This window comes from Geobacillus sp. LEMMY01, from assembly GCF_002042905.1.
GTDB classification, from domain to species: domain Bacteria; phylum Bacillota; class Bacilli; order Bacillales; family Anoxybacillaceae; genus Geobacillus; species Geobacillus proteiniphilus.
Map to the genome: position 1 here is coordinate 1 of NZ_MVKA01000014.1, position 56,463 is coordinate 56,463.

Consider the following 56,463-nt stretch of genomic DNA (forward strand, 5'->3'; position numbering starts at 1 on the left):
ATCTAGGTGTCAGCAAATCGTAAAATTTCATCCTTCGCATCTAAAAGCGCAAGCAAGAAKCGCTGCTCTTCCTGCGCAAGAAAGAAGTGCCGTTTGACAATACCCAAGCCGAACGCGATTTACGGATGGTGAAAGTCAAACAAAAAATCTCTGGAACGTTTCGTCAGGAAGACGATGCCGAGGCTTTCTGTGTCATCCGCAGCGTCGTTTCCACCCTGCAAAAACACGGAAAGCCGGTGTGGGAATCGTTGCAAAGACTTCTAAGCGGAGAGCCTCTTCAAACGATTCTCCATTCCTCCTAGGGCATTTTCGATACTGGGAATGCCCTATTGGTGCTGGATTCTGAAAATCTCGCTAGTACTGGGCTGAATAGATACAATATAGCACCTCGTCCTAAAGGCTTATACCAATAGATAGATATTTTCGTTTCGGCCGACCTGGATTTATGGCCGCAAGCGTGGAAACGGTGTCTCATACCCAAGTCCTATGACCGACAGATGAATGTCGTAAGCTGTCGAACAAATAGGAACGGTGGAGGGAGGCAGCGCGAAGAATGGCCGTCTTATAATGAAAGCAAAGCGTCGAAGAATCGATGACGGTGATGGATGATGTCGAATCAACTTGAATATATCTTGTATATCTTGGGCCTTTTTTTGACGGTCGGCGGTGTCTATGTATACGGCCATTGGATGGCAAAACGGCATTGGGGAGGCATCCCATGGCTGGCGGCGCCGAGACTGACTGTTGTGTTTGCCACCGTTTCCCTGCTTTTTTTGGGGGCAGGGATGATCTATATCAATTATGCTGAAAAACAAGAACATCGTGAATATGAGGAAGCCGCAAAGCAAATCGCCGGCATGATCGCCGGCGATTTGGTCGCCATGGGGCACGAACGGCTCGATGAAAGGGCGGAACATCTGCCTGCGTATCACGTGGTGATGGCGGTGCTGGAGCGTTGGCAACATTACGGCCGCGTGTTGAGCGTGTATACGTTAAAAAAGAATGAGCGCGGTGAGCTATATTTCGTTGCAGCGCCAGCGACTGACTACAATCGGAACGGCCGCATCGACGGCCAAAAGGAACAAGCTGTTCCGCCTGGGACGGTTTACCGCCGCCATTTTCCAGAGATCGAAGAGGCGTTCCGCGGCCGGTTTGCGATGGAACAGCACCCGACAACAGACGAATGGGGAAGAAGCATCAGCGCGTTTATGCCGATCCGTCAACCGGACGGGACGGTGGATGCGGTTGTTGGCATCGATTTTGATGCCAAAACGTATGAGCAACATTTGCAGCGAGGGCGGCAACAGGCGATGTGGACGATGATGGCCATGTTTTTGGCGTCAGCGGTTGCCTATTTGCTCGCTTTGCATCAACAAATGGAACGGAAGGCGTTGGCTGTCTATAAAAAAACGCTCGCATCCAACGAGCATCGGCTGCGGCGGCTGGCGGAAATGACGATGGAAGGGCTGATCGTCTATGCGCACGGGAAAGTCGTTGAGGTCAATGAAGCGGCGTGCCGCCTGCTCGGCTATTCGGAAAGCGAGCTGATTCATTTGCCGATCGGGGATTTAGTCGTTGACGGGTCAATGAAACTGAATCGTCCGCATGAGGAACCGGAGCGCTTTGAAATCGAGCTGCGCCGAAAAGACGGCACCGCATTTCCGGCGGAAATCGTCCGGCGCCGCTACGATTATGAAGGGGAAAAAGTGACGGTGGCCGCTGTCCGCGATTTGACAGAACAAAAACAAAACGAAGAGCGGATTCGTTATATCGCCAACCATGACGAACTGACCGGGCTGCCGAACAAGGAGGCGATGTATAAAGCGGTGGAGCGTTGCCTTGCTGAGGCGAAACAGCATCGTCATGAAATGGCAGTCATATTTTTAGAAGTGAGTGGGATTAAAACGATCAACGATTTTTATGGCTACGCTGTCGGGGACGAAGTGCTCCTCCATTTGGCGCAAGAATGGAAAGAAAAGCAAGGAATGGCCATCGGGCGCTGGAGCGGGAATGAGTTCATCGCAGTAGTGTCAAACAGCACACATCAAAAGGCTGAAGAAATGGCGAAACAGCTCATTGAGGTGGCCGACGAACCGATTGTCGTCAATGGGATGGAATTGTATGTGACCGTGAACATCGGCATCAGCGTCTACCCAAAAGATGGGGAGGATGCAAAAACGTTGATTCGCAAGGCGGATATTGCTCGCTACGAGGTGCGAAAAAAAGCGGCGAGCGATTTTCTCTTTTTCACTGAGCCGATGGCGATTCGTCTCCATGAAAAGATGGCGATGGAACGCGACTTGCGGCGTGCGCTTGAAAATGAGGAATTTGAATTATACTATCAGCCGCAAATTCGGCTTCACGACCAGCAAGTGATCGGCATGGAGGCGTTGATTCGCTGGCGCCATCCGGAAAAAGGGATGGTTTCGCCGTCATTGTTTATCCCTGTTGCCGAACAGACCGGCATGATCATCCCGATCAACGAATGGGTCATCCGCACGGCTTGTGAACAGACGAAGCAACTGCTTGATCGTTTTCCTGACTTGTCCGTTTCCATCAACTTATCGCCATATGAATTTGAAAGCCGCCGATTTGTGGATAAACTCGCCCGCCTGCTCGCCGACGCCGGGCTGCCGCCGCACCATTTAGATCTGGAAATTACGGAGCGGATGACCATGGATACAGAACGTGCGCTTGATATTCTCTCGAAACTGAAGGGGCTTGGTGTGACGATCAGCATGGATGATTTCGGCACCGGCTACAGTTCGCTCAGCTACTTGACGGATTTGCCGATCGATCGGCTGAAGATCGACCGTTCGTTCGTTCAGCATATTCAAGGAAAAAAAGATGTCATCTTGCCGGCGATCATCCGCCTCGGGCATAATATAGGTGTAAAGGTGCTGGCTGAAGGGGTCGAAACGGAGACCGAAGCGGCTTATTTGCAAGGAAAACGGTGCGACGAGGCGCAAGGCTATTATTTTTCCCCGCCGCTTCCGTATGACGAGCTCGTCCGGTTTTTAAACGAGCAGCGCGTGAGGCGGCAGGCACAGGAGCTGACGTAACATGGACGGATTTTGGCGCATCGCCGAGGAGAAAATTCGCGAGGCGATGAAAAACGGCGAGTTCGACAACTTGCCCGGCTTCGGCAAACCGCTTGAGATTGAAGACCTTTCCCGCATTCCGGAGGAGCTGCGACTCGGGTATTTGCTGCTGAAAAACGCCGGCTATGTGAGGGAAGAAGCGGAGCTGCGCAAAGAGCTTTTGACGCTCGAGGACTTGCTTCGTTGCTGCGAGGATGATGAGGAAAAACGGGAGCTGGAGAAAAAGCGGACGGAAAAGCAGCTTCGGTTTGCGGAACTGATGAAGAAACGGGGGCAGACAAACTCGAAGGCATTGCGCGACTACGGGCGGCGCATTGAAGAGAAATTTCGCTAGACGATTCCTTAATATCCTGAGGAAACACGATTTTTTTGCGGGTTTCCTCATTTTTTATGCAAAGATGTCCAAAAAACGGGGAAAATAAGGAAGGAGTAAATGATCGGAAAGGAGGCAGCGCAAAGGAGGGAAAATAAAGAATGATTGATCCCAGCTGTCTAGTCGTTGATGGATCGTGAATGAAATGAAAAAAGGAGTGCACATGATGAGAAAATTATGGGTTGCCTTTTTTGCTTCGCTCGTTCTGGCGATGCCGTCATGGGTGTCTGCTCGAAGCCATGCAGGCGGGGGGGGGGGCGATGTGCATTTGCCGGTCGGCCATATGTGGAAGCATGAGGGACTTGACGAGCAAAAGTGGATGGAGATGGTCCAAAAATATACGCCTGAGCAGGAAGAAGAATGGAAAAAAGTGCTGGATGAGCGGAACGCGTTGCGTCAGCAGTTGAACGATGAAAATGTGAAACAGGCCATCAAAGAAAAGTGCAAAAAGATGAAAAAAGAGCGCGAAGCAGCGCTTGACCGGCTCATCGATCAGCTAGTCGATAAAAAAATCACAAAAGAACAGTTTAAGAAAGAATGGAAACAGTTACATAAAAAGAAACAGTGGATGACGAAAGAAGAAAAACAGCAGCTTCATCTGCTTCATGAACAAACGAGACAGGCTATGGAGAACAATGATCAGGAGGCCATGAAAAAACTGCTCCCGCAATGGCTCGATCATATGAAAAAGAAAAATGAACGGTTGGCGAAATGGCTTCAGGAAGTGAAACAAGGATGATATAATGAAGAAAAAGGCCGTGTTCGATGCACGGCTTCTTTTTTTCTTCATCTTGCTTTTCAGCGAATGTTGCGGCGGACAATGGCTTCGTCAACAGTTCACAGCTCGAGTGCAAGCGATCAAGGAAAAGAGCCGTGTTCGTTGGTCGAGAGGATCGGGCCCAAAACCGGCCAAAGGAGCGTCTGTATTGCGGGAGGAGAAAGCGATGGGATATCCAGTGATTCTTCAGCTTCGCGGCCGCCGGGCGGTCGTTGTCGGCGGCGGGAAGGTGGCGGCAAGGAAAATTCATGGATTGTTAGAGGCAGGGGCGGAAATCGTGATGATTGCGCCTGAAGCGGAGCCGGAGCTTCAAGCGTTGGCCGCGGGGGGGATGATCGTTTGGAAGAAAAAGCGGTTTGACCGAGACGATTTGGCGGGGGCCTTTTTGGTGATTGCCGCGACGAACGATCGCAAGGTGAATGAAGCGGTGACGCAAGCAGCAGCACCCGGTCAACTCGTAAATGTCGTGGATGATCCGGAGCGGTGTGATTTTCACGTTCCCGCTGTTGTCCGCCGCGGTCCGCTCACAATTGCCGTGTCGACCGGGGGGGCAAGTCCGGCGGTTGCTCGCCGCATTCGCCGCGAGCTTGAGGAGAAGTATGGCGAAGAGTACAGGCCGTATCTTGAGTTTTTGCAACGGGCCCGCGGCATCGTATTGCGCGAAGTGGAGGACGCCGAGGGACGGAAGCGGCTGTTTCAGGCGCTCGCTGCTGATTCCTTCCGGCAGCGCGGCCGATGGGATGAAGAGTTGGCTCAGCTATTGGCGAACGAAAAAAAACGAAACGGGGAAAGAGGGGAAGAGCAATGAACATTCCGATGTATATTGTCGATGCGTTCACCGACCGGCCGTTTGCCGGCAACCCGGCAGCCGTCTGCTTGTTGCCGCAGCCGGTTGGGGATGAGTGGATGCAGCGTGTTGCCGCAGAAATGAATTTGTCTGAGACGGCCTTTTTAGTTCCACATGAGGGCGGCTATCGTCTGCGCTGGTTTACCCCTAAAGCAGAGGTTGATTTGTGCGGCCATGCAACTTTGGCGAGTGCCCATGTGCTGTGGGAGCGCGGGGAACACCGCCGAGATGAAGCGATTGCCTTTTTCACGAACAGCGGAGTATTGACGGCTATAAACAACGATGGTTGGATTCGGCTCGATTTTCCGAACGAAACGCCAGTGCGGGTTGAGTCGCCTCCTGCTGCGCTTGTTGGTGCCTTGCCAGCTGAACCGCTGTTTATCGGGCGCAACCGGTTCGATTATTTGGTGGAAATCGGCTCAGAACAGGAGGTACGCAGACTGACCCCGGATTTCCGCCTGCTTCAAGAAGTAGATGCGCGCGGCATCATTGTGACAAGCCGTTCAACGGCAGAAGAAATGGATTTTGTATCGCGGGCCTTTTTTCCAGCTCTCGGTGTGCCGGAAGACCCGGTTACCGGCTCCGCTCACTGTTGCCTCGGGCCGTATTGGGCGGACAAGCTTGGGAAAACGACGTTAGTCGGCTACCAAGCTTCAGCCCGAGGCGGCATTGTGCGGGTGATGGTGGCAGGCGAGAGGGTTCAGCTCGAAGGAAAAGCCGTCACCGTGCTGAAAGGGGATCTGGCCGCCGAGGCCGCTTTCGGATTGCAACCCATCTGAAACATTCCAGCGGAAACAATGCCTGTTCCGGATTCGGTTGGGCGGGCTGGTGTTTTCTTCACTGCCTATGCCAACGAAAAAGGCGCCCAAGCCTCACGTGAAAGGCGGGCTTCCTTTTTTCGGCGGCGGGCCGGCCGTGCCGGTTCAGCCAGCTTGGAGGTGCGGCCGGCGCCTGTATACGTTTAGTCATCCCACCGATACGTCCAAAACCGTTCCGTTTTGAGCCAAGCAAGCGCATCGCCGCGTTTGGATGCCGCCTGCATCAGTCCTTCGGTTTGCGAACGGTGGGCGCGAATGGCGGCCAGCTTCGTATCGATCACCGAGCTGACATCGCGCACGACATCCGGCTGGCCAAGGTCTTGTTCGCAGTTTTTCGCAAACGCAACGCAATGGACGGTTGGCCGTTCTTCTTTCGGCCAGCGCTTTAAGGCGCGGATGACAGCGGCTCCACACGCATCATGGTCGGGGTGGACGCTGTAGCCGGGGTAAAACGTAATGACAAGCGATGGATTCGTTTCCGCCACGATGGCGGCGATCCGGTCAGCCAGCTCTTCTTCATCCTCAAACTCGACCGTCTTGTCGCGATAGCCGAGCAGGCGCAAATCATGAATGCCGAGAATGCGGCATGCTTCCTCCAGTTCTTGCTTGCGGATGTGTGGAAGCGTTTCGCGGTTGGCAAACGGAGGCACGCCCATATTGCGCCCCATTTCTCCGAGCGTCAAGCAAGCGTACGTCACCGGCGTGCCGTTTTGCGCATGCTCGGCAATCGTTCCCGACACGCCGAACGCTTCATCGTCTGGGTGGGGAAAAACAACGAGCACATGTCGTTCGTTCAACGGAACTCCCTCCTTACACAAACGGTTCGTCGCTTAGTTCGAGGGCGACGGCCAATTTCCCTTGATCATCATGGCCTGCCAACAGTAATTGTCCTTTTTCTGTCCATTCCCAATGGGTCAGCCCTTCTGCGTACACCCAGCCAAGATCAAGCTTCAGTCCGACGCGGTATGGCCCGGGGCCGGTGATCTTGCCGCGGGTGAAGCGGATGCAGGCGTTGCGGATGTAGGCGCCGACGGAATAAAAGCCTTCGTTATGATGGGAGGCGTATGCTCCGTTCGTCGTTTCCAAATGAATATACACGTCACGATTGGCAAAACGATTCAGCGCCTCTTGCACGGCGGCCGTGTCGATCGGTTGCAAGCGGCTCCCTCCTTGCTGTTTGTTTTTCTATTATTGTACATGACCGAGGCGTGTGAGCGGAAATATTTCGACTTCTATTGTATAATCAAAATAGAGACACATCTTGGACTCATCCGCACCTACAAAGCGTTGAATGCTGATTCAACGAAAGAAAGGTGATGATCGATGGGGTTTCAAGGCAATGGTGTCACGATGCTTAATTTTGACGGCGTGTACCGGCCGCAAAAGCGGCTGTTTCAGTTTCCGCACGAATGGGTCGATCTCACTGATGTACCGGAGACGAATTTGTATTGCAGCGAAGTGGCGCTTGCTGAAATTGAGCGGCGGCTTGAGCGGCGGCGGAAGCGCGGGGCGGTGCTGATCGGCAGCGGAAACTACCATTATGTCACATATTTATTGCTTAAAGAGATCAACGAACCGTTTACGCTCGTTCTTTTTGACCGCCATACGGATGCTGAAGAAGGAGATGATGTCATTTCGTGCGGCTCATGGGTCTCCTATGCACTTAAGCATCCGCGGCTGCAAAAAGTCGTTATCGTTGGCCCAACTGCTTCTTCGCATCAACTCCGTTTATCTCCGAACATGACTGTTCTTCCATTTGATGATCATGATGAATGGCCAAAAGCGCTCATCGAGACCATCCCGACCGGAAGCATCTATATCAGCATCGATAAAGACGCTCTTCGCCGCGAAGACGCGGTCACGAACTGGGATCAAGGAGTGATTCCGCTATCCCGGCTGCTCGCCTGCCTCCGATTGCTCTTATTCCATAAAAAAGTGCTCGGCGTAGACATATGCGGCGAGTACCCGCCATCCGCTGTCGACGTGTTCGACCCGCTTTGTCGCGAAGCGCGGCGAAAAAATGAACAGGCGAACATGGCCATTTTGGAAACATGTTTCCATTATGCAGCGCCGCATTTGCGGCCGGCGTAATCGAGCGGCGAGAAGAGCGGGAAAGGCAGCACCGTTTTTGGTTTGGCGGTCAGAAAAGCAAGGGAGACGCTGTCCCTTCGGATTTTGGCGAGCGGGCCGGCGCTTCTGTCGGCTCGATGGCTGAAAAAGCCGGGAAGGCCGCTGCTTGAGGGGATGAGCCTAGTTGTCAAAAGCCGCTCCCGTACATAATGCGAAATTGTTTTTCATCGGGGCGGACATCGTGCGGCTCGATGTGCATGCGGGCGACTTTGGCAAACATCGTTCCGGCTTCAATGGTGTTCAAAAAGAGTTGAAGGGCGCTTTCATTCCCCTGAACTTCCATTTCCACTGTTCCGTCATCATTGTTTTTCACCCAACCGGTCAGCTGGCGCTTCAATGCTTCGTGTTGGACGAAGTATCGAAACCCGACGCCTTGCACGCGCCCTTCCACGATGACATGAACTCTTTTCACGCCGATGAGTCCTCCTTTATCACGGTTGTTCTGCTTCTATCATATAATAGATGAGGTCGAAAGTACATGAAAAAAGGAGCTTGATGGTTCAAGCTCCTTTTTTTACGGATGATAGCGATGATACTTGTTGTTGAATGTGCAGCACAAGCCGCGGGTGATAGCCTAGGTAAGAGCATAAACGCCACTGCTTGTCGGAAACAGAGAACCCTTGCAACTTCCGTTCGATCGTTTTCATTAAGACGCCGGTAAACAATAAGTACGGGACGACAAACACACGCCGATACGCCGATGCATGGGCTCGTTCGAGCCCTTCATCAAGCGTCGGGCGGATGGCAGCGAGAAAACAAACGTCCACGTGCGGCACGTTTGTTTTTTCTTTTAAAAGTGCGGCGATGGCGGACATGTCGCGTTTCGTGTCGGGATCGCTGCTGCCGCGGCCGACAAGAAGGATCATCGATTCGCCGTCAAGCGGTGCGGACTGTTCGCTGATGCGGTCGATAATGATGTCGATCATTGTTTCATGGACGCCGAACGGAGCGCCGCAGAGGATATCAACGGACGGATGGCGCCGTCTCGCGATGTCCAATGCCGCTGGAATATCGTGTTTGGCATGCCCTGCGGAAAGAAGGAGAAGCGGAACGACGATGACGCGTGTCGCCCCTTGGGCGACACAACGGTCAACGCCGGTGACAATGTCCGGTTCCGCGAGCTCGACAAAGCATAGCTCTTGAATCGGAATATCGATGGTCCTCCGGCACTGTTCGACGAAACGCGCCGCTTCATGGCGCGCAGCGGCAATGCGGCTGCCGTGGCTGACGTACAAAACAGCTTCCATCGCCATCGCCTCACGATGTTGCGCCAGCGGCTGCGGATGACGCGAGCAACTGCTCAAACCATTGAATGTTGGCCCGCAGCCGGACGACGTCTCCGATAATGATCATGCTCGGATTTTGGATGTTTTCTTTGGCGACGACGGCCGCGATCGTCGCGAGCGTGCCGGTGACGGTGCGCTGAGCAGTTGTCGTTCCCCATTCGATGACCGCCGCCGGCGTCTCCGGCGCTTTTCCATATTTCATCAGCTGGCCGCAAATGTATGGCAAGTGATGAACCCCCATGTAAATGGAGATCGTATCGATGCCTTTGGCGAGGCTTTCCCATTTGATCTCGTCACGACTTCCGTCGCGCCGATGCCCGGTGACAAAGGCGACGCTTGAGCTGAACGCGCGATGGGTGACAGGGATGCCGGCATAAGCCGCCGCCGCGATGGCGGAGGTGATGCCGGGAACGATCTCAAATTCGATCCCATGTTTGGCCAGCGCCTCGGCCTCTTCGCCGCCGCGCCCGAACACGAACGGATCGCCGCCCTTTAAGCGGACGACCGTTTTTCCTTTTTTGGCATGCCAGACGAGCGCATGGTTGATCGTTTCCTGCTGCATGGCATGGAAGCCGGGCAGCTTGCCGCAAAAGATGAGTTCGGCGTCCGGCTTGGCATATGAAAGCAACTCTTCATTGATGAGACGGTCGTACAAAATGACATCCGCCTGCTGGATGCATTTTAATCCTTTGACGGTAATGAGTTCCGGGTCGCCGGGGCCGGCGCCGACAAGATACACTTTGCCCATCGTTGTTTCAGCCCCTTCGTGCATGATTCAGCCAGCCGCCGGAAAGCGGCATGGATGCTCGGCTGCTTTTATTGTAAATGGTCTGCCTTGGGATGAAAACGACCTTGTCAAATGACCTCCCGTTCTTTTTTGGCAGGGGATGAGGGAATTAGTCTGTTTTCGCGGCCGGGATCATTCCTCGCTTGCGCAGGTAGGCGAGCACTTGCTCGGCACATTCGTCAACCGAATAACGGTGTGTTTCGATCGTCAGCTCCGGTGCTTCCGGCGCTTCGTACGGCGAGTCGATGCCCGTAAATTCACGGATTTCCCCGCGGCGGGCTTTTTGATACAGCCCTTTCGGGTCGCGTTTTTCGCATTCTTCAAGCGGGCAGTTGACGTAAATTTCGATGAACTCGTCTTCTTCGACTAAGCGGCGGACGAGCGCCCGGTCTTCGGCAAACGGCGAGATGAACGCCGTCAGCACAAACTGGCCGCTGTCGACAAACAGCTTCGCCACTTCGCCGATGCGGCGGATGTTTTCCGTCCGGTCGGCGGCGGAAAAGCCGAGATCTTTATTGAGCCCGTGCCGGATGTTGTCGCCGTCTAAGACGTAATTCTGAATGCCGAGCTCAAACAGTCGTCTGGAGACGGCGTTGGCCACCGTCGATTTGCCGGAGCCGGACAGCCCGGTGAACCAAAGGATGGCGCTATGATGGCCGTTGCGCTTGCGCCGGTCTTCTTTTGTGACCGATGTGTGATGCCAAACGATGTTCGTGCTCATCGCGATCCTCCTTTAGCGCGCTGACGGGGCGACCGTTTCGCGTTCTTGCAGCCCTTTGATCAAGACGGCGGCCACTTCCGGACGGCTGAACGTGCTCGGCGGCACTTGGCCGTTGCGCAGCATTTCACGAACTTTCGTGCCGGAAAGGACGACATGGTATTTCGCGTCATGCGGACACGTTTTTGTCGATGCCATCCCTTCGCATTTCGTGCAGTAAAAGCTATGTTCGAAAAAGAGCGGCGTAATGCCAAGCTCTTCAGCCGTAAAGTTCAAGAAGATTTTTTGCGCATCATACGTACCGTAATAATTGCCGACACCAGCGTGGTCGCGGCCGACGATGAAGTGCGTGCAGCCGAAATTTTTGCGCACCATCGCGTGGAAAATGGCTTCACGCGGACCGGCATAGCGCATCGCAGCTTGGAAGACGCCGAGGAAAACGCGGTCTTTCGGGTAATAGTTTTCCAGCAGCACTTGATAGCTTTCCATCCGGATGTCAGCCGGAATATCGTCCGCTTTCGTTTCGCCAACGAGTGGGTTTAAAAACAGGCCATCAACGATCTCGAGCGCGCATTTTTGAATGTATTCATGGGCGCGGTGAACCGGATTGCGCGTTTGGAAGCCGACAACGGTGTTCCAGCCAAACTCAGCAAACTTTTTCCGCGTTTCCGCTGGATCAAAATAAAACGCGGCGAATTGGCCTTTGTCGGTCCGTTTGACAAGCGTAATCTCCCCGCCGACATACACATCCGGCTTTTCAAACAGTTTGCGCACGCCTGGGTGAGCAAGTTCATCCGTTTTATAAACGAGCTTCGCTTCTTTCGTTTTGTCCGGGAGGTAAATGTCAGCAATCTCAATGACGCCGTAGACGTCGCCGCCATAAACAAGTTTCGCTTTGTCGCCTACCGAAAGCTCTTTCGCTTTCTCTTCCGTCACTGCAAGCGTGATCGGAATGCTCCAGACGGTGCCGTCAGAAAGACGCATTGTTTCAACAACCGCGTCGTAATCCGTTTTCGTTAAAAAACCAGTGAGGGGGCTGTAGGCGCCCGTTCCGATTAGCTCCAAGTCGCTCAGTTCGGCTTTGGAGAGCTCGATCGTTTTGGTCGCCTCATCAAGCGGATAGTCCGGATTCCAACGATTGATTAATGTACCGCCATGCGGGGTGCTTAAGCTCATGTTCATAACCTCCTAGATTGATAGATGTTAATTAAATGCCGCCGCCATGTTCGTGAAGCGAACGTTCTTCTTCGGCGACCGTTTTTTTAAGCTGATGACGCCAAGCGTCGCCAAGCAGACGCTCAAGATGGCGATGACCGTATAGACGTCGCTGTCAAACAGCAGCTTGACGAATCGGAATGGCGTCCGATTCATCAGCGACGCCCATCGAGGCCGCCGCGCCGCTCGCCTCGATGTTCATGGCGAAGAAAAAGGATGCGATCAAAGCAATGGCAAGGAGCATATCGTTTTTCTCTCCTTAAGCGAGATGAAGACCGCATTCCGTCTTCCCTTGGCCGGCCCAGCGCCCGGAGCGCAAGTCGTTCGGATCTGTAGCCGGCGTCGTGCACGGGGCGCAGCCGATGCTCGGGTAGCCGTGGTCATGAAGTACATTGTACGGAAGGTTGTGTTGATACACGTAATTCCATACATCCTTCCACGTCCAGTGAATGAGCGGACAAACTTTAATAGAACGGAATTTGTCGTCTTTGTTGATGTACTCGACATGCCGCCGCGTCGGCGATTGTTCGCGGCGCAAGCCGGAAATCCACGCCGTCACCCCGGTCAGCACCTCGCGCAGCGGAATGACTTTGCGCAGCTCACAGCATTTGTTCGGGTCGCGTTTCCAAAGCTCGTCGCCAAATTGCGCCTTTTGTTCTTCTAACGTTAGGCGCGGCTGTTTCATCACGATGCGAAGCGCCGGATATTTCTCTTTCACTTTTGCGATCGTATCATACGTCTCCCGGAAATGCAGACCAGTGTCCAAAAATACGATTTCCGCATCCGGCTTGACTTGGGAGATGAGATCAATAAGCACGATCCCCTCAACACCGAAGCTGCACGCGTATACGATCTCATCGCCGTATTCGCGATACGCCCAAGCGAGGACGTCAAGAGCCCCTTTTGTTTCATTATCGAACGGAAAAGACGGTTTTTCCGCCGTTTCCCACTGATCATACGTGAGCATCGGTTTCTCCTCCTCATAAAATCAAAGAAAATCCACATAATTAGTCGGATATATAGCGGCCAAACGGCAATTCGGCGGCAAAAATCCTTCCTTGCATTAACCAGAAAGAGCGGGAGAAAGGGCGCCCCTTATTTTACTAAAGATCTTCTTTAGCTGGAATTGGCACTTTGCTATAGGTGGCAGGTTGTCGGAGTTCATTGAGCCAATTCCTCCCTCACTCCCGAGCAACGTATGCAACGCATGTCATTTAATTGATTAAAATTTTAGCACAATTGACGATAATGTCAATCATAGTTTTTCGATAGGAATTGTTTTTATGCGAAACAGCTGCATTGCCTGCCTAGCAGCAGATGGGAACGTTATTTTTTGCGCAGGCTTCCGAGCTCTTCGACAATCGCCTGCATTTCGCTTGGGCTGAACGTCTCGCGTTTCATCACCATCTCGTAAATGTCTCTCAATTCATCGTACCATTCCTCGGAAAAATGGGACGGCTTGATGGCATCCAAGTTCAGCACTTTCAACTTTTGCTTCAGCTGTTCGATCATGTAGGCGACGTTTTCCGCCGACCGTTTTGATAAATCCATTGGTTTGCTCCTTTCATGGCAAGTTACTATGTATTGTACCATAGGTGCAGGAAGAATGGGGAGAGATTGCATGGCTTGCTTTTCTGATGAAAAACGGATGATGTGGTAAAATGTAGGTGCACATGCATAGTGCCAGTGTAGAAGGTTGGTGAAACACCGCGTTTTCTTCAAAATGGTTGTCGTGAACGCGCGGAAGAGTTGTTGATCCATTCGCGAAAGCTCCCCCCTGGAGTGTTTTTTCGTTACATCACCGACCTTCCTTCTAGGGCCAAAAAGGGGCTAGATGAAAAGGAAAGAAGGAAAACTAACGGTGGAAAGCACCGTGGACATAGCGAGAGGGGTGGCTGTTTGGATGATTAAAGTGCTGTTTGTTTGTCTTGGAAACATTTGCCGATCGCCGATGGCGGAAGCGGTCTTCCGCCATTTGGTGAAAGAGCGGGGGCTTGACGGGCTGATTGTCGTTGATTCGGCGGGAACAGGCAGCTGGCATGTCGGTGAGCCGCCGCATGTGGGGACAAGAAGGGTTTTGACTGAAAACAAGATCGACTACTCCGGCATCCGCGCCCGGCAAGTGAACCACCGTGACTTGGAAGAATTTGATTACATCATCGCCATGGACGCAGCCAACTTGAACGATTTGCGCCGATTGGCTGGCTCCCGTTCGAAAGCGGTGCTCGCCCGGTTGCTTGACTTTGTTCCCGACCGGGAAAAAGACGATGTGCCTGATCCGTATTATACCGGGAATTTTGCCGAAGTGTATCGCCTCGTCCGCTCGGGGTGCGAGTATTTGCTTGAGAGGATCATCCGCGACCATCGGCTTGGTGCGGAGGAAACAAAATGACTTTGAGGGCGGTGCACCTGTCTTGGGAAAAACGGGGAAGGAGGGCGGCCGATGGTCGTAAATTTGGCGTTCATCCGTGAGTTGGCCCGCCGTTTTACGGAAGATGAAATCCCGCGCTTGTCGGCGGAATTGGCGTATTACTTTCTTCTGTCGCTCTTTCCGTTTTTGCTGTTTTTAATGACGCTATTAGCGTATTTGCCGATTCCGCACGAAGATGTTCTCGAAGTTGTGCGACAATATGCGCCGAAAGAGGCGCTTCACCTGATTGAGGCGAACGTTCGCCGCCTCATGGACGAGCAAAACGGGGAGTTGCTGTCGTTAAGCATCATCGGCGCCATCTGGTCGGCCTCCAACGGCATGAGCGCCATTATGCGGGCGTTCAACCGTGCCTATGATGTGGAGGAAGACCGCCCATTTTGGGTGGCCCGCAGCTTGTCGGTCGTGTTGACGCTCGGCATGATCGTCGTTATTGTTGTCGCCCTCGTGCTTCCGGTCTTCGGGCGGATGATCGGACTGTTTTTGTTCTCTGCTCTCGGGTTGTCGCAACAGTTTTTGGATGTTTGGAATGCGTTCCGCTGGGTGACGAGCTCGCTGTTACTGTTTGCCGTCTTTACTGCCCTTTATTATTTCGCGCCGAACAAACAGCTTCGCTGCGTCAACGTCGTGCGCGGCGCGCTGTTTGCCACTGCCGGCTGGATTGCGACGTCGCTGGCGTTCGCGTATTATGTCAACAACTTTGCCAACTACACGGCGATGTATGGCAGCCTTGGCGGGATGATCGTGTTGATGGTTTGGTTTTATTTGTCCGGCATGATTCTTGTCTTAGGGGGGGAACTCAACGCCATGTTTGACTGTGAGCGCGAAGGGAAAAGATGGCAGCGTTAGCATGCATAAACGGTGCCGAGACGGGATATCGTAACAATGCAGGGGATCTTGGCATAGGGGGGATCAAGGTGACGAAACATACGAAAAAAGACGGGGGCACGAAGCAAAAAGGAAAAAACAGACCAAAGCATAAGACGAGTGGCAGCGCCAACGGCCAAAACGGCTATCATTGAAAGAAACTGTCTCAAAAGGTGGTTCTTCGTTCAACATAGCACAACATATCGTGTTCCGGCAGTTGTTTTAATGCGTATATACGGCAATCAAAAAAGGTGTCCCTCCCCTTTGGGGACACCTTCTTTCATGCAAACGCAGGCACATCGAGCCGCCGCCGCTTTATTCAACGATTTCTTCGTGATGGTGGTAATAGCGCTCATAAATGTATTCAATTTCTGCATCGGTCATATAGGCGAGTTCCTCGCGCGACAATCCCCGCACTTTTTCGATAAACTCAATCATATTTTTCCGTTCCGTTCTGCTCATGATCGCCACTCCTTTATACTGTTTTAAAACAGAAACTTGATATCTTGATCTTATTATATAACAGAAAGAACAAAATGGTCAACGATTTTTTTGAAAAAAATAAAAAATAAAAAACAAGAAAACGGTCAAGCTGCTGTTTCCTGTTCCCGGCGGCTGACGAGGCAAATGGCCGGAACGAGGAGGACAGCGCTGACCGCAAGGAAAAAGGCGCGAGCAGAGAGATCAACCACGCTGCCGGAAAGCGGCGGGCCTGTCATGCTGCCGAGACTGTATAGCATCCCGCACAACAGATTGCCGGCGGGAAGCAGCTCTTTCGGCAACAGGTCGGTCATATAGGCGATGCCGAGCGAGAAGAGCGAGCCGGTAAACATGCCAGCGGTGAACAAACAGGCAGCCAACCCAACCGTGGACGCACCGACAGTGAGGGCAATCAAAAAACAACCGGCGCCGGCCAAGAGTGCACCGGTGATGATCTCGCGCCGCCCGAACCGATCGCTGAGCGCTCCGAGCGGAAGCTGAAAGATGATGCCGCCGAATGAGAAACAAGGCAAAATGAAGGCGATTTGTTCTGCGCTCATCCCCTCGCGCAAGGCGTACAACGGAAAGATGGAATGAACGGCCGCTTCCAAAAAACCGTAGGTAAACGGCAACAAAAGCGCTGGCCACGCCTGTTTCCAAGCGCCAATAAACCGACCGGCCGTCGACGAAGAACGTTCAAGCGGCTTTGGTTTTTCGTTCGGCAGCCAAAAGACGCCGATCCAACCGGCGAAACTAAGGAGAGCGGCTAAATAAAACGGAAGCGCCTTCTCGACCGAAGCGAGTGAAGCCAACAGCGGGCCGATGGTGAAGCCGAGGCCGAACGCCCATCCATACAGCGACAATCGCCGTCCGCGCTCAGCCGGCGGCGAAAAGTCAGTAATCCACGTTTGTGTCGCAAAATGAAGCATATGATCGCCGATGCCGATGGCAAAGCGAAGAACAAGCCAAAAGAAAAGTGAAGGAAAAAGTGGAAAAAGAATAAGCGAACATATTACAATGAAACCACCAAGGAGAATGAGGAGCCGATAGCCATAGCGTCTCAGCGGCCGTTCCAAAAATGGCGAAATGGCCAAGACGCCGATATACAGGGCGGCGGCGTGCGCCCCGTTAACGGACGAAGAGACGCCGTTTTCATCAAGAAGCATCGCCAAAAGCGGCAGCAACATCCCTTGCGACAGACCAGAGACGGCGACAATCCCGGTTAAGATGGCAAAACGCATCGTGCATCCCCATTTCAGTTGAAATCGCCGGCCGATCAAACAAGCGAGGCCGGATGTTTCCCAGGGCGAATGAATGCCCTTATCCATCGTACATAGAAACGGCGGTCAATGCAACGAAAACAATCAAGAGGAAAGGTGGAAGAGAAATGAACAAGGTGTTTGCTTGGATGACATGGATCGGCGTGCCGGTGTCGGTCATCGGCGGGTTTCTTCATTGGCCGACTGTCTTGATGTTTGTGCTGTACTGTTTGACGATCATTGCGCTCGCCAGCTATATGGGGCGAGCGACGGAAAGCTTGGCGATCGTCGCCGGACCGCGCATTGGCGGGCTGTTGAACGCGACGTTTGGCAACGCGGTCGAGCTGATCATTTCCATTTTTGCCTTGCAGGCTGGACTCGTTGACGTCGTGCTCGCTTCCTTAACCGGTTCGGTGCTCGGGAACTTGCTTTTGGTGGCTGGGCTATCGTTTTTTGTCGGCGGACTAAAATATAAGCGGCAAGAATTCAACATTTATGATGCTCGTCATAATGCCGGGCTGCTGACTTTTGCCATCTTCATCGCCTTTGTCATTCCGGAAGTGTTTACCATGCATATGAATCACAGCGAACAAGTTGCGTTGAGCGTTGGCATTTCGATCATCATGATCTTGCTTTACGCCGCCGCCCTTTATTTCCGGCTTGTCACCCATCGCGGCGTATATCAGCATAAATCAGAAGAAGTGGAAGAAGATGAAGAGCCCGAATGGGGCAAAGGGAAAGCGACCGCCATTTTGGCGCTGGCGACGGTTGCGGTCGCCTATTTATCGGAACGGCTCGTTCACACGTTTGAAACGGTCGCCGAGTCATTCGGCTGGAGCGAGCTGTTTATCGGGATCATCATCGTGGCCATCGTCGGCAATGCGGCGGAGCACGCTTCCGCGGTTATTATGGCGTACAAAAACAAAATGAATGTCGCGGTGGAAATTGCCGTCGGCTCGACATTGCAAATCGCCATGTTCGTTGCGCCGGTGCTTGTGCTCGTTTCGCTTTTGTTTCCGGAAAAAATGCCGCTTGTCTTTTCACTTCCTGAGCTGGTGGCGATGGCTGCTTCCGTGCTTTTGATGATCGTGCTGTCAAATGATGGTGATACGAACTGGTTTGAAGGGGCGACGTTGCTCGCTGCCTATACGATCATGGGCATCGGTTTTTACTTGCTGTAAGTGACTGCATCCGGGCGTTCGCCGTCCGGGTGTTTTTTTTTGCGGGCGCGGGAAATGGAGCGCCAAACGGGGAAAATTTTCGCCGCCGCGGATAAACGGCGCATTTTGAAAGAAACTAACAGTGAATAACGTGGGAAGAAAGGAGTGAAGACGATGAAAAAGTGGGCTGTTTCGCTGTTCGTGAGCGTGCTTCTTCTTTATGCGGCGGCGTTTTCGGCGCTGGCGGCTGCCGGCAAACCGGCGCCCGGTGCGGTGATTGATATATCGAAAGAAAATACGTATCCGAACCCGACGCAAGATTTGCCGCATTTGGAACCGAGCTCGTTTACAAAACAGCTGTTAAGATCGGCGAATGTGAAAATTGAGAATCCCGAATTGATCCATCTCTTTAATGAATCTTCGGCGACCGACACGCCATGGGCCGTTGGCTTCAGGGCGACGATTTATTTAGGCCAATGGCCGCTCAATTATCAGTCGATCGAAACGTCGACGAACTGGGAATATCAAAAGGTCAACACGAATTTCCTTGATAACCGCGGCGGCGATACGGCGCAAAAGTTGTACTATAAACAAGAAATGCAAAAATACGTCCGCGGCGGGTTGACGGTGAAAGTGCCGAATGAAGACGCGGTTAAGCGGATGATGTTAAACAAAGCGATGGAAAAGACGAACTTGCCGCTCTCTTTCAGCACGGTCGTCGGCCTTGGCACGAAAAAAGACCAACCGTACAACGTACCGGCGAAAAAAATAGGTTATTTGTACGCGTACGCTCCGGCGGTGAATGAAAAAGGGAAAGTAACATACGGGGAAGTGTACGTCGTGCTCAAAGGAAACAAAAAGAAAATTGTCGTCAAAAACGTGACGACAAGAGGGGTTGGGGCGTGGATTCCGGTGCAGGATCGCCTGTACATGTCGTATGTGGTGAGTGAACAGCCAAGATAAAACGTCAAGGAAAAGCTCCTTGACGTTTTTTATCGGCCAATGCGCGCGGACCGCTTCGTAAAATCGACGCCGCGGTAATACGTCTGCTTCACAAGGACGTTCGGTCCGAGGCAGCGTGCCGACGGGCAGTGGCAAAGAAGCTCCCTAGCAAGCTTTGAGCGCCGCCATTTGTCATACACGTCTGGCAGCGAATCGTGAATGATGTTGCCAAGCGGCGGTTCATCACCGAAATCGGTGACGATGACATCGCCGGTGAAAATATTGACATTGAGCCGTGAACGTCCGTCCGGATCGTTGCGCACGGTGACGTTTTTGCTTTCATACAGCCGCTTCAATAGGCGCACATCTTCTTCGTTGTCGCTGCACGGGTAAAACGGCAGCGTGCCAAACAGCATCCAGACGTTTTCGTCGCGAATGTCAAGCAAATGGTGAATCGCTTCGCGCAATTCGTCCAAGCTCAATGTCTCTAAAGCGCTGGCAAAATCGCTCGGATACATCGGATGGATTTCATGGCGCCGGCAGCCCATTTCCTCGACAACTTGGCGGTGGATCGCTTCCAAGTGGCGGACGGTCCGTTTGTTTAACATCGTTTCCGCGGATACCATCACGCCGGCATTTGCCAGCGCTTTTGCATTGTCAAGCATGCGCTGGAAGTATTTCTCGCGTTGGGTGCGCGTCGGCTTCCGCTCCATCATGGCAAAACCACCTTCGACAAAGTCGTCGACCGTCCCCCAGTTGTGCGAGATATGGAGCACATCCAAATACGGAATGACTGGTTCATAGCGAGACAAATCCAACGTCAAGTTCGAATTAAGCTGCGTCCGCACCCCGCGCTCGTGCGCGTAGCGGAGAAGGGGAACGACGTATTGTTCGACGGATTTTAATGACAGCATCGGCTCGCCGCCGGTGATGCTTAATGACCGCAAATGCGGAATTTCCTCGAGCCGGCGGAGCAACATGTCAAGCGGCAGCGCCTCGGGATCTTTCATTGTCAACGTATAGCCAACAGCACAATGCTCGCAGCGCATATTGCAAAGCGTCGTTGTGGTAAACTCAATATTCGTTAGTTGTAGTTTTCCATATTCTTCAATATCGACGTACGCTTCCCAAGGGTCATACGCCGGCGTAATGGCTGGCATGGTGGATGAACGCATCGCTTTCTCCTCTCTCCATGACAAAGTCCTATGGTTCATTATTAGCCGCCTTAGCAACGCTTGTCAATCGTTTTAGCTGCTTTGCATCTACCCTATTCGTATGATGAGAATAAAACCATGATGAGGTCAAAAAGAAAGATTTTTTACACAACGCTGGAAAACGGAGTATAATAGAAAAAGATGGGACAACCGCATCTGGACGATAAACAGGGGAAGGGGCGTTTGCACAAATGGAAAAATTCCAGCAAAGCATGTATGACTTGATTGTGGAAACATCTACGAAGCTGCCAAAGGATGTCCGTCGAGCGATCGCTCGGGCGAAAGTGCGCGAAAACGCTGGCACGCGGGCGGCCATGGCGCTCAATACGATCGTCGAGAACATTCAGATGGCGGATGAAAACGTGTCTCCAATTTGCCAAGACACCGGCTTGCCGACGTTTAAAATCAAAGTGCCGGTCGGCGTCAACCAAATCGAAATGAAAAAAGCGATTCGGGCCGCCATTGCCGAAGCGACGAAAAACGGCAAACTGCGCCCGAACTCGGTCGATTCGCTCACCGGCAAAAACAGCGGCGACAACTTGGGAGAAGGTGTGCCGGTCATCAAATTTGAACAATGGGAAAACGATTACATTGACGTTCGCCTCATTTTAAAAGGCGGCGGCTGTGAAAACAAAAACATTCAGTACAGCCTGCCGTGCGAACTCGAAGGGCTCGGCCGCGCCGGCCGCGATTTGGACGGCATCCGCAAATGCATTTTGCACGCGGTGTACCAAGCGCAAGGGCAAGGGTGCAGCGCCGGCTTTATCGGCGTCGGCATCGGCGGCGACCGCTCGTCTGGCTATGAGCTGGCGAAAGAGCAGCTGTTCCGTCCGGTCGATGATGTCAATCCGATTGAAGAATTGCGCCAACTCGAAGAATACATTATGGAAAACGCCAACAAGCTTGGCATCGGCACGATGGGGTTTGGCGGCGAATCGACGCTGCTTGGCTGTAAAATCGGCGTTATGCACCGCATCCCGGCGAGCTTCTTCGTTTCGGTCGCCTACAACTGCTGGGCGTTCCGGCGCATGGGCGTGAAAATCGATCCGGCGACTGGTGAGATCATCGAATGGCTGTACCAAGACGGCGAAGACGTCGATTTTGCAAAAGAGTTGGAAAAAGCGGAAGCAGCCGCGGCGCTTGAACAAGGCGACACACGCGTCATCGACCTTGTTCCGCCGCTGTCGGAAGAACAAGTGCGCCAGCTTCGCGTCGGCGACGTCGTCCGCATCAGCGGCGTCATTTACACCGGCCGCGATGCCATTCATAAATATTTGATGGACCATGACGCGCCGGTCGACTTGAACGGGCAAATCATTTATCATTGCGGTCCGGTCATGTTAAAAGATGAAGAAGGCCGCTGGCACGCCAAAGCAGCCGGCCCGACGACAAGCATCCGTGAAGAGCCGTACCAAGGCGACATCATGAAAAAATTCGGCGTCCGTGCTGTCATCGGCAAAGGCGGCATGGGCGCGAAGACGCTGCAAGCGTTAAAAGAACACGGCGGCGTGTACCTAAACGCCATCGGCGGCGCAGCGCAATATTACGCCGATTGCATCAAATCCGTGGAAGGCGTTGATTTGCTGGAGTTTGGCATCCCCGAAGCGATGTGGCATTTGCGCGTCGAAAACTTCACTGCTGTTGTCACGATGGATTCGCACGGCAACAGCTTGCATGAAGATGTGGAAAAATCGTCGCTTGAAAAGCTGGCCCAGTTCAAAGAGCCGGTGTTCAAGTAAGAGGGAGAGCTGAATTTCAAGCACATGGCTATTGGTATTCACAAGCTGATCCCGTTTTCTTCTCTGTCCCCAAAGCGCTCGCTTTTGGGGCTTTTTTTTGCAAAAAATGGCGCGCGTAAAGCGGTCAGGGGTGAAAACAATAAGAAAGAGGAAAAGATGGCGGCTAAGGAGGAACTAGGCATGAGATGGCTCATTTCTCTCGTTTTAGCGCTCGCGCTTTTTCCCGCCCCTGCTTTTGCCATAAGCAATGCGCCGATCCATTGGGGATTTAAGCGAAGCGAAAATCACGAACCCCCATCGGCGGGAAAAAAGCTCGATGAGCTGCTCGCCAAATATGACGCCTTTTATTTAGGCGACACGAGTAAAAAAACGATCTATTTAACATTTGACAACGGGTATGAAAACGGCTATACGGCGCAAATTTTGGACGTGTTAAAGGAAAAACATGTGCCAGCCGCCTTTTTTGTCACTGGTCATTATTTGCAAACGGCCCCCGATTTAGTCAAGCGGATGGCAGCGGAAGGGCACATCATCGGCAACCATTCATGGCACCATCCCGATTTGACGGTGGTGAGCGATGAACGGCTGCGGGAAGAGCTGGAAAAGGTAAGGGAAAAGACAAAAGAGCTGACTGGACAAAAAGGAATGATGTACCTTCGCCCGCCGCGCGGCATTTTCAGCGAACGGACGTTATCTCTCGCCCGCGACCTTGGCTATTATCACGTCTTTTGGTCGCTTGCGTTCGTCGACTGGCAAACCGACCGCCAGCGCGGCTGGCAATATGCTTACGACCAAATCATGAAACAAATCCATCCGGGGGCGATTTTGCTGTTGCATTCCGTGTCCAAAGACAATGCCGAAGCGCTGCCGAAAGTGATCGACGATTTACGCAAACAAGGGTACACGTTCGCCAGCCTTGATGACCTTATGGCTAAAAAGACCGGCCTTCATCCGTGGCTGTTTCGCCCATAAGCCGCTTTCATCACTTGAGCACAAAAGCGGTACGAAACGTTGTGTGTTGGACCATTCGAAAACCCGCCTCGTTCTGTCAACCGAACCATATGCCGCTGCCTCGTCCTGCCAACAAGTTGGTTCGACGGGGCGTTTTTCGTTATAATAGGGGCACGGACAAATGAGAAAGGTGAGAACGATGTGGAAACGAACGATCACCGTGCCGGCGCCGTATGATTTCGCCCACGCGCTTGAACGGCTTGCGCTGGATCCGCTCCTGTCAGTTGATTTGAAGCAGCGGCGCATCACCGTGCCGCTTCATCTCGATGGTTTAAAGGTGCCGGTCGTGATTGAAAGCATCGGCACAAAAGATGATCCTCGCTTTGTCGTCTCCGCACCGCATCCGGAGCGGCAGGAAGACATCATCGAGCGCGTCTCTCATTTATTTCAATGGCGGACGCCGCTCGCTCCGGTGTATGATCATTTTCGCGCGACCGAGCTGGCGCCGCTGTTTGCCGAGTATGAGGGGCTGCCGCTTGTGCTCGATTTTGACTTGTATTTTTGCCTAATGAAATGTTTGATCCACCAGCAGCTGCATTTAAAAGTCGGCTATCGGCTGACGGAACGGTTTGTGAAAACGTTCGGTGAGGAGCGGGACGGCGTTTGGTTTTACCCGCGCCCGGAAGAGGTGGCCGCCCGTTCGTACGATGACTTGCGCGCCTTGCAGCTGAGCGGGCGGAAAGCCGAATATATCGTCGATGTGTCGCGCCTCATTGCCGAGGGGGAGCTGCGGCTTGACGAACTCGGGCAGATGGAAGATGGCGAGGTGATGGAGAGGCTGACCGCCGTGCGCGGCATTGGTCCGTGGACGGTGCAAAATTTCCTCCTCTTCGGCCTCGGCCGCCCAAACGTCTTCCCGCCGGCGGATATCGGCTTGCAGCGGGCGGTCGAAAAATGGTTCGGGCTGCAAAAGCGGCCGACTGTCAAAGAGATGGCGGCGCTTGGCGAACGATGGAAGCCGTACGCCAGCTATGCGGCGCTTTATTTATGGCGAAGCATTGAATGAGAGGGACCGATATGGCAAAGCAACAAACAAACATCAAAATCAAAAAAGGCGAGCAATTTCCCCTGACCATTCAGAGGATCGGCATTAACGGCGAAGGGGTCGGCTATTTTCAAAAACAAGTCGTCTTCGTCCCCGGCGCGTTGCCGGGCGAGGAAGTTGTCGTCGAAGCGACGGACATCCACCCAACCTACGCCGAGGCGAAAATCAAACGGATCCGCAAGCGCTCGCCAAACCGCATCAAGCCGCCATGCCCGCTCTATGACCAGTGCGGCGGCTGCCAGTTGCAGCACTTGGCGTACGAGGCGCAGCTCGAGGCGAAGCGCGACATTGTCATCCAGGCGCTCCGCCGCCATGCTCGGCGCCTCGATGTCGACAAGCTTGACATCCGCCCGACGATCGGCATGGACAACCCGTGGCATTACCGAAACAAAAGCCAGTTTCAAGTTGGAATGAAGGAAGGGAAGGTGCTCGCCGGGCTGTACGGCATCAACTCCCACCGGCTCATCGATCTATCGGAATGCCGCATCCAGCATCCGCAAACGACGCGCGTCACGAACATCGTGAAAACGATTTTGCAAGACTTGCGCATCCCGATTTACAACGAGCGGACAAGAACGGGCGTCGTGCGGACGATCGTCGTCCGCGCCGGCTTCCATACGGGCGACATTCAGCTTGTGCTTGTGACGGCGACAAAAGACATTCCGCGCAAAGAGCTGTTGATCGAGGAAATCCGCCGCCGTCTTCCAGAAGTGAAATCGATCGTGCAAAACATCAATGGCGAAAAAACATCGCTCATTTTCGGCGACGAGACAGAAGTGCTCGCCGGCGACGAATACATTCAAGAAACGCTCGGCGATTTGTCGTTTGAACTGTCGGCGCGCGCCTTTTTCCAGCTCAACCCGTTGCAGACGGTGAAATTGTACGACGAAGTGAAAAAAGCGGCCGCCCTCACCGGAACGGAGCGGATCGTTGACGCTTACTGCGGCGTCGGCACGATCGGTTTGTGGCTTGCTCGCGATGCCAAAGAAGTGCGCGGCATGGACACGATTCCGGAAGCGATCGAAGACGCACAAAACAACGCCAAAAAGCATGGTTTCACCAACACGCACTATGTCGTCGGCAAAGCCGAATATTGGCTGCCAAAATGGGTGAAAGAAGGCTGGAAGCCGGACGTCATCATCGTCGACCCGCCCCGCGTCGGCTGCGACCGGGCGCTGCTTGAAACGATTCTCCGCGTCCGCCCGAAAACGGTCGTCTACGTCTCATGCAACCCGTCCAGCCTCGCCCGCGATCTCGATGCCTTGGCCGCACAATACCGCGTCGATTACATCCAACCGGTGGACATGTTTCCGCACACGGCGCATGTGGAAGCGGTGGCGAAGTTGTGGCTGAGTGTGTAAACCCAAAATAAACTCGTTCCACTCAGAAAATACTCGTTCATGAAGAAAAATAAAGTTGAACTTTGGATGATTTTTACTGGAAAAAAACATCGGCCATCCCCCGCTCCTTATGGGAAAAGAAGTGGGAGAGAAAAAGCAGTGAAATCATTGAAATATCAAGGAAAATCGAATAGGAATGGGGAACAAATAAAAGGGAAGAAGCGGGAGAAATCATCCGTTCTTCCTTTTTTCAGGAATCGAAATAAAGTTGGGGTTGTTGAGAGAGGACGATCGTACTCATCAAGTGAAACGTTTGCCTAGCCCATTACTAAATAAGAATCCCTTCTAACAGGGGCTCGCCGTTAGAAGGGATTTTTTATTGAAAAAATAGAACGCTGGTCGCTTCTGATTTAGCACAAGGGAAGCTGGGTCATGATATCTTGGTCAAAAATACGCCTCCAGTCGTAGACAAAATATATCTACAGAACATGAAGGAAAGCAGGTTGTCTGCGGTACGATGGAAGACGAAAGGAGGCAAAAAGGATGGGAAAAAAAATCGGGATGCTGCTCGCCGGAGCCATTGCTGCGCTTGTTTTGCTGTTTCATCTTGGACCGCTTGTCGGGCTAGCGATCACGCTGGCGGTATTGTACTATGCGTTCAAGAAATACTTGAAAGCCCCATCGACGTTCGGGAAAATCGTGTGGGCATTGATTGGCTGTGCAGCGTTAGTTGTCAGCGCTTCGAATGTGCCGGCGCTCATCGCGCTTGTCGCGGCGTATGTGTTGTATGTCGTGTATAAAAAATGGAATGGGGTGAAAGACGAGCGCGCCGTTCCAGAAGCAGACGACCCGTTTGTCAACTTTGAAAAACAGTGGGCTGAGCTGCAAAAGCATTATTCATGAAATCAATGGAAAAGGAGCGAATCGATGATGAGTGTGTTCTCTCAACGGATTGGTACAAGCGCTATGCATTGAGAGTGTGCTATGTCGAACGCGATTCATTTTTTGATAGGGAGTAGGTGTTCTGTGAACACCAAAACCGCTCCGTTTCATCAAGATGAACATGGAAGATGAAACGGAAGCGGTTTTTGACGTGCGGTGGACAGGGAAAATGGCTGGCTAACTGAGAGGGGTTACGCTTGCTTGGTCAGTTGGCGAAGTTTTCGGTCGTGGTGGAGCACTTTTGTTGTCAACACTTCGACCGAGGCTTGAGTGTCTGCTAGTTCTTCTTCAAGGTGATCGATTCGTTCGTTCAGTTGTCTGTTCATCTGTTGCATTTCCTCACGAAGGGAGTCGATTTTGGCCTCAAGCCGGGTCTCAACAGCGCGGATTTCTGCCCGGAGCTGTTGCCCCATTTCTTGCATCTCGCTGCGGAGTTGTTGTCCCATTTCTTGCATCTCGTTGCGGAGCTGTTGTCCCATCTCTTGCATTTCATGGTGCAGTCGTTGCTCCATTTCCTGCATTTTCGAGCTAATTTTGTCAGAATGCTGTTCGAGCGCTTGAAGCACCGCTTGAATGATTGTTTTCTCTTCCACTTTTTCTCACCTCCTCACAAGTATTATACAAAGAAACGGGGCGAGAAAGAAAGAGAAAATATGGTGGTTTTCGTCGAACGTTGACGGTTCGTTTTTGGTTTAGGATCGCGCGTTTTCGGTTTATCATGTCGCCCGCTTTGCTGTACAATAAACTCATATAAAAAGGCTGTTTTGGCCGCAAAGGAGATGACGATATTGGATGCAGGATGGAAGTTCGACAACAGTTATGCAAGGCTGCCGGAGCGCTTTTTCAGCGAAGTCCTCCCCACGCCGGTGCGCGCGCCGAAGCTTGCGGTGTTCAATCGTTCGTTGGCTGTCAAGCTTGGGTTGAATGAGGAAGCGTTGCGAAGTGAAGATGGGGTGGCTGTGTTCGCTGGAAACCAAATTCCAGACGGAGCTGAGCCGCTGGCGCAGGCGTATGCAGGGCATCAGTTCGGTTATTTTACGATGCTTGGCGACGGACGGGCGGTGTTGCTTGGCGAGCACGTCACCCCAAGCGGCGAGCGGGTGGACATCCAGCTGAAAGGATCGGGCCGGACGCCGTATTCGCGCGGCGGCGATGGGCGGGCGGCGCTTGGGCCGATGCTGAGGGAGTACATTGTGAGCGAGGCGATGCACGCGCTTGGCATCCCGACAACGCGAAGTCTTGCGGTCGTCACAACGGGAGAGACCATTATGCGCGAAACCGAGCTGCCTGGGGCGATTTTAACCCGCGTCGCCTCGAGCCATCTGCGCGTCGGGACGTTTCAATACGCGGCGCAATGGGGGACGATAGAGGAGTTGCGCGCTCTGGCCGATTATGCGCTCTGGCGCCATTTTCCTGGCTTTGAGGAGGCCGAAAACCGCTATTTGTTTTTGCTTGAACAAGTGATCGAACGCCAAGCGGAATTGATCGCGAAATGGCAGCTTGTCGGCTTTGTCCACGGGGTGATGAACACCGACAATATGACGATCAGCGGGGAAACGATCGACTATGGGCCGTGCGCGTTTATGGACACGTATAGCCTGGCGACGGTGTTCAGTTCGATTGATACGGAAGGGCGGTATGCGTACGGAAACCAGCCGTACATCGGGGGCTGGAATTTGGCAAGGTTTGCGGAAAGCTTGTTGCCGCTGCTTGATGAGAATGAAGAAAAAGCGATCGCGCTTGCCCAAGGGGCGCTTGACCAATATCCGAAGCGGTACCACCGCCATTGGCTTGACGGGATGAGAGCGAAACTTGGCTTTGCCGAAGAGCAGGAGGGGGATCAGGAGCTTATTGCGGATTTATTGCGGCTGATGGAGGTGCACCGCGCTGACTATACGAACACGTTCCGGGCGTTGACGTTAGGTGAGTATACGGGGATGGCGCTGTTTGATTCCTCTGAGTTCCGCGAGTGGCACGAGCGCTGGCAAACAAGGCTCAGCCACGAACCGGTGTCAAAGAAAGAAGCGTATGAGCGGATGCGCCGCCATAATCCGGCTGTGATCCCACGCAATCATCGGGTCGAAGAGGCGCTTGCTGCTGCGGTCAACTGCGGCGATTACAGCGTGATGGAGCGTTTCCTTGAAGCGTTGGCCGACCCGTACGCCTACTCGCCGGAGCAAGAGAAATACGCCGAGCTGCCGCCACCGTCTGACCGCCCGTACCGGACGTTTTGCGGGACGTGATGAAGAGGGGGGATTTGCGGCTCCTTTTTTACTGGGGCGCTTTGGTTTAGCGGCAAAGGTGAAACGAATCCTCCTTTGCATCGCCTAATTTCCATAGAGGTGTTGCCAATGAAGCGAAATGTTCTGCTTTTCGCCGCGGCGGGGATGCTGTTTGTGTGTGCCGCCATCCTGCATCTCAAGCCGTTTGAGCCAGACAAAACGAGAGAGCCAAAGGCATCCACATCGTTTCACCAGTACATCATCATCCGCAATTCGGCCGATGAGCCGCTTTTGCCTAGTGTGAAACAAGCAGGGGCGATGGAAACAAACAGAGAGCCGCAACCGTTGCCTAACGTCGATTTGGGCGATCCGGTCGTAATCACGAAAATGCCACATGTCGACGCAATGAAGGTGCCTTGATTGGCGTGCATGGTTTTCCACAACCGAAAATCGATCATGCGGCAGGGGAAAAGGGGCTGGGCAGGAGCCCCTTTTTTCTTTTTCCTCTTTACTTTCGCGTTGCGTCAAGGTGTATCGTCATGAATAGGGAGGTGAGGAACATGGAATATACGGTGCATGAGCTGGCGAAACTGGCGAGGATAACGAGCCGGACGCTCCGGTATTATGATGAGATTGGTTTGTTGAAACCGGCGCGGTTGAGCGAAGCCGGGTATCGGCTGTACGGGCCGCGGTGAAGTCGATCTTTTGCAGCAAATCCTCTTTTACTGCGAGCTCGGGGTTGATTTTGCAGGGTGAAAAACAGCTAATCGATCGGCTGCTTGCCTTGTTCGAAGGCAGGCTGAGTGTTTTTGTATGCCTGCCCTTGATAATATTGCCTCTTCCTCAAGATTGCACCATCGAATCCTTTCTGTGCGGCATCTCGTCAACGGTTAGAAAGCCGTGTTTTCAATACAGAAACGCTTCATGCAACACAATTGGGACGATGACGTAATCCAGCGATATGCCATTGCAATTGTTATACGTTGTCATTACAATTGAGGGCATAAAGATGCAAAATAGAATGAGGTGAATGTTATGTTTCCTTTCTCTGGAGAGTTGAAAGATCTAGAGTCAAAATTGTTACATACATTAAGAGAATTCGAGTCAATTCAAAAAGCGTTGGATGAATCAACGATTGTTGCGATTACCGACCACACGGGAAAAATTACATATGTGAATGAGGCTTTCTGCCGCATCTCTCAATATAGCCGTGAGGAACTGATTGGAAACACTCATCGCATTGTCAATTCAGGATACCATAGCCGAGAATTTTTTAAACATATGTGGAAAACCATTGGGAAAGGGAAGGTATGGAGGGGAGAGATCAAAAATAAAGCGAAAGACGGGAGTTACTACTGGGTTCAGTCTACTATTGTCCCCTTTTTGGATGAACGAGGAAAGCCGTATCAATACGTGTCGATTCGAACGGATATTACTCGCCTGAAGCAGTACGAAGAACAAATCAAACATATGGTCAACCATGATGATTTGACAGGTCTCCCCAATCGCCGTTTTTTAAGAGAGCAGTTTCCTAAGTTGCTGAAAGAGACGAAAGAGGAGGAACGACTGCTGGCCGTTTATTTTATTGATTTAGCGCGGTTTAAAAACATTAATGATTCATTGGGGCATTCTGTGGGAGACGAAGTGTTGAGACAAATGGCTGCTCGTTTTCGAACAGCATTAGATCAAAAGCTGTTTTTGACTCGCGTGGGCGGTGATGAGTTTGTCGCTGTGGCGCCGCGAGTGAATTATCAGTCTATCCTTGCATATTTGCGGACAATTCAACAAACGTTAGCTCGGCCTTTGATGATTGAAGGAAGAGAGTTCGTTCTTTCCGCCAATATCGGAATCAGCGTCTTTCCTTTTGACGGGCAAGATTTGAATACGTTGCTCGGCAATGCGGACATGGCCATGTATCATGCGAAAGAGAAAGGTAAATTTTATCAATTTTATCATCAGACGATCAATCAGCGACTAGTTAGGGAAACGGTGTTAGAAAGCCATTTGCATCGGGCCATCGAAAGAGACGAACTAATGCTCTATTATCAGCCGCAGTACGATCTGTCTACTGGGAAACTGATCCGCCTAGAAGCGCTGATTCGTTGGTATAATTCAGAACTTGGATGGGTTCGTCCTGATCAGTTTATTCCTTTAGCTGAAAAAATAGGATTGATGCCAAAACTCGATGAGTGGGTGCTGTCTACGGCATGCCGGCATAGGAAAATGTGGAAACAAAGAGGGGGATTCGAAGTGGATTTATCCATCAACCTGTCTGCTTCCCATTTCCAAATACCAGGCATGGCTAAACGGCTCCTTTCCATTATTGAAAGCAATGGAGATGATCCATGTCGATGGGAATTTGAAGTGACGGAACATATTATGATGCAGGATAGTGCAGTCGTGTACGAAAACGTAAGCCAGTTAAAAGAGGCGGGCGTTAAACTGGCGATTGATGATTTTGGCGTAGGGTATAGTTCATTAGGATATATAAAGAAGTTAAAAGTGGACCGTTTAAAAATCGATCGTTCGTTTATCAAAAACTTACCGCAATCCGCTGATGACCAAGCCATTGTGGCTGCTGTGATCACGATGGCTCATCAATTGTCGATGGATGTCGTTGCAGAAGGAATTGAAAATGAGAAACAAATTCAAATATTAAAGGAAATGGGGTGCAACGGAGGGCAAGGGTATTTTTGGAGGCAGCCTGTGTCAGAAGCGGAGATTGGATCGTTGTTGCAATGCAATGAGTGAACAGTTCAAAATGGCAATATAGAGGTTGTCTCGCCATACTCGGGCATGTTGAGGCAACAAATGAAGAGGGAAAGGAGCTGGTTTCATGGAAACGCTCAGACAACGGCTGCGATCCATGGACCAAAAAAGCTATAAGGCATATAAAGCGCTCGAAGGCACGTATCGGTTCCCAACGTTTACGCTCGCAATTGACCATGTGCAAGGCGATCCGTTCGCCGAACCGTCCAAGGTGCGGGTGATCGTGCCGCGGGTGAAAACGGCGCTGGCGGCGGAGTGGACCGATACGAAACCGCGCCGCATTCGCTGTGAGGATTTGCTTTTGCGCCGCGTCCACCGTGAATTGCGGCAATGGCCGCTGCGGGCGCGCGGGTCGGGAAAAAGCGGACTCGTCTTGATTGATGCCCCGGGGCAAAAAGTGTTCGAACGGACGGCGGTGCAAGTGGCTGACGAGACGATTACGGTTTGTTTGTCGGTCGGGTTGCCGGCGAATGGGCGGCGCATTTTGGCGAAAGAAGCCGAGACCATCTTTTTCGAGCAAATTCCATCCGTCATCGAGCGGGCGGTGTACGGCCTTCGGGAAGAGGACATTCGTGCGGCGGTCGAGCTTGCCGATCAGCAGCACGCCATTCGCCGCTATTTGCGTGAGCATGGTTTGGTGGCGTTTGTCAAAAACGGCGCGATTTTGCCGCGCGAAAGCGGAGTGAGTGACAAGCCGATGCAACGCGGGGCGGTGCCGTTTCAAAGCCCGCCGGAGCTGGAGATCGCGATCCCTGTCCCGCACCGCGCCGAGCCAGTGAAAGGCATGGGCATCCGAAAAGGCGTTACGCTTATTGTCGGTGGCGGGTATCACGGCAAATCGACCTTGCTTCAGGCGTTAGAGCACGGCGTGTATGACCATATCGCCGGCGACGGACGGGAGTTTGTCATCACCGATAGCGGGGCGGTGAAAATTCGCGCCGAAGACGGCCGGAGCGTCGCCAGTGTTGACATTTCGCCGCTCATTGGCACGCTGCCGTACGGCAAAGAGACAACGCAGTTTTCAACGGAAAACGCGAGCGGCAGCACCTCACAGGCCGCGAGCATGATCGAAATGATTGAAGCGGGGGCATCGGCGTTTTTGATTGACGAAGATACAAGCGCGACGAATTTGCTCATCCGCGATGGACGCATGCAGGCGCTCGTGGCGAAAGAAGCCGAACCAATCACGCCGTATATCGACAAGGCGCGTCAACTATTTCGCGATTACGGCATTTCGACGGTTCTTGTCGTCGGCGGGTTGGGGGATTACTTGGATATCGCTGATTGCGTGATCAAAATGGAGCAGTACGTCCCGTTTGATGTGACGGGGGAGGCGAAGCGGATCGCTGCAGAGATGCCGTCGGGACGGAAAGCGGAAGGCGGAGAGTCGTTCGGCCGCATTCGCGAGCGCATTCCCCTGCCCGAAAGTTTGAACAGCCAAAAAGGAAAAAAAGCAAAAGCCGTCGCGCGCGGACGGCACGTCATTCAGTACGGACAAACCGATCTATTGCTTTATGCGCTTGAGCAGCTGGTCGATGACAGCCAAACGAGGGCGATTGCCGCGGCGCTGTTGTATATGGAACGAAAAGGATGGCTCGACGGGAAGAAAACCATCCGCCAACTACTCGATGCGATCGAAGAACAATGGGACCGGCAAGGGTTAGGCTCGGTTTCGTTCCGAAAAGGGCATCCGGGTGAGCTTGCTCGCCCGCGCCGCTTCGAGCTGGCGGCGGCGCTGAACCGGCTGCGGACGCTCCGGTGTACCCAGCAGTAGCCATCTTGGAAAGGAGAAAGCCGGTTTGCTTGTTCTTGGCGACGTTTCCGCGCAGGTTGGATTACGGTGTTATTTGGGAGGAGAAATGGCTTGGTTTTTCCCAACCGCAACAAAAAATAGGGGCGCAGGATGTGCGGCAAGGACGTTTGTTTTCCCTGCTAGCCAACGGAACAACGGACGCTCTTGTTTCAACAGGGGCGGCCGCATGCCGGTGTCGGCTTAGGCGCGACCGGTGCGGGGCCGCTGCTCTTGTTCCTATAGACGATGCCTCATGCCCCGGCAAAACACGAATGAAACCGTTTTCTGTCGACGCCTTGCCGATTTTGCTCTAGCGCCATCCATCGATTATGGCTATAATAATGTTTATCAGTGCAACGTGGCGGATGGCGGCGGGAAGCCGCGGGTTGGTTAGGGGGATCAGGGCATGAACAAGTCAAAAGGTTGGATGGAATCGGAAATCAGCAAAGCATTAACGAAATGGGAAAAAGATTTTCTCGGCCGCGGCTCGGTGTCAGTGAAAACCGATATTTTGCGCGATATGATTATCGTTTCCCTGCACGGCATCCTGACACCTGCTGAGTACGCTCTTTGTGAATCGAAGGAAGGGATGCTGGCGGTGAAACGGTCGCGGACGAGTTTGGTGGAATCGGGTGTTGATGACTTGAAAGAGATGATTTTCGAGATTACAGGCGAGCAGGTGAAAAGCTTCCATACCGATTTAAGCACGCGAACGGGTGAGCGGATTATCGTCTTTAAGCTGTTCAACGATTTGGAGAAACAGTTGCCAAAATAAATTTTTTCCATGACAAATCAACAAAGTTGTTGTATAATTGAAACAACTTTTGTATAGTAAGTATAGAATAAAATAGTGGACGATGCTGTCGGGAGCCCTTCAAAAAACCTACGCGTGCTTAGGTTCGTTGAAGGGAAACTGACCGTCGTCTGCCGCACGACAACGAACGGGAGATCTTCAAACAATCGAGCGACGATTGGTTGGAGATAAACCGGCTATGGGCAATCGATAGGCAATGGAACGGCCTTTTTCGGCCGTCTTGCCTGATTGACATAGCCGGTTTTTTCTTTTCTCTCGAACGATGTGCAAGCAGATGAGGGGAGGAGATAGCAATGGGGAACGAATGGTTCGCATGGGGATGGCTGGCGGCGGTTGCGGTCGTTTTCCTAAGCGCGATCGTGTGGCTGTCTCCGCGCGTGTCGGAACGATATGTGCATGTGCACGTTTGGCTGCTGTTGTTGCCGGGGGCGGTGGCGCTATTCGGATGGATCAGCGCCGGCGCGGTCGACATCGGCCTGTGGCGGTTTGATGCGACGAGCTGGCTGTCCGCCGTTTATATTTCGCTTCTAAGCTGGGCGATTCAACGGTTTGCGGTTCGCTATTTGCACGGCGACCGCCGCTATCGGCTGTATTTTTCGCTCTTGACATGGACGTCATTTGCCGCTTCGCTCACGTGGGCGACCGGCGACTTGCGGTTGATCGCAGTGTGCTGGGGGTTGCCGCTCGCGGGGCTTGTGGCGTTGACCGCGTTGAAAAAAGAATGGGAGCCGGCTCAGTTCGTCGCCCGGCAGATGGGCATGCTGTTTTTGGCAAGTTGGATCGCTGCGGCCCTCACCGCTGTTTGGCTTGGGGCGAGAGTCGGTGAATGGACGCTCGTCTCGGCGTTGTCGGCGGAACGTTTGGCTCGTCTCGCTCTATGGGAAAGGACGGTGATGAGCGGATTGCTCATGTTGGCTGCCGTCATTCCAGCTGGGCAATGGCCGTTTCATCGCTGGCTGATGGAATCAGCCGTGACGCCGACGCCGGTGTCAGCGGTGATGCATGCCGGTCTTGTCAACGCTGGGGGGCTCTTGCTTTGGCGCTTTTCTCCGCTCTTTAACGAAACGTGGGCGCATGTGGCGCTGTTTCTGATCGCTTTTGCCTCGATTTTGATTGGCACGGGCGTTAGCTTTGTTCATGTTGACTACAAGCGCCAGCTCGTCGGTTCGACGATGGCGCAAATGGGCGTCATGCTTGTGCAATGCGCCCTGGGCGCTTACGGGGCCGCAGTAGTGCATTTAGTGCTGCACGGGTTGTTTAAAGCGACGCTCTTTTTGCAGTCCGGGTCCGTCGTGCCGCGAGTCGGTCGGGTAGGATTGCGAAAAACAGGAAGTTCATGGCCGGGCGGCATCATCCTCGGCGTGCTGCTTGGGTGGGCCTTTTGGCAGGCGGCTCCGCACGAACCGGCCCGGCTGTTGAGCGCGCTTTTGCTTGCGGCCTCGGCAACGGTTGCCTGGGGACGGCTTACGGATTTTCGCGAAGGCCGTTGGCTGGGCTTTGCGGTTGTCGTTGCTTTGGCGTTGGTGTCCGAAACGGTGCGCCATCAATTTATGGCGCTGCTTCATAACGGGATGCCGTCCGTGTTTCTGCCGCCCGCTTCGTTCGAATGGCTTGTCTGCGCTCTGTTTGTTGCCGCGGCGCTGGTTGCTGTATGGATCGCGAACCGGCGCAGCTCCATGCTTGCCATTCATCTGTACATGTGGCTTGTTCACCTTGGTGAACCGCGTCCGGCGGCGACCGAAGCACACCCGCGTTATTTGGCGTCCTATCTAAAGGAGGGGATGGTTCATGAGTAGAAGCGTCATATCACTTGAACGGTCAACGGAGGCAAAAAAAGCAGCCGCTTGTCCGCTCGAGGCGATCGTCAGCGAAGCGGCGAAGGTGATCGTTCCGCTTTGGCCGATTTCCGCGTTTATCGCCCGCCATCCGTGGATGGGGATGGAAGACAAGTCGTTTGTCGACGCGGCTGACCGACTGCAAGAAGCTTACGGCATCGACTTGTATCCGCCAATGGCCGTTTTTCATGCGGCGCTATCCAAAGGGGAGATTGACGTTTCCTTCATCGAGCGGCGTCTGCAACGATGGTTGGATGACGAGCCGCTTCCTGCGCCGCGCCATGAAGCGGAACGGCTATGCCGCGCCCTCCTTTGGAACGATGCGGTGCCCGAAGAAGCGCTTCAGGTGCCGGAACTGATCGAGTTGGCCGCCGCTATGCCGCTGCGCTCTGTTTCCATCCGCACGCGGTCTGTGCGCCTTGGTTTGGAAAAGCGGTTGGATCAACAAATGATCAAATGGTGCAAGCTGTTTTACGATCCGGGGGAGGCGGCGTGGGCGCTGCCGCACCGCGAGCGCGGCTTTTACGGGGCATGGCGCCGGTTGGCGCCTCTTGATCCGTCCTTGTCCAAGGAGGAGCGGAAACGGCTTTTCGATTGGCCTCACCATCCAGAGGAGGCGCTGCAACGGGCGCTTGAACAGCTCGGAGTGCAGGATGAGGAAGCCGTGGTCTATTTAGAAGCGCATTTATTAGCTCTGCCCGGCTGGGCGGGGATGATGGTCTGGCAATCGCGCCAGGCAGGTGACGAAATGGGCGGATTGATTGATTACTTGGCGGTTCGTTTGTCGCTGGAGTGGGTGTTCACAGCGCCGCATCTGCCGCTGAAGGAGGAAGAAAACGAAGACGATCGTGCGGTTGGGCCGCTGTTGGCCGCCTGGATCCACTGGGGCGGCATGACGTTGGACGACTGGCGGCGCCTGTCGCTAAAAGACCGTCAAGCTCGTCTGGTGTTCGCTGATCGGTTCTGGCGGATTGGCCGCCGCCATCTTTGGCTTGAGGCGTGGGAAGATACGTATGAAGCGAAGCTGAAAGAAGCGGTTCTCACCCGTCAACCTGAGGAGCCAAAAGAGCAGGCGGCAGCGCAGCTATTGTTTTGCATTGATGTGCGCTCCGAGCCGTTCCGCCGTCATGTAGAGGCGGCCGGCCCGTTTGAAACGTACGGCTGCGCTGGCTTTTTCGGCTTGCCGATTCAAACGCGCGTGCTTGACGGCGATGACGCCCATCCGTCTTGCCCGGCGATCGTCGCGCCGCAGCACGAAATCAACGAAACCGCTTCTCCCGAAACGGCGGCGCCGTACCGCCGGCGGCGCGATCTGTTCCGCTTTGTCGGCCGGACGTTTAAAAAAATCAAGCAGCATCTGCTGGCTGGTTTGCTGCTTCCGGAAATGAGCGGGCCGTGGCTCGGTTTGCATACGATCGCCCGCAGCGCGGCGCCGGCTTGGGCCGGGCAAGCCATTCATCAGGCGGAAATGTCGGCGCAACAAAAACCGAAGACGACGCTGTCGCTCGATCGCCAAGGGCATGACGAAACGACTGGGCTGCCGATCGGGTTGACAAAAGAAGAGCAAGTGCAATACGTAAAACAACTCCTCGTCAACATTGGCTTGACGTCCTCATTTGCCCCGCTTGTCGTCGTCTGCGGCCATGAGAGCGAGACGACAAACAACCCGTATGCCTCGGCGCTCGATTGCGGGGCGTGCGGCGGCGCGGCCGGGGCGTTCAACGCCCGCGTATTCGCCGCGTTGGCCAACTTGCCGCACGTGCGGGATAGGTTGGCGAAAGAGGGAATCGTCATACCGGATGAGACAGTGTTCGTCGCTGCTGAACATATCACAACCGTTGACGAGCTGCGTTGGGTGGAAGTGCCGCCGTTATCCGAAGCAGCGAAACAGTCGTTTGAGCAGCTGAAACAGGCGCTTGCCGGCGTCAGCCGCCAAGCCAATGCTGAGCGGATGGCGAAGCTGCCGCATGTCGGCGTCATGCCGCGCGATCCGGTCGTCGAAGCCCGACGCCGCGCCGTTGACTGGAGTGAAATTCGTCCGGAATGGGGGTTGGCGGGGAACGCCGCTTTCCTGATTGGCCGGCGGGCGTTGACAAAGGGCGTTCATTTAGACGGCCGGGTGTTTTTGCACAGCTACGATTGGCGCGAAGATCCGACCGGTGAGGCGCTGGCCGGCATCATCGCTGGGCCGGCCACGGTTGGGCAGTGGATCAACTTGCAATATTATGCTTCGACAGTGGCGCCGCATCATTACGGAAGCGGCGACAAAACGATCCAGACGGTGACCGGCGGCATCGGCGTCATGCAAGGGAACGGAAGCGACTTGCTAGCCGGCTTGCCGTGGCAGTCCGTCGCCGCGTCTGACCGTGAGTGGTTCCACTCTCCGCTTCGGTTGCTTGTTATTATTGAAGCGCCATCTTCCTATATCGAGCGACTGCTCAATGAAAACAGCGAATTTCGGCGCAAAGTCCAAAACGGCTGGCTCCGTCTCGCCTCGATTGACCCAGACAGCGGGGCGTGGGTGAGCTGGGAGGCAGGACGCCTTGCGTCGGTACAGCAACGCTAAAAAGAAACGATATGCCGCTTGCCGGGTTTGTTTGGCAGGCGGCTTTTTTTCGCTGACCGCCAAACGAGGCAGGGAAAATGGATGCACGCCGCGAAATAAGATAGCAGCTGGTGTAACAGCAGCAGGAAAGACGAGGAAAGAGGGAAAGCGGATGAAAACGCAGTTTATCGCTGGTCATGCGCGGCTTCCGGCCGGAATGGCGGCGAAAAGCCTTTACGATACGCTGACGATTACGGCGGAAATTGATAAAAAATACGGGGTGATCGTAGAGGCGTCGTGCACGCTCGCCACCGAACATGGGCGCGATTACGTGGCCCGCCTGCTTCGCGGCCATTCGCTGCGCGATGGCATCGACGGTCTGCTCGCCGAGCTTGACGAAGGGTATTTAGGGAAAGCCCATTCTGCTCTGTGCGCGGCGCTAAAAGATTTGTACAAACAATATTGCAAAATGGAGGAGAAAGAGTCATAAGCAGCTGCCCCACATCGGTTGATGGGGGGCAGCTGCGTTTTTGTGCGGGTCAGCGGTTTGGCCGCCCATGATTTCGTCGGTGCTTCAGTTTTCAGCCGGCCGCCATGCCGGCAGCGTTTTGCGCAGCGGTTTGTCTTGGCGGTAGCCGAGCACATATTCGGCCTGCATGATCGTATGAATTTCCCGCGTTCCTTCGTAAATGACCGGCGCTTTCGAGTTGCGCAAGTAGCGCTCGACCGGATATTCGTTCGAATAGCCGTAGGCGCCATGGATTTGCACGGCATCGTCGGCCGCCTGGTTCGCGTAGTCGCAGGCGATCCATTTGGCAAGCGATGTTTCTCTCGTGCAACGCCGGCCTTCGTTTTTGAGAAAGCCGACTTTGTAAACGAGCAGGCGGCTGATTTGCAAACCAGCTTCCATGCGGGCGATCATTTGCTGGACGAGCTGATGGCGTCCGATTTCTTTGCCGAATGTTTTTCGCTCGTGGCAGTATTTGACGCTCGCCTCAAGACATGCCATAATGAGGCCGACCGCGCCGGCGGCGACAGTGAAGCGGCCGTTGTCAAGCGCCGACATGGCGATTTTGAATCCTTCCCCTTCTTCGCCGAGCAAGTTTTCTTTCGGAACGCGGACGTTGTCAAAAAACAGCTCCCCTGTGTTGCCGGAGCGGATGCCAAGCTTCCCTTTAATCGGGCGCGACGAAAAGCCGGGCATCGTCCGTTCGACGATAAAGGCGGAAATGCCGCGATGCTTTTTCGATTTGTCCGTATAGGCGAATACAAGAAAATGGTCGGCGATGTCAGCGAGGGAAATCCATGTTTTTTGCCCGTTTAAAATGTAGTCATCTCCGTCGCGGACGGCTGTCGTTTGGATGGAAGCGACGTCCGAGCCGGCATTCGGTTCGGTCAGGCCGAACGCGCCGATTTTTTCCCCGCGTGCTTGCGGGACAAGGTATTTTTGTTTTTGCTCTTCCGTCCCCCATTGCAACAGCGTCAAACTGTTCAGCCCGGTGTGAACCGATACGGCGGTGCGAAACGCCGTATCGCCGCGTTCGAGCTCTTCGCAGACGATGGCAAGCGAGTTGTAATCCATGCCCATGCCGCCATATTCTTCGGGAATGCAGACGCCCATTAAATTGAGCTCAGCGAGCCGCTTGAAAATGTTGCGGTCAAATTCGCCGCACTCATCCCATTCTTTGATATAAGGCATAATTTCTTTATCGACGAATTTGCGCACCGTTTGCCGCAGCATTTCTTGTTCGGGTGTAAAATCGAAGTTCATCATCGTTTCCATCCCCCTATGCAACTGTTTGTTTTTAATGGTTTTCGTGTCAACGTTCGTTTCCCTTGTTTCAGCGGGCGCTGAAGCGGTTGAGGAGAACAACGGTTTATTCATTGGCTTTTGTCGTGCGGACCGTTTTCAGCGGCCGGGTTGCCTTGCCATCCAGCTTCGACCTCGCCGTTATGCTCGCCGGCCAGCGGCGGCGGCAGCCGATAAGACACCGGCGTGTCAGACAGTTTCAGCGGGCTGGCGACAAGCTTTAACGGACCGACGATTGGATGGTGCACCGTGACTGTCATCTCGCGCGCCGCCGTTTGCGGATGGCGGAACAGTTCATCGAGCGTCTGCACCGGCCCGCACGGGATGCCTTTTTCAGCGAGAAGGCGCTGCCACTCCGCCCGCGTCCGCCGCTTGATTTCTTCGTTCAGCCGCTGGTTCAGTTCATCGCGATGGGCGACGCGGCCTGGGTTTGTCTGAAAACGCGGGTCGGATCCGATCGAGCGGTCGGATAGCAGCGTGCAAAGTGCTTGAAACTGCCGGTCATTGCCGACGGCGATGACGATCGGACCGTCGCTTGCCATGTACGTTGAGTACGGCACGATGTTCGGGTGTTCATTGCCGAGCGGCTTCGGGACGTCGCCGGATAACAAATAATTGGCGGCGACATTGACAAGCGCACTCACGGCGCAGTCAAACAGTGCGAGATCAATTTTTTGCCCGCGCCCCGTTTTCTCGCGGGCCAAAAGCGCTGCTTCGATCGCGATGGCGGCATACAGGCCGGTGAACACATCCGTGACGGCGACGCCGACTTTGAGCGGGCCGGTATCCACGGTGCCATTGATGCTCATCCAGCCGCTCATTGCCTGAATGATATAGTCGTAGCCGGCCAATGGAGCGAGCGGTCCTGTTTCGCCAAACCCGGTGATGGAACAGTAGATGAGGCGTGGGTTGAGGAGCGACAACGCTTCATAGCCAAGCCCCCATTGATCCATCGTTCCGGTTTTGAAATTGTGGATGAGGACATCGGCCGTTTCTGCGAGGCGGCGAATCGTTTCCCGTCCTTCCTCGGATTTCAAATTAACGGTCATGCTTCGTTTGTTGCGATTGACGGCCGTATAGTAGGCGCTCATGCCGTTTTGGAACGGCGGCCCCCAAAACCGGGTGTCATCCGATCCGCCCGGCGCTTCGATTTTAATGACATCAGCCCCTAAATCGCCTAAAATCATCGTCGCATACGGGCCGGCCAACACGCGCGACAAGTCGAGCACACGCACGCCATCGAGCGCTCCTGGCATCGATTCCCCTCCTTTCGTTTCACATACAAAAAGCCGGTTCCTATACAGCGTGCAAGATAGGAACCGGCTTGAACGGACTGAGAAGGCATTCCGGCGCGGAGATGCCGTCAGGCCGCACAGTTCTTTTTGCGGTCAGTGCATGAAAGCAAACGGTTGATGCTGCCTGTCAAGCAACGGGGCTATTGGACAGACGGTAGAGGCCGTCCGGTCTGCACAAGCGGCCAAGCTGGCAGGAGACGGCTGCTCGATAATTTTATTATAGATTTTTGTTTGATAATTGTAAATAGTTCGATAAAAATTTGCCCGCCAAAGCCGGCTGGCGAGGAGAAGATGCACGTAGCCGCGTGAATAGCTCTTCGATACAAATGTAATGAAAAGAAATCGATCGCGCGGTCGGACAATTTGGCATGAAAAGAGCGCAACATTCACCTAAATTTCTATATAATTGTAGAGAAAGGGGAATCGATGACGCAAAAAAGGAAGTGATGGTGCATGTTCCATGTGTTAGTGACGACAGACGCCAATTATCTTCCGCCGCTGAGAGTCTTGATGCATTCGCTGTTTTGCAACAACCGGCGCCCGTTTACGTTTTACTTGCTTTACTCGCGCATTGCCGAGGAAGAGATTCAGGCGCTTGGCGAGTTTGTTCGCCGGCAGGGGCATGAGCTGGTGCCTATTTACGTTGATCCGCAACTGTTTCATGATGCGCCTGTTTTCCGCCACTATACGGTGGAGATGTATTACCGTCTGGCGGCGCATTTGTTTTTGCCGTCAGACGTCGACCGTGTCTTGTACCTTGATCCGGATATTGTGGCGATCAACCCGATGGATGAGCTGTATGACATGGATTTTGAAGGGAACTTGTTCATTGCGGCTGAGCATACCCATTCGACGAAGGTGGCAAACTTGTTCAACAAGTTGCGGTTAAAAACGCCGAACGCGAAAGGGTATTTCAACACGGGTGTGATGATGATGAACATTGCGATGATGCGCGAACACGTTCGGCTTGCGGACATTTACCAGTTCATTCGCGACAACCGGTTCAAGCTTGTTCTTCCTGACCAAGACGTGTTAAACGGGTTGTACTGGGACAAAATTAAACCGGTCGACTGCTACCGCTACAACTACGACGCGCGCTATTATGACTTTTTGCAGCTTTTGCCCAACCCGAAACACGATTTAGCTTGGATTGAGGAAAACACCGTTTTTATCCATTATTGCGGCAAGGAAAAACCGTGGAAAGACAATTACAAAGGGGAGTTGGGGCGGTTTTACAAACGGTACAGCCAAGTGTTGGAGCTAGAGGGCGAGGCGACGGTGTAGCGCGGCTTGGGAGACGCGTTTAACAAAGAAAGTCTCTCACTTCAAGCAAAGCGAAGTGGAAGCGGTTCACAGGAAAAAGGCGCCCCATCAAAGCGGGCGCCATGTTCGATTACTGTTTGCGCTCTTGCCGGCGGATGCCGGCTGCCGCAGCGCGTGCCTGTGCTTCAAGGTCTTCATGGTCGGCAAATTCTGCCGAGTATTCCACATCGATGCCGTCAGATTTCAACTGTTTCGGCACTTGCGGCAAAGTCGCCTTGTTTTTGTCGCGCGTCCGTTGTCCGCGAGAACGGCCCATCATCCATGCCCCCTATCCAAAAGTGTGAATCGTACGATTCATTCATTTAGGATGGCATGGACGGCGCCAGCGTATAAATAGCAATCGTTTCTAATGGCGCGCTTTTTTGGCCGTATAGCCGCCCGCTTGGTCCGCCATTTTAAAATCGCGGGCATAGCTTACTTCTTGGGCGCTTGTCAGCGTATGCTTCGCTTTTTCGCGTTTTCGTTTTTCCGCCATCGCTTGTTCCCTCGCTTTGCATCAATATTCCTTTAGTTCCATTTTGCGCGAAATCAGCCGTTTTTATGCGTAAAAAAGAGGATGTCCGTTTGGACAGCCTCTTTTTGCATCAGATGCGCTCTCCCGCGGCTTATGCCTCTTTGCGCTGTTCTTCATTGTGGGCAAAGGAGGGATGGCGCATTGTATAGAGCGTGTAGTTGTCTTTTGTAATTTCGTACAAATTGTATACATCCGCGCCGATTTGCTCGAGCAACGCCCGCCGCGTTTCATTGGCCGGCGTGACGTACGGCAGTTTTTCCGCCGCTTTGATCGAGCGGACGTTGACTTTGCGAATGCGCAAAAACACTGTTTCGATCGACAGCTCATAAAACAGCTCATGGAAAAACGCTTCTTTGGCGCGCCGATTGTAACCGAGCCCGTGATACGGCTTGCCGAGCCACGTGCCTAAAAAGCCGGCGCCATCTTGGATATCAAAGAGGCTGATTGTGCCGATCGGGTTTCCCCATTCGTCCAAAATCGTGCGCGAAATCAATTCGCCACGTTCTTCCGCCTCCATGAGCTGTTTTGTCATGAATAAAAACTCTTCGTACGAGCTGGCTTTTTGGCGCACGAAAGGGAAGACGTCCGGATGCACCATCAGCTCGTACAGCGCATGGCAGTCTTGCAGCTCGCGTTTTTTCAACATGGCCAATCCCTCCTTTGGATGCCGAGGGCAGCCTCCCAGCGGGAACCCACCCTCGAAATTTTTTTATTAAAACTTCATTAAAAAAATTTCGGGGTGGGAATCGAACCCACTAGGACCAGCGCGAGCGCTGGTGGCGCACCATTTGCCTTCCCCTTGTTCCTGTCCGTATGCGATTATGACGACAACTAGCCTAAGGTCTACTTTATCATACACGATCGGAGGCAAAAAGGGAATTGTTTTTTTGTTAATTTTTTTTGGATATTTTTTGTCGGTCATGGGGCAAAAGCAAATCGGTGAGACAGCCTTCCAACGTTGGAAACGAAAAGCGGAAGCCGGCTTGCAATAGCTTCTCTGGAATGACGTGCTGCCCTTCGGTGACGAGCATGCTCATTTCGCCAAGGAGAAGGCGAAGCGCCCAAACGGGAACCGGAAGCCAATGCGGGCGGCGAAGAAGGCGGGAGACCGTGCGGCCGAACTCGTCCATTTGCACTGGATGGGGCGCGGTGAAATTGATGGGGCCGGACAACTCCTCGTGTTCGATGATGTACGAGACCGCGCGCACGACGTCCTCAAGATGAATCCACGACAGCCATTGCCGCCCGCTGCCGATTGGGCCGCCGACAAACAACCGATACGGCTTGATCATCATCGGCAACGCGCCGCCATGTCGGGCAAACACGACGCCAAAGCGAGCGTAGACGGTGCGGACGCCAAGCTGCTCGATCGGACGGACCGACGCTTCCCATGCTTGGACGGTCTGGGCGAGAAAGTCCCCGCCGTAATCGGTCGTTTGCTCGGTAAATGTTGCGGAGTCCGAAGTGCCGTAAATGCCGATGGCGCTGGCGTTGATAAACAACGACGGGGGACGGGACAGTGAATCGATGTAGCGGCCCATCGCTTCGGTGGCGCGAAGACGGCTGCCAAGGATGATCTCTTTTTGCTTCGATGTCCAACGTTTTCGGTTGAGCGGCTCCCCGGCTAAATTAATGGCGACATCGACAGCTGCCGGCTTTCGGTGGTCGTCGAAGGAAAGGTAATGAATGTTGCCTTCGGAAGGTTTGGGAGAGCGGGTGAAAATGTAAATCTCATGTCCTTGCTTGGAAAAATGGCGGGCGAGCGCCTGGCCGATCAGCCCAGTGCCGCCGTTGATGGCGATACGCATCTTGATTCCCCTTCCATTGGTTTATTTTATGACTTCGCTTTTGGTGTCAGAAGTTCCTGCTTATGATACGATAAAAGATAAGGGGGACAAACAATGGGAACGATTGCCGACATTGTCGTAACCGAACAAAATGCTGAACGATTTTGGATTGTCGTGCACCGTGACGGCGCACCGTCGTTGAGATTGACAGTTGATCAAGATGTATTGCTTCAATTCCGCTTGAAAAAAGGGATGGAGATCAGCGACGACCTGCTTCAACATATTGTGTATGCCGATGAGGTGAAAAAGGCGTATCAACAGGCGTTTTACTTTTTGGCGCGCCGGATGCGTTCGGAGCATGAGGTCGCCGCACACTTGCGAAAAAAAGGCGCTCCGGATTCGGTGATTGATGAAGTGCTCAAAAAACTTCGCGCCGAGCGGTATGTCGATGACGAGGCGTTTGCCGCCGCTTACGTACGCACGCAAAAAAAGACGGCGGCGAAAGGGCCGCTTCTCATCCGCGCCGAACTGGAACGGCTCGGTGTTTTGGGCTGCTTGATCGAGCAGAGTTTGGCGGAGTATACGTTGGATGAACAGATGGCCATCGCCCGCTCGCTTTACGAAAAAGCGAAAAAACAGCGCCGGGCTGAATCGGCTCGCGCGTTTTTGGAACGGGTGCGGCAGCAGCTGATGCGCAAAGGGTTTCCGCATGAGGTGATTGCCGCCGTTTTGGCGGATGGCGGCGCTCATACTGAACAAGAAGAACGGGAGGCGCTCAGTGTTCAGGCGGAGAAAGCGCACCGCCGTTATGCGCACCACCCGCGGCCGCTTTATGAGCAAAAGATGCGCCAAGCCCTGTACCGAAAAGGATTCGCACTTGACTTGATCAATGAATGGCTGCGCATGCACGGTAATGACGAGTGATCTCGAATGAAAGGATTTGAAAAAATTAGGGGATATTATCAGTTTTGTCGTTGAATGTTGATCACAAAATCGTTCCAGTTCCATAAATCAAGAGATGTTCTGAACCTTTTGCCGAGTTCCATGTGGATGAAAACGATCCATCCGGAATGCTCAAAAAGGAGGCTTGCCTATGATCAAAGGAGAACAAAAACGGTACAGCGAAATGACGAAAGAAGAACTGCAACAAGAAATCGCCATGTTGACGGAAAAGGCACGCAAGGCGGAGCAGATGGGGATGGTGAACGAATACGCCGTCTACGAGCGGAAAATCGCCATGGCGAAGGCGTATATGCTTAATCCAGCTGATTTTCATCCTGGGGAGATTTATGAAATTGAAGGGGCGCCTGGGGAATATTTCAAAGTCCGCTATTTAAAAGGAGTGTTCGCCTGGGGATGGCGGCTGAAAGGAAATGGTGAGGAGGAGGCGCTGCCGATTTCACTACTTCGTAAACCGAATTTGCCTCAATCATGATGGGCGGGACAAGTTCACAGTCGGACGGAAAGAGAGCCTAAAAACCTAGGGAGGGTGTCTCCCTAGGTTGTTTCGCTACGACTGCTTGCGCGTCTGCCGCTCTAAAATGATGAGGTCAAGCGTTTGTTGCGTTTCGCCGTTTACTTGCGAGTGGGCGTGTTTTGGATTGGCCCACGGCTGCCCGAACGGATTGGAGTAAAAGTTGTCATAAAATTTTTTGCGCCGATGGTGACCCATGATTGTTCACCTCGCTGCGGAATGTGCCGGGGGAGTGCGGCGAACGATGCCGTGCTCCCCCTTCATGTTAAAAGAAATCGCTTCGTTCGCCGGAGGCGCGCACCCGTTCTTGCGGGTGGGTGTTGGTCGTGCCGTCGGCCCGCTTCGAGGCGTACTCGGCCTTGGCGCGCGGTTCGCCTTCGAACTTGTTGTTGTTTTGGTTCGGGAAGTTGTGCGCTTTGTTCCGCACGGCACATTCCCTCCTTAACGGCGTGCTCGTGTTGGATGGCCAACACGTATTTTTATTATGGGACACCCTGTAGCGCTTATGTGTGGCAATGATTGGGGCGGAGCCCATCAGCCGTTTGGAGCAAGTTCGAGCTTTTTGCGCAGTTTGCCTTCGCTGAAAATCCAGCCGGTGTATGAGCTGACAATATTGAGATCGCGGTCGAGCTGGACGACAGCGACAAACGGGTAATACCCTTTGCTTCGATAGCGTAAATCAGTAAAGCGCACTTCGTAGTAATCATCGTATTCGTTCATTTCCCAACGGTAAACCGGGGAAAAAGATAAGAAAGCGGCGATATTTTCGTCGCGTTTGGCGGCGTTCATCACCGGATGGTCGGGAAGCGCACGCTTTTGGAAGCGGTCAAGGATGATGAGCTCGCCGCGTTTGACGCGGGCGACGTAAAATTCGTCGCAGGTTGAAATGGCTAAATGCCATTCGCGCGGCCGCCATGTCGGTACGGTGATGATCTCGGTCACCCCGGCGATCGAGGCGCGCACGAGCCGTTTGATGTTGGCCTGCTGGCGGAAGCGAAGCCCATAATACGCAGCGATAAGCACGTAGACGACAAGAAACGTATAACCTGGATGGGCGCCGAGAAACAAGCCGCCGACGCCAACCAAATGAAGCCCAAAAATGACCGGATCAAACGTATGAATCACGCCAAGGGCGATCCATTTTTTTGTAAACGGGCGCAACGCCTGGGTTCCGTAAGAGTTAAAAATGTCAACAAACACGTGCAAGGCGACGGCAACAAACGTCCAAAGCCAAACGCGAAGCCAATCCGTTTTCGGATAGATGGCGGCCATCACGCTGACGATGAGCAGCGGCCAAAGAACGACGGCGGGAATCGAATGGGTGATGCCGCGATGGTTGCGAATATATTTGGCGTTGTTGCGCAATTTGAAAATCGTATCGATATCCGGCGCTTGCGAGCCAGCGAGCGCGCCGATCAACACGGCGTGGGATAAGAGCGGATCGTGGGCGATCGCAGGGTCAAGTGAAGCAAGACTGCCGAGCGCCACCCCCATCAAAACATGTGTGCCTGTATCCAACGTGAAGGCGCCTCCTTCTTGCAGCATCGTTGCATGTTCGGATGGAAACTGTCTGTTGTCTCTCGGCCGGAGCACATCTTTCTTTTTCATGCAACTATTAGTATGCCCCACCTTGTGTTCAGCCAATAACCGTTTGAGGCATTGGCCGAAAGGAGGCGAGAGACAAACAAGGTTATGGCTAGTGTATCATACGGTGACAATCGTTGGCGAGAGGCGGAACGACCAATTTCACAAAGTTTCAAAAAAGGAAACGATTGATAGACAGTGGAGTGAGAAAAGGAAACAGGAAGAAAGCCATTCGTCAGACGAAAAGGGAAGCGCTTCAGCCAAACAACGAAAAGCGCCCCGCATGAGGCGGGACGCTTCGTTGATCATCTCGAACGGAGAAGCTCCCCACTTCAACGCTTATATAGGTGTAAGTGGGGGAACATTCAATTCTGCTGGAAGATCGGTTCGCCGTCCGTCCTTTCGGCGGCTCATTGGTCAACCGTCCTTTTCTCTGCCAGCCGATCGATTAGCCGTCATTTCTGAGCCGTTTGCCGATCGCTTTGAGAGCGGACAGGAAAAAGCGGATCGCGCGGTTGATGTCCGGGTCATTGAGCGCTTTAAGCAAATCAAACAACCCGATTTTTTTTGTTTCGGCGGAGTTTTGTTCGTACGCCTCCAGCGCGCCGGCGGCGATGTGCTCAAGCAGTTTCGCCGTTTTCTCCGGATCAAGTGAAGCAGCAAGGCCAGCTATGGCGAATGCGTGGTTGATCATTGTTGTCACCGGTTTTTGGTTGAGCTGGCCGACGACGATTTTCGCCACGTCTTCCCGCGCTTTTAACAAGGCGTTGGCCGCTTCGAGCAGGCCGCTTTCATGGAGCTGCTCGATGAACTCCAAGAGCTCGCGGACCGCCTCTTCACTGTCGCCGACAGCGGCTTTTAGCTTGGCCAGCGCTTCAGCTCGTTTTTCTTCCTCAGTCATTTGGCGCTTTTGAATGGTGGTAATCGGCTTAGCCACCGATCGTCACCCCCTTGTTTTCCTCGGTGAGCGGCACGTAGTCGCTTCGCCGCCACTTCCGCTCCACCTCGACGCCGTTTTGCGGATGCCGCTTTTTAAAGCGCGGATTTGTGCGCGGCAGCGGCGTCTTGCCGGATCGTTCAATGACTTCCATGCGCACGCGGGCTTGTTTGTAAGCCGGCGTGTTCGTGCGATGGTCGGTCTGCGGGCCGGTCAGCATGTTAATGGCGCTCTCATTGGCTGTGGAGTGCATCGGCAAGAACAGTTCATTGCCTCTGACTCGATCGGTGACGAGCACGCGCACTTTGACGCGGCCGTACGGCGAGATGAGCCGGACGAGCGCCCCATCTTCAATGCCGCGCTCTTTGGCGAGTTCAGGGGATACTTCGACGAACACTTCTGGGAATTTATGCTCGATGCCTTTGGATTTGTACGTCAAGTTCCCTTCATGGAAATGCTCAAGCAGCCGGCCGTTGTTGACGAGCAAATCGTACTCTTCCGGATATTGCACCGGTTCGACCCAATCGGCTAACGCAAAGCGGGCTTTGCCGTCCGGGAAGTTGAACCGCTCTTTGTACAACAGCGGCGTATCGGCGCCGTCGTGGCTGCCCCAGCAAAGGCTGTTCCAGCCCTCAAGCCGGTCGTAATGCGCTTGTGAGTACAGTGGAGCGAGGCTGGCGATTTCATCCATGATTTCTTTCGGACCGGCGTAATTCCAATCGGCGCCAAGCCGCTTCGCGATTTCTTGAATGATCCACCAGTCTGGCTTGGAGTCGCCAAGAGGCTCCAGCGCTTGGTAAAACCGTTGGATGCGGCGCTCCGTATTCGTGAATGTTCCTTCTTTTTCCAAACTTGGCGCTGCTGGCAAGATGACATCAGCAAATTGCGCCGTTTTTGACAAGAAAATGTCTTGAACGACAACAAAGTCAAGCTTCGCCAACGTCTCTTGCACATGGTTGGCGTTGCAGTCGACCAGCGCCATATCTTCGCCGATGATATACATCGCTTTCAGCTCGCCGCGCTCGGCCGCTTCGAGCATTTGGATGTTGTCAAGGCCTGGTTTCGCATCGATGCGGACGCCGTACGCTTTTTCAAACTTCGCGCGCGCCGCGTCATCGGTGACATGTTGGTAGCCAGGCAGCCAAGCGGGAAGCGAACCCATGTCGCAGGCGCCTTGGACGTTGTTATGGCCGCGGAGCGGGAACGCGCCGGCGCCTGGGCGCCCGTAGTTGCCGGTTGCCAAAAGCAAGTTGGAAATCGCCGCCGATGTATCGCTGCCGCCCGTGTTTTGCGTCACACCCATGCCCCAGAGGACGCACGTGCCGTCTGCTTCATGGATCATCTCGGCGATGCGGATGAGGTCAGCTTTGGCGACGCCAGTGACTTGTTCGGCATAATCAAGCGTATATTTTTCCAGCAATTGCTTAAACTCTTCAAAGAAATGGACGCGCTCGCGAATGAACGCCTCATCGTGCCAGCCTTGGTCGATGATGTATTTTGTCACGGCCATCAGCCATACTTGGTCGGTGCCTTGTTTCGGGCGGATGAACAGGTCAGCCCGCTCGGCCATTTCATTTCGGCGCAAGTCAGCGACAATGAGTTTTTGGCCAAACAGTTTATGCGCCCGTTTGACGCGGGTGGCGATGACCGGATGCCCCTCGGCCGGGTTGGCGCCGATGATGATGACAAGGCCGGCTGAAGCGATGTCATGAATCGTGCCGGAATCGCCGCCCATGCCGACCGTGCGGAACAGGCCATCGGTCGCCGGCGACTGGCAGTAGCGCGAACAGTTGTCGACATTGTTCGTTTCAAATACTTGCCGTGCGAGCTTTTGCATTAAATAGTTTTCTTCATTGGAAATTTTCGACGATGAAATAAAACCGATGGCGTTGCCGCCGTATTGCCGCTTGATCGCCCCGAGCTTTTCCGCGACCAAGTCGAGCGCTTCTTCCCATGTCGACTCGACGAACACGTCGCCTTTGCGAATGAGCGGTTTCGTTAGGCGCTCTTCGCTGTTGACGAAATCCCAGCCGAATTTTCCTTTGACGCATGTGGAAATGGCGTTGACCGGCGCTTCGGATACAGGCTGGATTTTTAAAATTTTCCGCCCTTTCGTCCACACTTCAAACGAACAGCCGACGCCGCAGAACGTGCAAACAGTTTTCGTCTTTTTGATCCGTTGTTCGCGCATGGCTGCCTCGATTTCAGAAATGGCGAAAATGCTCGTATAGTTTGGCTCGACTTCCTTGACAAAGTCGATCATCGGGTTGAGCACTTGTTTGTCCAAGCCAGTCAGAAAGCCGGCTTCGCCAAGCATCGATTTTTCCATTAACGCGTTGCACGGACAGACGGTGACGCAATGCCCGCAGCTGACGCACGACGATTCGTTGATCGGCACCCCGCCGTCCCAAACGACGCGCGGCCGTTCCGCTTCCCAATCGATCGAAAGCGTTTCGTTCACTTGCAAGTTTTGGCAGGCCTCGACGCATTGCCCGCAGGCGATGCATTGATTCGGGTCGTAGCGGTAGAACGGATGCGACATGTCCACCTCGGACGGGTCGACTTTCGGCCGGTACGGATATGTTTGATGTTCAATTTGCATCATTTCCGCCGTGTTGTGCAGCTTGCAGTTGCCGTTGTTGTTATCGCACACCGTACAGTACAATAGATGATTTTCCAACAGGCGGTCCATCGCTTCTTTTTGCGCTGCCTTTGCCCGCGGCGAGCCGAGTTCGACGACCATGCCATCCTCAACCGGCGTCGCACAGGCACGAAGCAGCGTTCCGTTGACTTCAGCGATGCACGTGTCGCATGTCTGAATGGCGCCAAGCTCCGGCGTATAACAAACTTGCGGATGCGGAAGACCGTGTTCATTGACGACTTCTAAAATGGTCACCCCTGGCTTAGCGCGGTAGGCACGCCCGTTGATGGTTACCGTCACCATTTGCGCTTCCATCGTCGCTCCCCCTTTGTCAAAATAAAAAACTCCACCAGCGACGAGACGAATGCTTCATCGTGGGTGGAGTAGTTCTTTAGCATAACGATACTAAACAACCAATCCAAACTTTTTATATTTAGTAGAAAAATAACAAGGCAGCTTCTTGCCTTATTATTTTTCCACTATGTATACATTTGCTATAGTTTATTATAGTACGGCGAAAGGAAGAACACAACGGATGGGCCGGAAGTTTTTCTGCTGACCGCAAGGAGGGATGAGAATGTCAAGAAAAGAAGCCGCTTTCAACGATATTGTGCGCAAAGTGCGCAAACAGCTGTTTGGGAAAGGGCCGGAGCGGATCAAAACGTATTTTGTTGACAATTTGGCGATCACCATTTTGCACGGCAATTTGACGCCGACGGAAAAATTTATCGCCCGCACGCCGGAAGGGCGGGACATGGTGCATGCAGCGAGAACGAAAATGATCCAAGATGTGTACGCCCAGCATGTGCCGGACGGCATGGAAGAGCTTGTCGGTTCGAAGCTTCTTTATTTGTTCAGTGATATTAAAGTGGAAGAGGATATGGCTGTTTCCGTTTTTGTATTTGAAAAACCGATTGAATTGTGACGATTTTGTGAACAGAAACAATTGTTTTTCGTTACTGTTCGTGGTATGCTTATGAATAGTTAGCACGATGAAAATAGTAGAAGCCTTGCCGGCTAAACGGTTTTGCCGCTTGGCAGGCAGGTTTCGGAAACGGATGTGCGTTGGTTTCGCTGCAGAAGTGCTGGGCGCAAACTACCGCCGCTTTTCGCTGACAGGGGTGAGTTTGTCCTCTTGTCCGGAAGGCGGCGGTTTTATTTTGCGTGGAAAGGGGGAATGGCAAGGTGAGCGGGTTTGCGGCGAAACGGCGACCGATTGCGAAATACCGGAACGGGCGCTTTGTTGAGGAAGAGGACGAGATCGCGCTCGAGTTTCCGTTGACCATAACGGTCAATGGCGAGGAGTTTGCGACGATCGTTTGCACGCCGGCGCATCTAGATGAATTGGTAATCGGATTTTTGGCCTCGGAAGGAGCCATTCGGACGTACAGCGACATCAAAGGGATGACCATTGATGGGGAGCGGGGCTTTGCTTATGTCGAACTCGCCGCAGGCGGACTGCCGGCCAAACAGTTTTACGCCAAGCGGTTCATCGGCTCGTGTTGCGGAAAAAGTCGGCAGTTTTATTTTTACAATGATGTGAAGACGGCGAAAACGATCGTCGGCGGCATCGCCGTGAAGGCGGATGACTGCATTCGCCTCATGGAAGCGCTGCACGAGCAGTCGACGGACTTTGCGGCGACGGGCGGTCTTCACAACGCCGCGCTCGCCACACCGGATGAGATGGTCGTGATTCGCTCTGACATCGGGCGTCATAATGCGCTTGATAAGCTGTATGGCTATTGCCTGCGTCATCAAGTTGCGGTGAAAGACAAGCTCATCGTATTCAGCGGCCGCGTCTCGTCGGAAGTGCTGTTAAAGGCGGCGAAAATGGGAGTGAGCGTCCTGCTCTCGAAATCGGCGCCGACGACGCTGGCCTTAGATTTGGCGGATGAACTCGGCATAACAGTGGTTGGTTTTTTGCGCGGGCAGGCGTTTAACGTGTATACGCATGAGAGTCGGATCATAATCGGATGAAAGGGGAGGAGAGGCTGTGAAAAACCGTTGGCTCATTGCTTTATCCGCCGTCGGCATTCATATTTCGATTGGGTCTGTTTATGCGTGGAGCAATTTTACCAATCCGTTAAAACAATTGTTTGGATGGTCGGACCAGGAAGTGGCGCTCACGTTCAGCATTGCGATCTTATTTTTAGGATTGTCGGCTGCTTTCCTTGGCCATTTTGTTGAAAAGCACGGACCGCGGAAATCCGGGCTATTGGCCGCCATCTTCTTTGGCCTCGGGGTGACTGGTTCTGGATTAGCTGTTGCTCTCGGTTCCAAGTATCTTCTTTATCTGTTTTATGGCGTTTTAGGTGGGATCGGGCTCGGCGTCGGGTATATTGCGCCAGTGTCAACGCTTGTCAAATGGTTTCCAGACCGGCGCGGGTTGGCTACAGGGCTGGCGATTATGGGGTTCGGTTTTGCCGCAGCGATCGCGAGTCCGGTGATGAACAGTTTGATTGCCTCCGTCGGTGTTCAAAATACGTTTTTCATTTTAGGCATTACGTATTTTGTTATTATGACGTTATCTTCTCTTTATTTAGAAAAACCGCCGGAAGGATGGCTGCCGGAAGGATTTCAGGAAAAAGTGAAGGCCGGAAAAGCCAAACCTTCGCTTGATTTGGCGCAATTGACGGCCAATGAGGCGGTCAAAACAAGACGGTTTTGGTATTTATGGTTCATGTTGTTTATTAACGTGACGTGCGGCATTGCCGTTTTAGCGGTGGCCAAACCGTTGGCGGTGGAAAGCATCGGCATCAGCCAAACGGCCGCGGCGGCATTAGTTGGCGCCATTGGGGTGTTTAACGGGTTAGGGCGCATCGGTTGGGCATCGGCTTCTGATTATATTGGGCGGCCGAATACGTATACGACGTTTTTCGTTTTGCAAATCTTGATTTTCTTCCTGTTGCCGAACGTGTCCATCAAATGGCTGTTTGTTGTGATGCTGACGATTGTTTATACGTGCTACGGCGGCGGATTCGCCTGTATCCCGGCGTATATCGGCGATTTGTTTGGAACAAAGCAACTCGGTGCCATCCATGGTTATATTTTGACCGCTTGGGCCGCGGCTGGTCTTGTCGGACCGATGTTTGCCGCGTATATTAAAGACACGACCGGTTCTTATGAAGGAAGTTTGGCCTTTTTTGGCGGATTGTTTGTCATCGCTTTCATCATCTCGTTGCTCGTGCGCATCGATATTCGCCGATTGCGCGCCCAACATGAACAAATCGCCTATGTTTCTGCGGCTAAGGAAAGTTGAGAACGATTTCCTTCCGTTTTCCCTCGGCGTGCGGCAAGCCACGCCGGGGGTTTTTTGATATAATGAGGTGGATATGGATAATAGGCATCATGGGGGAAACTTTGAATGACAAGAGAAACAGAGCGATTTCCAGCGCGCGAGTTTCAGCGCGATTTGCTTGACTGGTTCGCCCGCGAGCGCCGCGACCTGCCGTGGCGGAAAGACCGCGACCCATATAAAGTATGGGTGTCGGAAGTGATGCTGCAGCAAACGCGCGTCGAGACGGTCATTCCGTATTTTGAACAGTTTATCGAGCAATTTCCGACGCTGGAGGTGCTCGCTGACGCTGATGAGGACGAGGTGCTGAAGGCGTGGGAAGGGCTCGGCTATTACTCGCGCGTGCGCAACTTGCACGCGGCGGTGAAAGAAGTGAAAACGAGCTATGGCGGCAAAGTGCCGGACGATCCGGATAAATTTTCTAAGCTGAAAGGAGTCGGACCGTATACGGTCGGGGCGGTGTTGAGCCTCGCTTATGGCGTGCCGGAGCCGGCTGTTGACGGCAACGTGATGCGTGTCTTGTCGCGTCTGTTTCTCGTGACAGACGATATTGCCAAACCGTCGACGCGAAAACGATTTGAACAAATCGTCCGCGAAATTATGGCGTACGAAAACCCGGGAGCGTTTAACGAGGCGCTGATTGAGCTCGGCGCCCTTGTTTGCACGCCACGCCGCCCGTCGTGCCTTCTTTGTCCGGTGCAAGCCTACTGCCAAGCGTTCGCCGAAGGGGTGGCGGAAGAGCTGCCGGTGAAAACGAAAAAAACAGCGGTCAAACAAGTGCCGCTCGCTGTCGCTGTGCTGGCCGACCATGAAGGCCGCATTCTCATCCGCAAGCGCGACAGCACCGGTTTGCTTGCGAACTTATGGGAGTTCCCCAGCTGCGAAATGGACGGCGCAGATGGAAAAGAGAAACTCGAGAAAATGTTTGGGGAGCAATACGGTTTGCAAGTGGAGCTTACAGAACCGATTGCTTCGTTTGAGCATGCGTTTTCCCATTTAGTCTGGCAGTTGACGGTGTTTCCCGGCCGCCTGATCAGCAGCGAGTCCACCAAGGAGCCTTTTCGGCTTGTGTCTGAAGATGAGCTCGAAGCGTACGCCTTTCCGGTGTCCCATCAACGTGTTTGGCGCGAATATAAAGAATGGGCGGGCGGAGTACGCCGCCCCGATTAATCAGGCACCGGCATCGTGCCGTGTGTATACGTTGCTTCACGGCGCCCAAGGCCGCCGCGCGCTTCGATTTCCTCGATGATTTCACGGTGGATCGTCTGTCCTTCGGAGTTTAAATACGGAGCGATTTGTTGGAACGAATGATGAAAATAAGAGAGCTCGTCATCGGTCCATTCCGT

57 protein-coding genes, 2 pseudogenes and 1 riboswitch (1 of these 60 only partly in view) are annotated in these 56,463 nt (G+C 53.4%); of the genes and pseudogenes, 32 read left to right on the forward strand and 27 right to left on the reverse strand.

What is annotated here, in order from left to right:
• Positions 1-44 precede the first annotated feature (44 nt).
• From B1A75_RS08360 to B1A75_RS08385, 6 genes and pseudogenes are all read left to right on the forward strand, one after another.
• Positions 45-302, forward strand: a pseudogene (locus B1A75_RS08360) (IS66 family transposase); the annotation flags it as partial.
• A gap of 303 nt (positions 303-605) precedes the next feature.
• Positions 606-3,062 carry a putative bifunctional diguanylate cyclase/phosphodiesterase gene (locus tag B1A75_RS08365; protein ID WP_033024684.1) on the forward strand — a complete coding sequence of 819 codons (2,457 nt, stop codon included), beginning with the start codon at positions 606-608 and terminating at the stop codon, positions 3,060-3,062.
• A gap of 1 nt (position 3,063) precedes the next feature.
• Positions 3,064-3,435: a DnaJ family domain-containing protein gene (locus B1A75_RS08370; protein ID WP_013144260.1), complete on the forward strand. Its 372-nt coding sequence runs from the start codon at positions 3,064-3,066 to the stop codon at positions 3,433-3,435.
• 205 nt (positions 3,436-3,640) lie between these two features.
• A complete protein-coding gene (locus B1A75_RS08375) occupies positions 3,641-4,213 on the forward strand; it encodes a PX domain-containing protein (RefSeq protein ID WP_079936046.1) in 573 nt (190 codons plus the stop codon).
• Positions 4,214-4,418: 205 nt separating this feature from the next.
• A complete protein-coding gene (locus tag B1A75_RS08380) occupies positions 4,419-5,060 on the forward strand; it encodes a precorrin-2 dehydrogenase/sirohydrochlorin ferrochelatase family protein (protein WP_079936057.1) in 642 nt (213 codons plus the stop codon).
• A complete protein-coding gene (locus B1A75_RS08385) occupies positions 5,057-5,878 on the forward strand; it encodes a PhzF family phenazine biosynthesis protein (protein ID WP_033024686.1) in 822 nt (273 codons plus the stop codon). Before B1A75_RS08380 ends, B1A75_RS08385 begins: the two co-directional genes overlap by 4 nt.
• A 182-nt stretch (positions 5,879-6,060) precedes the next feature.
• On the opposite strand, the gene bshB2 is transcribed toward B1A75_RS08385, so the two are convergent.
• Positions 6,061-6,714: a bacillithiol biosynthesis deacetylase BshB2 gene (gene bshB2, locus B1A75_RS08390; protein ID WP_023633711.1), complete on the reverse strand. Its 654-nt coding sequence runs from the start codon at positions 6,712-6,714 to the stop codon at positions 6,061-6,063.
• Between the two features lie 13 nt (positions 6,715-6,727).
• Positions 6,728-7,075, reverse strand: a complete 348-nt coding sequence (locus tag B1A75_RS08395; RefSeq protein ID WP_033024687.1) for a YojF family protein — start codon at positions 7,073-7,075, stop codon at positions 6,728-6,730.
• A gap of 165 nt (positions 7,076-7,240) precedes the next feature.
• Between B1A75_RS08395 and B1A75_RS08400 the strand changes: the two genes are divergently transcribed.
• Positions 7,241-8,008 (forward strand): arginase family protein, encoded by a 768-nt coding sequence (locus tag B1A75_RS08400; protein ID WP_033024688.1) that lies wholly within the window; start codon positions 7,241-7,243, stop codon positions 8,006-8,008.
• A gap of 166 nt (positions 8,009-8,174) precedes the next feature.
• Here B1A75_RS08400 and B1A75_RS08405 read toward each other — a convergent pair whose 3' ends face one another.
• The 9 genes from B1A75_RS08405 to B1A75_RS08440 form a co-directional block, all read right to left on the reverse strand.
• Positions 8,175-8,459 carry an acylphosphatase gene (locus B1A75_RS08405; RefSeq protein WP_033024692.1) on the reverse strand — a complete coding sequence of 95 codons (285 nt, stop codon included), beginning with the start codon at positions 8,457-8,459 and terminating at the stop codon, positions 8,175-8,177.
• 88 nt (positions 8,460-8,547) lie between these two features.
• Positions 8,548-9,294, reverse strand: coding sequence for a sirohydrochlorin chelatase (locus B1A75_RS08410; protein WP_033024693.1), 747 nt, complete (start codon positions 9,292-9,294; stop codon positions 8,548-8,550).
• 10 nt (positions 9,295-9,304) lie between these two features.
• Entirely contained in the window at positions 9,305-10,081 is a 777-nt protein-coding gene (gene cobA / locus B1A75_RS08415) for a uroporphyrinogen-III C-methyltransferase (RefSeq protein WP_033024694.1), read from the reverse strand.
• Between the two features lie 148 nt (positions 10,082-10,229).
• Positions 10,230-10,841: an adenylyl-sulfate kinase gene (gene cysC / locus B1A75_RS08420; protein ID WP_033024696.1), complete on the reverse strand. Its 612-nt coding sequence runs from the start codon at positions 10,839-10,841 to the stop codon at positions 10,230-10,232.
• A 12-nt stretch (positions 10,842-10,853) separates the two neighbouring features.
• Positions 10,854-12,014: a sulfate adenylyltransferase gene (gene sat, locus B1A75_RS08425; RefSeq protein ID WP_079936047.1), complete on the reverse strand. Its 1,161-nt coding sequence runs from the start codon at positions 12,012-12,014 to the stop codon at positions 10,854-10,856.
• A 27-nt stretch (positions 12,015-12,041) separates the two neighbouring features.
• Positions 12,042-12,209 carry a hypothetical protein gene (locus B1A75_RS19295; RefSeq protein ID WP_239691195.1) on the reverse strand — a complete coding sequence of 56 codons (168 nt, stop codon included), beginning with the start codon at positions 12,207-12,209 and terminating at the stop codon, positions 12,042-12,044.
• Positions 12,169-12,297, reverse strand: coding sequence for a phosphate transporter (locus B1A75_RS08430; protein WP_033024698.1), 129 nt, complete (start codon positions 12,295-12,297; stop codon positions 12,169-12,171). Before B1A75_RS08430 ends, B1A75_RS19295 begins: the two co-directional genes overlap by 41 nt.
• 15 nt (positions 12,298-12,312) lie before the next feature.
• Complete coding sequence (locus tag B1A75_RS08435) at positions 12,313-13,020, reverse strand: phosphoadenylyl-sulfate reductase (RefSeq protein WP_033024699.1); 708 nt, start codon at positions 13,018-13,020, stop codon at positions 12,313-12,315.
• 125 nt (positions 13,021-13,145) lie between these two features.
• Positions 13,146-13,250: riboswitch (SAM riboswitch) on the reverse strand.
• A gap of 129 nt (positions 13,251-13,379) precedes the next feature.
• Positions 13,380-13,604 carry a DUF1128 domain-containing protein gene (locus B1A75_RS08440; protein WP_011229922.1) on the reverse strand — a complete coding sequence of 75 codons (225 nt, stop codon included), beginning with the start codon at positions 13,602-13,604 and terminating at the stop codon, positions 13,380-13,382.
• A gap of 352 nt (positions 13,605-13,956) precedes the next feature.
• Here B1A75_RS08440 and B1A75_RS08445 point away from each other — a divergent pair, with 352 nt between their 5' ends.
• Together B1A75_RS08445 and B1A75_RS08450 are read left to right on the forward strand one after the other, a co-directional pair.
• The gene (locus B1A75_RS08445) at positions 13,957-14,445 is read left to right on the forward strand and encodes a low molecular weight protein-tyrosine-phosphatase (protein WP_033024743.1); all 489 of its coding nucleotides are present in this window, start codon (positions 13,957-13,959) and stop codon (positions 14,443-14,445) included.
• A gap of 51 nt (positions 14,446-14,496) precedes the next feature.
• Positions 14,497-15,330: a YihY/virulence factor BrkB family protein gene (locus B1A75_RS08450; protein WP_033024700.1), complete on the forward strand. Its 834-nt coding sequence runs from the start codon at positions 14,497-14,499 to the stop codon at positions 15,328-15,330.
• Positions 15,331-15,663: 333 nt separating this feature from the next.
• Here the strand turns inward: B1A75_RS08450 and B1A75_RS08455 are convergent, their stop codons facing one another.
• Together B1A75_RS08455 and B1A75_RS08460 are read right to left on the reverse strand one after the other, a co-directional pair.
• Complete coding sequence (locus tag B1A75_RS08455; RefSeq protein ID WP_011229925.1) at positions 15,664-15,810, reverse strand: BH0509 family protein; 147 nt, start codon at positions 15,808-15,810, stop codon at positions 15,664-15,666.
• Positions 15,811-15,935: 125 nt separating this feature from the next.
• The gene (locus B1A75_RS08460) at positions 15,936-17,069 is read right to left on the reverse strand and encodes an MFS transporter (RefSeq protein ID WP_079936048.1); all 1,134 of its coding nucleotides are present in this window, start codon (positions 17,067-17,069) and stop codon (positions 15,936-15,938) included.
• 146 nt (positions 17,070-17,215) lie between these two features.
• On the opposite strand from B1A75_RS08460, the gene cax reads away from it, so the two are divergent.
• On the forward strand, positions 17,216-18,268 hold the full coding sequence (gene cax / locus B1A75_RS08465) for a calcium/proton exchanger (RefSeq protein ID WP_033024702.1): 1,053 nt from the start codon (positions 17,216-17,218) through the stop codon (positions 18,266-18,268).
• Between the two features lie 153 nt (positions 18,269-18,421).
• Entirely contained in the window at positions 18,422-19,210 is a 789-nt protein-coding gene (locus B1A75_RS08470; RefSeq protein WP_033024703.1) for a YfkD famly protein, read from the forward strand.
• A gap of 29 nt (positions 19,211-19,239) precedes the next feature.
• Here the strand turns inward: B1A75_RS08470 and yfkAB are convergent, their stop codons facing one another.
• The gene (yfkAB, locus tag B1A75_RS08475) at positions 19,240-20,364 is read right to left on the reverse strand and encodes a radical SAM/CxCxxxxC motif protein YfkAB (protein WP_079936049.1); all 1,125 of its coding nucleotides are present in this window, start codon (positions 20,362-20,364) and stop codon (positions 19,240-19,242) included.
• 230 nt (positions 20,365-20,594) lie between these two features.
• On the opposite strand from yfkAB, the gene B1A75_RS08480 reads away from it, so the two are divergent.
• The 5 genes from B1A75_RS08480 (at position 20,595) to B1A75_RS08500 (ending at position 26,441) form a co-directional block, all read left to right on the forward strand.
• On the forward strand, positions 20,595-22,142 hold the full coding sequence (locus B1A75_RS08480; protein WP_033024705.1) for a fumarate hydratase: 1,548 nt from the start codon (positions 20,595-20,597) through the stop codon (positions 22,140-22,142).
• 180 nt (positions 22,143-22,322) lie between these two features.
• Positions 22,323-23,114, forward strand: coding sequence for a delta-lactam-biosynthetic de-N-acetylase (gene pdaA, locus B1A75_RS08485; protein WP_033024706.1), 792 nt, complete (start codon positions 22,323-22,325; stop codon positions 23,112-23,114).
• A gap of 178 nt (positions 23,115-23,292) precedes the next feature.
• A complete protein-coding gene (locus tag B1A75_RS08490) occupies positions 23,293-24,159 on the forward strand; it encodes a DNA-3-methyladenine glycosylase family protein (RefSeq protein WP_033024707.1) in 867 nt (288 codons plus the stop codon).
• Entirely contained in the window at positions 24,156-25,559 is a 1,404-nt protein-coding gene (rlmD, locus tag B1A75_RS08495) for a 23S rRNA (uracil(1939)-C(5))-methyltransferase RlmD (RefSeq protein WP_033024708.1), read from the forward strand. The genes B1A75_RS08490 and rlmD overlap by 4 nt, the downstream gene beginning before the upstream one ends.
• Before the next feature lie 522 nt (positions 25,560-26,081).
• Positions 26,082-26,441 (forward strand): lmo0954 family membrane protein, encoded by a 360-nt coding sequence (locus B1A75_RS08500; RefSeq protein ID WP_033024709.1) that lies wholly within the window; start codon positions 26,082-26,084, stop codon positions 26,439-26,441.
• A gap of 230 nt (positions 26,442-26,671) precedes the next feature.
• Here the strand turns inward: B1A75_RS08500 and B1A75_RS08505 are convergent, their stop codons facing one another.
• Complete coding sequence (locus B1A75_RS08505; protein ID WP_033024710.1) at positions 26,672-27,073, reverse strand: hypothetical protein; 402 nt, start codon at positions 27,071-27,073, stop codon at positions 26,672-26,674.
• A gap of 186 nt (positions 27,074-27,259) precedes the next feature.
• Between B1A75_RS08505 and B1A75_RS08510 the strand changes: the two genes are divergently transcribed.
• From B1A75_RS08510 to B1A75_RS08555, 9 genes and pseudogenes are all read left to right on the forward strand, one after another.
• A complete protein-coding gene (locus B1A75_RS08510; protein ID WP_176202396.1) occupies positions 27,260-28,723 on the forward strand; it encodes a protein adenylyltransferase SelO in 1,464 nt (487 codons plus the stop codon).
• 108 nt (positions 28,724-28,831) lie between these two features.
• Entirely contained in the window at positions 28,832-29,122 is a 291-nt protein-coding gene (locus B1A75_RS08515; RefSeq protein ID WP_079936050.1) for a hypothetical protein, read from the forward strand.
• 119 nt (positions 29,123-29,241) lie between these two features.
• Positions 29,242-29,446, forward strand: a pseudogene (locus tag B1A75_RS08520) (MerR family transcriptional regulator); the annotation flags it as partial.
• A gap of 291 nt (positions 29,447-29,737) precedes the next feature.
• Positions 29,738-31,453: a putative bifunctional diguanylate cyclase/phosphodiesterase gene (locus B1A75_RS08525; RefSeq protein ID WP_050483818.1), complete on the forward strand. Its 1,716-nt coding sequence runs from the start codon at positions 29,738-29,740 to the stop codon at positions 31,451-31,453.
• Positions 31,454-31,538: 85 nt separating this feature from the next.
• A complete protein-coding gene (locus B1A75_RS08530; RefSeq protein ID WP_079936051.1) occupies positions 31,539-33,245 on the forward strand; it encodes an ABC-ATPase domain-containing protein in 1,707 nt (568 codons plus the stop codon).
• A 424-nt stretch (positions 33,246-33,669) separates the two neighbouring features.
• The gene (locus tag B1A75_RS08540) at positions 33,670-34,038 is read left to right on the forward strand and encodes a Na-translocating system protein MpsC family protein (RefSeq protein WP_033024715.1); all 369 of its coding nucleotides are present in this window, start codon (positions 33,670-33,672) and stop codon (positions 34,036-34,038) included.
• A 332-nt stretch (positions 34,039-34,370) separates the two neighbouring features.
• Positions 34,371-35,873 (forward strand): NADH dehydrogenase subunit 5, encoded by a 1,503-nt coding sequence (locus B1A75_RS08545; protein ID WP_033024716.1) that lies wholly within the window; start codon positions 34,371-34,373, stop codon positions 35,871-35,873.
• Entirely contained in the window at positions 35,866-38,478 is a 2,613-nt protein-coding gene (locus B1A75_RS08550) for a DUF2309 domain-containing protein (RefSeq protein ID WP_033024717.1), read from the forward strand. The genes B1A75_RS08545 and B1A75_RS08550 overlap by 8 nt, the downstream gene beginning before the upstream one ends.
• 151 nt (positions 38,479-38,629) lie before the next feature.
• Positions 38,630-38,947 carry a DUF3870 domain-containing protein gene (locus B1A75_RS08555; RefSeq protein ID WP_033024718.1) on the forward strand — a complete coding sequence of 106 codons (318 nt, stop codon included), beginning with the start codon at positions 38,630-38,632 and terminating at the stop codon, positions 38,945-38,947.
• An 84-nt stretch (positions 38,948-39,031) separates the two neighbouring features.
• Here B1A75_RS08555 and B1A75_RS08560 read toward each other — a convergent pair whose 3' ends face one another.
• Together B1A75_RS08560 and B1A75_RS08565 are read right to left on the reverse strand one after the other, a co-directional pair.
• Positions 39,032-40,231 (reverse strand): acyl-CoA dehydrogenase family protein, encoded by a 1,200-nt coding sequence (locus B1A75_RS08560; RefSeq protein WP_033024719.1) that lies wholly within the window; start codon positions 40,229-40,231, stop codon positions 39,032-39,034.
• Positions 40,232-40,338: 107 nt separating this feature from the next.
• Positions 40,339-41,523: a CaiB/BaiF CoA transferase family protein gene (locus B1A75_RS08565; RefSeq protein WP_033024720.1), complete on the reverse strand. Its 1,185-nt coding sequence runs from the start codon at positions 41,521-41,523 to the stop codon at positions 40,339-40,341.
• A gap of 492 nt (positions 41,524-42,015) precedes the next feature.
• On the opposite strand from B1A75_RS08565, the gene B1A75_RS08570 reads away from it, so the two are divergent.
• Positions 42,016-42,846, forward strand: coding sequence for a glycosyltransferase family 8 protein (locus tag B1A75_RS08570; protein ID WP_033024721.1), 831 nt, complete (start codon positions 42,016-42,018; stop codon positions 42,844-42,846).
• A 109-nt stretch (positions 42,847-42,955) separates the two neighbouring features.
• On the opposite strand, the gene B1A75_RS08575 is transcribed toward B1A75_RS08570, so the two are convergent.
• From B1A75_RS08575 to B1A75_RS08590, 4 genes are all read right to left on the reverse strand, one after another.
• A complete protein-coding gene (locus B1A75_RS08575) occupies positions 42,956-43,141 on the reverse strand; it encodes a YfhD family protein (protein WP_011229952.1) in 186 nt (61 codons plus the stop codon).
• Between the two features lie 90 nt (positions 43,142-43,231).
• Positions 43,232-43,360, reverse strand: coding sequence for a YfhE family protein (locus B1A75_RS08580; protein WP_013146323.1), 129 nt, complete (start codon positions 43,358-43,360; stop codon positions 43,232-43,234).
• 130 nt (positions 43,361-43,490) lie between these two features.
• Positions 43,491-44,045, reverse strand: a complete 555-nt coding sequence (locus tag B1A75_RS08585; protein WP_011229954.1) for a GNAT family N-acetyltransferase — start codon at positions 44,043-44,045, stop codon at positions 43,491-43,493.
• Between the two features lie 244 nt (positions 44,046-44,289).
• A complete protein-coding gene (locus B1A75_RS08590) occupies positions 44,290-45,207 on the reverse strand; it encodes a TIGR01777 family oxidoreductase (RefSeq protein ID WP_033024723.1) in 918 nt (305 codons plus the stop codon).
• Between the two features lie 93 nt (positions 45,208-45,300).
• Here B1A75_RS08590 and recX point away from each other — a divergent pair, with 93 nt between their 5' ends.
• Positions 45,301-46,110, forward strand: coding sequence for a recombination regulator RecX (gene recX, locus B1A75_RS08595; protein ID WP_033024724.1), 810 nt, complete (start codon positions 45,301-45,303; stop codon positions 46,108-46,110).
• A 169-nt stretch (positions 46,111-46,279) separates the two neighbouring features.
• The gene (locus B1A75_RS08600) at positions 46,280-46,621 is read left to right on the forward strand and encodes a YfhH family protein (RefSeq protein ID WP_011229957.1); all 342 of its coding nucleotides are present in this window, start codon (positions 46,280-46,282) and stop codon (positions 46,619-46,621) included.
• A 75-nt stretch (positions 46,622-46,696) separates the two neighbouring features.
• Here B1A75_RS08600 and B1A75_RS08605 read toward each other — a convergent pair whose 3' ends face one another.
• The 5 genes from B1A75_RS08605 to fdhF all read right to left on the reverse strand — a co-directional run bounded on the left by B1A75_RS08605 (position 46,697) and on the right by fdhF (position 52,137).
• The gene (locus B1A75_RS08605; RefSeq protein WP_074043162.1) at positions 46,697-46,858 is read right to left on the reverse strand and encodes a YpzG family protein; all 162 of its coding nucleotides are present in this window, start codon (positions 46,856-46,858) and stop codon (positions 46,697-46,699) included.
• A 67-nt stretch (positions 46,859-46,925) separates the two neighbouring features.
• Positions 46,926-47,087 carry a small, acid-soluble spore protein K gene (locus tag B1A75_RS08610; protein ID WP_079936052.1) on the reverse strand — a complete coding sequence of 54 codons (162 nt, stop codon included), beginning with the start codon at positions 47,085-47,087 and terminating at the stop codon, positions 46,926-46,928.
• A 107-nt stretch (positions 47,088-47,194) separates the two neighbouring features.
• Positions 47,195-48,178 (reverse strand): metal-dependent hydrolase, encoded by a 984-nt coding sequence (locus B1A75_RS08615; RefSeq protein ID WP_074043177.1) that lies wholly within the window; start codon positions 48,176-48,178, stop codon positions 47,195-47,197.
• Positions 48,179-48,692: 514 nt separating this feature from the next.
• Positions 48,693-49,181 carry a helical membrane plugin domain-containing protein gene (locus B1A75_RS08620; RefSeq protein ID WP_074043161.1) on the reverse strand — a complete coding sequence of 163 codons (489 nt, stop codon included), beginning with the start codon at positions 49,179-49,181 and terminating at the stop codon, positions 48,693-48,695.
• Positions 49,174-52,137, reverse strand: a complete 2,964-nt coding sequence (gene fdhF / locus B1A75_RS08625; protein ID WP_079936053.1) for a formate dehydrogenase subunit alpha — start codon at positions 52,135-52,137, stop codon at positions 49,174-49,176. Before fdhF ends, B1A75_RS08620 begins: the two co-directional genes overlap by 8 nt.
• A 262-nt stretch (positions 52,138-52,399) precedes the next feature.
• On the opposite strand from fdhF, the gene B1A75_RS08630 reads away from it, so the two are divergent.
• From B1A75_RS08630 to mutY, 4 genes are all read left to right on the forward strand, one after another.
• The gene (locus B1A75_RS08630) at positions 52,400-52,747 is read left to right on the forward strand and encodes a Na-translocating system protein MpsC family protein (RefSeq protein ID WP_044732308.1); all 348 of its coding nucleotides are present in this window, start codon (positions 52,400-52,402) and stop codon (positions 52,745-52,747) included.
• Positions 52,748-53,007: 260 nt separating this feature from the next.
• Entirely contained in the window at positions 53,008-53,799 is a 792-nt protein-coding gene (fdhD, locus tag B1A75_RS08635; RefSeq protein ID WP_079936054.1) for a formate dehydrogenase accessory sulfurtransferase FdhD, read from the forward strand.
• Between the two features lie 16 nt (positions 53,800-53,815).
• Entirely contained in the window at positions 53,816-55,081 is a 1,266-nt protein-coding gene (locus B1A75_RS08640; RefSeq protein WP_014194917.1) for an L-lactate MFS transporter, read from the forward strand.
• 105 nt (positions 55,082-55,186) lie between these two features.
• Complete coding sequence (gene mutY, locus B1A75_RS08645; RefSeq protein WP_033024729.1) at positions 55,187-56,287, forward strand: A/G-specific adenine glycosylase; 1,101 nt, start codon at positions 55,187-55,189, stop codon at positions 56,285-56,287.
• On the opposite strand, the gene B1A75_RS08650 is transcribed toward mutY, so the two are convergent.
• Positions 56,284-56,463 carry the 3' portion of a hypothetical protein gene (locus tag B1A75_RS08650; RefSeq protein WP_033024730.1) on the reverse strand. The gene runs 45 nt beyond the window's last position, so the window shows 180 of its 225 coding nt (coding positions 46-225); its start codon lies beyond the right edge, outside the window; its stop codon occupies positions 56,284-56,286. The genes mutY and B1A75_RS08650 overlap by 4 nt on opposite strands.

Bases quoted from the DNA above. Each gene is read 5' to 3' on its own strand.
- B1A75_RS08365 (WP_033024684.1), top strand. From the start codon at position 606: ATGATGTCGAATCAACTTGAATATATCTTGTATATCTTGGGCCTTTTT.
- B1A75_RS08370 (WP_013144260.1), top strand. From the start codon at position 3,064: ATGGACGGATTTTGGCGCATCGCCGAGGAGAAAATTCGCGAGGCGATG.
- B1A75_RS08375 (WP_079936046.1), top strand. From the start codon at position 3,641: ATGAGAAAATTATGGGTTGCCTTTTTTGCTTCGCTCGTTCTGGCGATG.
- B1A75_RS08380 (WP_079936057.1), top strand. From the start codon at position 4,419: ATGGGATATCCAGTGATTCTTCAGCTTCGCGGCCGCCGGGCGGTCGTT.
- B1A75_RS08385 (WP_033024686.1), top strand. From the start codon at position 5,057: ATGAACATTCCGATGTATATTGTCGATGCGTTCACCGACCGGCCGTTT.
- B1A75_RS08400 (WP_033024688.1), top strand. From the start codon at position 7,241: ATGGGGTTTCAAGGCAATGGTGTCACGATGCTTAATTTTGACGGCGTG.
- B1A75_RS08410 (WP_033024693.1), bottom strand. From the start codon at position 9,294: ATGGAAGCTGTTTTGTACGTCAGCCACGGCAGCCGCATTGCCGCTGCG.
- cobA (WP_033024694.1), bottom strand. From the start codon at position 10,081: ATGGGCAAAGTGTATCTTGTCGGCGCCGGCCCCGGCGACCCGGAACTC.
- cysC (WP_033024696.1), bottom strand. From the start codon at position 10,841: ATGAGCACGAACATCGTTTGGCATCACACATCGGTCACAAAAGAAGAC.
- sat (WP_079936047.1), bottom strand. From the start codon at position 12,014: ATGAGCTTAAGCACCCCGCATGGCGGTACATTAATCAATCGTTGGAAT.
- B1A75_RS19295 (WP_239691195.1), bottom strand. From the start codon at position 12,209: ATGAATCGGACGCCATTCCGATTCGTCAAGCTGCTGTTTGACAGCGAC.
- B1A75_RS08430 (WP_033024698.1), bottom strand. From the start codon at position 12,297: ATGCTCCTTGCCATTGCTTTGATCGCATCCTTTTTCTTCGCCATGAAC.
- B1A75_RS08435 (WP_033024699.1), bottom strand. From the start codon at position 13,020: ATGCTCACGTATGATCAGTGGGAAACGGCGGAAAAACCGTCTTTTCCG.
- B1A75_RS08440 (WP_011229922.1), bottom strand. From the start codon at position 13,604: ATGGATTTATCAAAACGGTCGGCGGAAAACGTCGCCTACATGATCGAA.
- B1A75_RS08445 (WP_033024743.1), top strand. From the start codon at position 13,957: ATGATTAAAGTGCTGTTTGTTTGTCTTGGAAACATTTGCCGATCGCCG.
- B1A75_RS08450 (WP_033024700.1), top strand. From the start codon at position 14,497: ATGGTCGTAAATTTGGCGTTCATCCGTGAGTTGGCCCGCCGTTTTACG.
- B1A75_RS08455 (WP_011229925.1), bottom strand. From the start codon at position 15,810: ATGAGCAGAACGGAACGGAAAAATATGATTGAGTTTATCGAAAAAGTG.
- B1A75_RS08460 (WP_079936048.1), bottom strand. From the start codon at position 17,069: ATGCGTTTTGCCATCTTAACCGGGATTGTCGCCGTCTCTGGTCTGTCG.
- cax (WP_033024702.1), top strand. From the start codon at position 17,216: ATGAACAAGGTGTTTGCTTGGATGACATGGATCGGCGTGCCGGTGTCG.
- B1A75_RS08470 (WP_033024703.1), top strand. From the start codon at position 18,422: ATGAAAAAGTGGGCTGTTTCGCTGTTCGTGAGCGTGCTTCTTCTTTAT.
- yfkAB (WP_079936049.1), bottom strand. From the start codon at position 20,364: ATGCGTTCATCCACCATGCCAGCCATTACGCCGGCGTATGACCCTTGG.
- B1A75_RS08480 (WP_033024705.1), top strand. From the start codon at position 20,595: ATGGAAAAATTCCAGCAAAGCATGTATGACTTGATTGTGGAAACATCT.
- pdaA (WP_033024706.1), top strand. From the start codon at position 22,323: ATGAGATGGCTCATTTCTCTCGTTTTAGCGCTCGCGCTTTTTCCCGCC.
- B1A75_RS08490 (WP_033024707.1), top strand. From the start codon at position 23,293: ATGTGGAAACGAACGATCACCGTGCCGGCGCCGTATGATTTCGCCCAC.
- rlmD (WP_033024708.1), top strand. From the start codon at position 24,156: ATGAGAGGGACCGATATGGCAAAGCAACAAACAAACATCAAAATCAAA.
- B1A75_RS08500 (WP_033024709.1), top strand. From the start codon at position 26,082: ATGGGAAAAAAAATCGGGATGCTGCTCGCCGGAGCCATTGCTGCGCTT.
- B1A75_RS08510 (WP_176202396.1), top strand. From the start codon at position 27,260: ATGACGATATTGGATGCAGGATGGAAGTTCGACAACAGTTATGCAAGG.
- B1A75_RS08515 (WP_079936050.1), top strand. From the start codon at position 28,832: ATGAAGCGAAATGTTCTGCTTTTCGCCGCGGCGGGGATGCTGTTTGTG.
- B1A75_RS08525 (WP_050483818.1), top strand. From the start codon at position 29,738: ATGTTTCCTTTCTCTGGAGAGTTGAAAGATCTAGAGTCAAAATTGTTA.
- B1A75_RS08530 (WP_079936051.1), top strand. From the start codon at position 31,539: ATGGAAACGCTCAGACAACGGCTGCGATCCATGGACCAAAAAAGCTAT.
- B1A75_RS08540 (WP_033024715.1), top strand. From the start codon at position 33,670: ATGAACAAGTCAAAAGGTTGGATGGAATCGGAAATCAGCAAAGCATTA.
- B1A75_RS08545 (WP_033024716.1), top strand. From the start codon at position 34,371: ATGGGGAACGAATGGTTCGCATGGGGATGGCTGGCGGCGGTTGCGGTC.
- B1A75_RS08550 (WP_033024717.1), top strand. From the start codon at position 35,866: ATGAGTAGAAGCGTCATATCACTTGAACGGTCAACGGAGGCAAAAAAA.
- B1A75_RS08555 (WP_033024718.1), top strand. From the start codon at position 38,630: ATGAAAACGCAGTTTATCGCTGGTCATGCGCGGCTTCCGGCCGGAATG.
- B1A75_RS08560 (WP_033024719.1), bottom strand. From the start codon at position 40,231: ATGATGAACTTCGATTTTACACCCGAACAAGAAATGCTGCGGCAAACG.
- B1A75_RS08565 (WP_033024720.1), bottom strand. From the start codon at position 41,523: ATGCCAGGAGCGCTCGATGGCGTGCGTGTGCTCGACTTGTCGCGCGTG.
- B1A75_RS08570 (WP_033024721.1), top strand. From the start codon at position 42,016: ATGTTCCATGTGTTAGTGACGACAGACGCCAATTATCTTCCGCCGCTG.
- B1A75_RS08575 (WP_011229952.1), bottom strand. From the start codon at position 43,141: ATGGGCCGTTCTCGCGGACAACGGACGCGCGACAAAAACAAGGCGACT.
- B1A75_RS08580 (WP_013146323.1), bottom strand. From the start codon at position 43,360: ATGGCGGAAAAACGAAAACGCGAAAAAGCGAAGCATACGCTGACAAGC.
- B1A75_RS08585 (WP_011229954.1), bottom strand. From the start codon at position 44,045: ATGTTGAAAAAACGCGAGCTGCAAGACTGCCATGCGCTGTACGAGCTG.
- B1A75_RS08590 (WP_033024723.1), bottom strand. From the start codon at position 45,207: ATGCGTATCGCCATCAACGGCGGCACTGGGCTGATCGGCCAGGCGCTC.
- recX (WP_033024724.1), top strand. From the start codon at position 45,301: ATGGGAACGATTGCCGACATTGTCGTAACCGAACAAAATGCTGAACGA.
- B1A75_RS08600 (WP_011229957.1), top strand. From the start codon at position 46,280: ATGATCAAAGGAGAACAAAAACGGTACAGCGAAATGACGAAAGAAGAA.
- B1A75_RS08605 (WP_074043162.1), bottom strand. From the start codon at position 46,858: ATGGGTCACCATCGGCGCAAAAAATTTTATGACAACTTTTACTCCAAT.
- fdhF (WP_079936053.1), bottom strand. From the start codon at position 52,137: ATGGAAGCGCAAATGGTGACGGTAACCATCAACGGGCGTGCCTACCGC.
- B1A75_RS08630 (WP_044732308.1), top strand. From the start codon at position 52,400: ATGTCAAGAAAAGAAGCCGCTTTCAACGATATTGTGCGCAAAGTGCGC.
- mutY (WP_033024729.1), top strand. From the start codon at position 55,187: ATGACAAGAGAAACAGAGCGATTTCCAGCGCGCGAGTTTCAGCGCGAT.